The sequence below is a fragment of the Microcoleus sp. B3-A4 genome, assembly GCF_036705385.1.
GTDB lineage: Bacteria > Cyanobacteriota > Cyanobacteriia > Cyanobacteriales > Microcoleaceae > Microcoleus.
This window is the reverse complement of the sequence record NZ_JAUBUI010000056.1, coordinates 1-43517: the sequence shown is the minus strand read 5'-3', so window position 1 is coordinate 43517 and position 43517 is coordinate 1. Positions and strand designations below refer to the sequence as shown.

Below are 43517 nucleotides of genomic sequence, written 5' to 3'. Positions count from 1 at the left end.
CCCTTGTCACGCCAAAGCTTAATTGTAGTGGCTAGCCTGACTTTACTGAAGAATGAATAGTCGAAAGTCATGCCTTCTGCCTTTACCACGAAGCTCTGCAGATAATTGCTCCAGTCTTTTGATTGACCACTAATTGTGACTTCAAGGTGTGATACTTTTTTTTGCCCGAAAACACTTGTCGTTGTTTTTTTTTGGACGCTCGACTGGACTTTCGGTCACATCGACCACAACCACTTCTAAAACTGAGTCAGGTTGTCGCAGTGCTTTCTTTCCGGGTAAGCTAAACCGACCTGAACGAATCAATGTATTCTCTACGTGCCTAACGATCCGAAACGCAGTGGATTCATTGATGTTCCAGCTTTGAGCAATGTGAAAGTAGGTACGGTACTCTCGCCAATATTGTAATGCCAGTAGTACCTGATCTTCTAAGCTCAGTTTAGGCGGACGACCGGGTTTGGGTTTCTGAAGTTGCTGTTGTTCGCTTTACTGACACCATTACTGCAAAAGTTGTAGACCCAACGCCACATAATCTCTTGAAGGCTTCTGGCTTTAAGCTTTGCACTTGTTCATAAGTCATCAGTTTTTCCTCTCAATCGCCCCACTATTGCCCTTATTCGAGACTTTTGCAAGAGGTCTAATGTTGATTGTTGAGTGTCTTAAAGCCAATCTTCTTGATCGCTTTTTTGCTTTCTATAAACCTCACCTTTGGCGTGAATTTTACGGGTTTGTTCGTAAAGAGTTTCTTCGGTATAATTCCATTTTTGCAGGACTTTTTTTAAGTCTGCTTGGATATCTCTAGCGCCGGGAAAGCCTCGGTAGCGAATTATTAATCTTGCTAATTCCGATAAATTGTAGTCGTTTGCTTCTGAGGCTAATAAAGTATTGACACTGGCTCGATCGCGCTTGTATTGCGGATGCTGCTGATCTTGAGTTTTTTCTACTGAATCCATACTATTTATGTTTCCCAATCATTTAGAATACCGAGATACCCCACTTCTTCAAGAAGTCAGGTATCTAATTAGACGTAGGACACGGCCGGGCCTAAGCCCCTACTGCACTTCTTCAGTCAGCCCCAGAAATTTTTGTGTTTGTTGAGTAATACCAAATAGGCGATCGCCGTGACAAAAGATTTCCCAAGCGCGAATTCCCATAAAACCAATACCTGCAACCGCTAAGGGCATCGCTGCGGCACCTAAAAGCGCGGCAATAGGGGGAAATATCATGCACAGTGTTAACAGAATGCCAGTAATAACACCGCCAGCAATGCCAGCTTTGGCGGTGGCGGTGGCGACTTGTTCCACTAACTCTGACTGGGTAATTTTGCCTTCCACGCACAATAGCGAGTTTTCTAAGATCGAAAATATTAACTCAATTACTGCTGCGGCGATCGCCCCTTTCATTGCAGCCCCAACGATTTCCGCAACTGCTGCTTTAAACGCTGCATCCGCTAAAACTTGCTTAGCGACTGCTAATTCGGCAGCAGTCATGTCTACACCACCGCGAGCACGATTCACCCAAAAATATTCAAAAATCCCGTTAGCAGCTTCGCTTCCGCCTCCATTGACGTGCGCTTGGATGTGACTCCAATCTTTATCTTGACAGAAGTTGCGAATTGCTTCTGGGCCTTGGGAACGAATTTGGGCGGGTATGGATTCAAATACTTTTGCTGCTTCTTGAATATCTCGCATTCCCTCACGCACCCCAGCCCTAGCAAATTTGGATTGCAGATTTATTGGCAGGTTCTCAAAACGGATGTTATGTGCTATTTTGAAAGCTTCTTGAGTGGCGATCGCCCCGGCACTAACCATTGAACTTGGCGCTGATTGTACCCACGCCGTTAATACAGTTGCACTTTCCTCGAACTTTGCATCAATTTGGTTGCTTAAGTTTTGGATATCGGCAACTGTTTCTTGTACTTTAGCCGTTAGGAATTCGAGCGGATTATGGTTAATTTCCATGTTGCTCCAGCTTGCATCGTTAATGATTGAATTATTTTGACTATAACATTCCTCTTCAGTAAGTGTTATTGTTTCCTGAATTGCTTCTTGCTTCTAACTCCGGCTGTAAATTGAGAGCTTTTTTTTGATAAAATAAACCTTCATTGATTCGCCCTTCCTCTTCCAAACTTTTGCCTAAATTCCAATAAGCAACGGCTAAATCTGGTTGAAGAGCAATAGATTTTTGATAGTAACTTATGGCGTCATCGAGCTGGCCTTGTTTGTAAAACATACTGCCCAAGTTAACATAGGCTTCGACCAAATTAGGATCGAATTCTATCGCCTTGGAGTAGGCGCGAATGGCCGCGTCTATTTTGCCTTGGGATTGCAGGATATTGCCTAGAGTTTTGTAGGCGGCAGGGAAATTCGATTGCTGGCGAAGTGCTTGGTAACATGAGGCGATCGCCTCTACATATTTCTGTTGCGTATAATAAATTTCAGCTATCTTGTTGAGTGCGATCGCACTATCCGCTTGAATGGCTAGTAATTTTTGATAGTAAGCGATCGCCTCGTCAAGTTTTCCTGATTTCTGGAGGCTCTCGCCCGCTGACAAATACTGCTCTGCTAACTCGGAATTTACGGTCATATATTTTACTTTAACAGCCGACACTACTTTACCACAAGTGTTAGTTAGCAACCGCGATTTCTAGGGAGATTATGACTCTTTTAAATTTAAAATTTGTTTCTGTACAGGAATGGAAAAAAAATAGTATGATTATTATGAACCACCATCAACGCTAATTGCAGAGGAAATCTCATGGCATCACTAGCAGGAAAAGTGGCAATTGTGAGCGGTGCATCGCGGGGAATTGGACGCGCGATCGCCCTGCGATTATCCCAAGAAGGCGCATCAGTGGTCGTTAACTACGCCAGAGGGGCAGATCAGGCGAAAGATGTTGTCTCAGCGATTGAAGCCGCAGGTGGCAAAGCATTAGCCGTGCAAGCCGATGTCAGCAAAACCGCAGAAATTCGCGATTTGTTCGACCGCACTCTGGAAACCTATTCACAAGTCGATATTTTAGTCAATAATGCAGGAGTAATTCTTTACAAACCTGTAGCGGAAGTTACCGAAACAGAGTTTGATAATCTGTTTGAAATTAACGTCAAAGGCACGTTTTTTGCTTGTCAAGAAGCTGCTAAACGCATGGCGGAGGGAGGAAGAATTGTTAATTTTTCCAGTTCGACAACGGCGATGCTACTGCCAACTTATGGGGCTTATGTGGCGACAAAAGGCGCGGTAGAACAGCTAACTCGATCGCTGGCTAAGGAATTGGGCGATCGCCAAATTACAGTCAATGTCATTTCTCCGGGTCCAACGGATACAGAACTCTTCACTGTTGGCAAAACCGCTGAACAAATACAAAGATTTACTCAAATGGCTGCTTTGGGAAGACTTGGAAAAGTTGAAGATATTGCCGATGTGACGGCTTTTTTGTGCAGCGAACAAGCCCGCTGGATTACTGGACAAAATATCCGCGTTAACGGCGGCATTGCCTAAAGATATACTTCAGTCAGCTTGCAGTGGACTTCGTTTGTATAGCAGCGATGTCAAGAGACTGTTGGTTAATCAACCAGGGGTTTCACCACTTATCCCTACAAATGGTAGATCGGGAGTAAATGTCTAATTGACCATAGAACTGTTAACTACAAAGAGCGAAGGCAAATGCTGCGTTCCCGAGGTGGGGAGGTAACACCCTATGCGAAATCGCCAACAGTCTCTTTCAATCGCCGAGTTTAAGAATCCTCAACCAAAATCTTTGATTTGGCTGGGGATTCTTCAACTTTGATGGGGCGGACAACCAAACAAATCAAGGAGACAACCGCCATACCTTAATCGTGTCGTCAAAACTGCCACTGATCAGAGTTTTGTCTTGAGGATTAAAAGCCAATTCCACCCAAGTAGAATGACCCTTCAGCGTGCCGGCGATTTCACCCGAACTCATGTGCCACAGCTTGATAGTCCCGCTCAAATCGGCGCTAGCGAGTTTGTCTCCGTCCGGACTGAAAGCTAGAGACTGAATTCGATCGGCATGACCGTTAAAAATCACTTCACCCGAGGGTGCGGGCCCGTGTTCCTTGGTGATATCCCAAATCCTCACCGTATTGTCCCAGCCCCCACTGCCCAAAATTTTACCGTCAGGGCTGACAGTAAGAGCCGAAACAGCATCTACATGACCCATGAGAGTCGCTTGGAATTCCCCAGTCTTCCAATTCCACAGCTTGATAGTACCGTCGCCGTTGCCCGTAAAGAGAGTGTCTTTATAGGGACTGAAAGCCACCGAATGCACCTGGTCAAAAACCCCTTGGAGAGTTTCCAACTCGGCACCGTCTTCGACTTGCCACAGCTTCAAAGTATTATCCTTACCGACGCTGGCGAGGGCTGAGCCGTCTGGACTGAAAACCACTGAGAACACGCCGTCGGTGTGGCCCTCCAAAGTCCGAATTAACTTGCCAGAATAGAAATTCCACAATTTAATCGTACCGTCAGCGCTGCCGCTGGCGATCGTCCTGCCGTCGGGACTGACGGCCACCGACCACACAGGTCCCAAATGTCCTGCTAAAACCTTGAGTAGCTTGCCGCGACGCTTGTGCAGCAGATGAATTGTGCCGTCGTTATTCCCGCTGACTATCACGCGGCCGTTGGGAGCGACTGCTACCGCCCAAACCGGGTTTTTGTCTCGATCCGCCAGAGTCCGCACAGCAGGTCGGGAGTGCGAGGCCTCACCGTTGAAATCCTGCATCGGGGGCGGATCGAACCGAATTTCGGGAATGGTAGAAACAGGCTCAGAAGAAGTGAAAGCCTGCGGTGCTGGAGATGGCAAGCGAATACCCAGCACTACGGACAGCAGGGCAACCGCACTTGCTCCCCACATGGCTAAAGTCCACTTGGGTTTGCTGAGAATCACGTCTACCGGTGCCGGGCCGTATTTCATGTCTGTGAGAATTGCCTCGGTCGAGCGATAGCGTTTTGATGGTTCTCGCTGCACCATTTTATCCAGAATGCGGGCGAGTCGCCCCGAAACTGGTACTTTTAAATAATGCCTCCAGGCCCAACTTTCGGCTTTGATGTCAAACAAATCAAAGGGCGACATTCCCGTTAACAAGTGAATGCAAGTGACGCCCAAACTGTATATGTCGCTGCTCTTAATCGCTTGACCTTTAATTTGTTCCGGGGCCGCGTATTCGGCAGAACCTGTCACCGTTTCTATTTTCAGCGGCCCGCTGTTTGCCGGAATTGCCGCGCCGAAATCGACTAAAACTAGCCCAGAGGCACTTTCCTGGGACAGGGGAAAATCGTCTTTCCCTGCCAAAGCTGGGGATGCTTGAGGAGTTTTGCGGTGAATAATATTCGACGGTTTGATATCTCCGTGAATCAGTTGATGTTCGTGAACAAATTGCAGGACTGGCAACAATTCGCTCAGCAGATACCAAATTTGAATTTCTTTAACAACACCTTTTTCTGAAAGCCGATCGGCTAAATTGCGGCCTTCGATGTATTCTTGCACTAAATACTGGCAGCCTTCGAGTTCAAAAGATGCCAGCAGTTTCGGTATTTGCGGATGTTTCCCCAACTCGTCGAGAACTGAGGCCGAGCCGCGAAATGTCCGGTTTTGGTGTGTGCCACCGTCTGCGGCTGCTGCGGGGCCGCAGAACTGTTGAATGACGCAGCGGGGTTGCGAAGGTTGGTCTTCATCGACTGCTAAGAAGGTGCGGCAAGTGAGACTTTGACCAAGGGTGTGAAAGACTCGGTAGCGACCTTTTAGCAGCAAGTTCGACTCGCAACTTTTGCAGACTGTCGCGCGATCGAGATTTTGGGGATTCTGGCAATGGGGATTGGTGCAGTAACTCATTTGTCTTTCCGCTGGAGACCCCCGTCCGACATACTTGCTGGTGGGGGAGGAAAGCGGGGCGGTGCGTGCCGCTTCCTGTGGACAAACTCAATAATTGGAATCTTTGCTTTATGATAATTGTTTCCCAGATTTTCGCCACAATTGCACGCGGGCGATCGCGCGTAAATAATTGCTGACTTTCCTGCGAGCGAGGTTTAATAGGTCGATCGTACCGAGTTCATTCGAGCGATCGGCGGGATTTGCTGTTACCGAATTACGTTATACTGTCATTGCGAATACTTTCAGTGCGATCGCAAGCATTGCCAAAACAATCGCGAGGCATTGCCAAATATCCGCGATTGTTTGTTCTATGGAGTCAATCTAAAACCTCAAATCTCAAATCTCAAATCGACTAACAGATTAAAACTTAGGCAACTTTTGCCAAACTAACTACTAACTTTTAACTATTACTTATGCCGTTAATTCGCGTTCCCAAACCTTGGGAAATTCTCGAACCCCAAATTACCCCAGAAACAGCCTTTCTCAACCGCCGCCGCTTCATGACCAATTTAATTGGCGCCGGCGTGACTGCTTCGCTGCTGCCGCTGACCGGCTGCCAAAGCAATGCTAGCTCAAAAACTGCTCTGGATCAAAGCTCAACCCAAGCATATTCGGAATTGAGCCGGAATCCCGCCTTTGCAAAAGTCGATCGAGCGATTACCGACGAAGCCTTAGCTACAAAATACAACAATTTTTACGAGTACGGCGGCACAAAATCTATTTGGCAAGCCGCTCAAGCTTTGCCAACAGAAAACTGGAAAGTAGAAGTAGGCGGTTTAGTAAAAAATCCCCGCACTTATGATATTGACGACCTCTACAAAAAATTTCCTATCGAAGAACGAGTTTATCGATTTCGCTGTGTAGAAGCCTGGGCGATGGTAGTTCCTTGGGTCGGATTTCCCATGAAATTACTTATGGCTGATGTCGAACCGCAATCGAAGGCTAAATTCGTTCGCTTTACCTCATTTTACGACCCCAAAATTACTCCCGGCCCCGGTTTGATGTCGCAATTTTATCCTTGGCCTTATACCGAAGGTCTGCGGGTTGAGGAAATGGCGAACGATTTAGCATTTTTTGCCACAGGCTTGTATGGCCGAAGGCTGCCAAAACAAAATGGTGCGCCGCTGCGGCAAGTGATTCCTTGGAAATACGGTTTTAAGGGCGCAAAGTCGATAGTCAAAATTGAATTTGTCGAAAAACAGCCCGCCACTTTTTGGAATACAATCGGGCCCAACGAATACGCCTTTGAAGCAAATGTCGAACCCGACAAACCGCACCCGAGATGGTCGCAGGCCAGCGAACGGGTAGTCGGCCCCGGTAACAGTTGGTCGTGGGAAACTCGCCCAACTTTGCCCTATAACGGTTACGGCGAATATGTAGCTAGTTTGTACACTTAATTAAGTACACGAGATGTAATTTGAGGAACAGGCTTTTCGGCTTGTTCCTCAAATTATTAATTTCTCTGTTTTCTCTTTCTCTGCGCCCTCTGCGTTCTCTGCGGTTAATTAAAAAAATCTTTTTAGTTCGCTCTATAAAAATGAAATCTAGGACACGGCAGTGCCGTGTCCCTACGCGATGCCTGCACTATGTTTGTAAATTTCACCTTAAATTTGCAGTCGATCGACTACAATAAAAATTGATGAAGCTACCAAGGAATTGTTAAATGGTAACAACAACATCAACTCCCGTAGAGCAGCAAACTACCCCCGAAAACAGAGTTATTTTAAAAGGTGTCAGTTGGTCAACTTTTAAAGCATTGCTGGCGGATGTTGGGGACGATAGAGCTTGGAGAATTGCTTACGATGAAGGAGTATTAGAAATCAGGATGCCACATCTAGAACATGAAGTTCCGAAAGGACTGATAGAAAGCTTTATTGAAGCTACAGCAGACGAGCTAGAAATCGAAGTAATGAAAGCTGGTTCTCTGACTCTCGAACGGGAAGATTTAACTCGTGCTGTCGAACCTGATACTTGTTTCTACATTCAAAATGAAGCCAGCGTCAGAGGTAAAAGAGATATCAGCCTCCCAGAGGATTTGCCGCCAGATTTAGCAATAGAGTCGGATTACACTAATTCTTCTGTTAATAAAGATTCCATATATGCTGCTCTTGGTGTTCCCGAACTGTGGAGGTATCGCCGGGAATCGCTGCAAGCTTATCACCTTGTGGAGGGAAAATATGAAATGTGCGATCGCAGTTTAGCTTTTCCGTTTTTACCCGTTGCCGAAATTCCCGGTTTCATCGAACAAAGCCGAACAGTCGGACAGCGTGCGGCTGTGCGTTTGTTTCGGCAAAGAATTAGAGAAATTTTACCGAGTCAAAGTTAACGCAAAAATCAGACTTACTTTAGTTGAAGAACTAGCAATTCAATTTAACTTACATCCAGGTTCATCAGCGTTCATAAGCGGTAAAAATAATCTTTAATTTCGATATAAAATCAATTGATAAACTCCTGCACTCTGTGCCAAACTCGCTCCAATAAATCGGGCGTGCTAACATCAAACCATTCAATTTCAGGATAAGCTCGAAACCAAGTCCGCTGTCTCTTCGCAAATTGCCGCGTGTGCAAAATTGTTAATTCTTTGGCTTCTTCAAGCTTAATGTCGCCAGCCAAATATTGTTTCATTTCCTGATATCCCAGCGTGTTCAACAGTGGCAAATCGCAGCCGTATTTTTTACACAAATATTCTACTTCAGCAATCCAACCGCGTTCTAGCATTTGTTCTGTGCGCTGTTCGATCCGATCGACCAAAACATCGATCGCGCAATCCAACCCAATTTGTAAAATAGGATAATTAGGTGGATTTTCGCCCTGCTGCTCGGAAATAGAGCGACCGGTGACATAAAATACTTCTAATGCCCTCAAAGTTCTTACTGGGTCATTGAGGTGAATTTTCTCAGCGGCAGATTGATCGACCTGCTGCAACATGGCGTAACATTGAGATTGTCCGAGTTCCGCAAGTTGCGATCGCAATTCGGGCATCGGCGCTACCCTCGGTATTTTTAAACCCCTGACGATCGATTTAATATATAAGCCCGTCCCTCCAACCAACAACAGAGGAGGAGACAAGGGAAAATCGACATCAGCAATTAATTTTTGAGCTTGCTGCTGGTACTCTGCTAGTGTCAGAGTTTCTGTCGGATCGCAGATGTCAATTAAGTGATGCGGTACACAAGTGCGATCGACCGCCGTCGGTTTTGCGGTTCCGATGTCAAATTCGCGGTACACTTGACGGGAGTCCGCACTCAGGATCGAGGATTGCAGTCGCCCCGCCAAAGCCAAAGCCACTCCCGACTTCCCCGTGGCCGTCGCCCCGCAAATCGTAATTAATTTAGGCATAAGCTGTCGCACATTTCCCTATAAAAACGCTCAAATCCTCTCCTCTCCATGCTTTCCCCTCTCTCCATCCACTGATTCACCGCGATCGGCCTGGGCAGTCCTCAAGCAATCTCAAAACTATTCCCCTCCCTCCCCCCGATAAATTTCCCTTCAGAAAGCCCTAGCATCGCCTTTAACGGTTTTGTGCTATAATTTTAGGAGTTTTCCCATTTTAGAAGCTTTCGGGGCTTTAGGCCTCATTATTGGAGCTATTTTTGTATGACCAGCAGCTACAGCGCCGACCAGATTCAAGTTCTCGAAGGTCTCGAAGCAGTCCGTAAACGACCGGGGATGTACATCGGTACCACCGGCCCGCGAGGACTCCACCATCTAGTTTACGAGGTTGTGGACAATTCCATTGATGAGGCGCTGGCTGGCCACTGCACTCACATCGAGATTGACATCAACGCCGACGGTTCCGTTACCGTGACAGACGACGGCCGGGGTATTCCGACCGGCATCGTTGCCAAGACTGGCAAATCGGGAATAGAAACAGTAATGACTGTACTCCACGCCGGCGGTAAATTTGGCGGTGGTGGCTACAAGGTTTCTGGAGGATTGCACGGTGTAGGTATTTCTGTTGTTAACGCGCTGTCCGAGTGGGTAGAAGTGACAGTTTGGCGCGACCAAAAAGAACATTTACAGCGCTATGAAAGAGGCAATCCAGTTACTGAACTTAATGCCAAGCCCAACAAAGGCACTCGCACCGGCACTTCAGTTTCTTTCTTGCCAGATACTCAAATATTTAGCACTGGCATTGAATTTGATTACACTATACTCGCCGGGCGCTTGCGAGAATTGGGTTACTTGAATGCGGGCGTGAGAATTACCTTTAGCGACCACCGTTTGGAACTGCTTAAAAGTAGCGAACCTCGCATCGAAACATACTGTTATGAGGGCGGAATCAAGGAATATATCGCCTACATGAACCGCGACAAGCAGCCTCTGCACGAAGAAGTGATCTACGTGCAAGGAGAACGCAACAACGTGCAGATAGAAGTGGCTTTGCAGTGGTGCGTTGATGCTTTTAGCGACAACGTTCTAGGTTTTGCTAACAACATTCGGACGATCGACGGTGGCACGCACTTAGAAGGTTTGAAGGCTGTTTTGACGCGGACGATGAATTCGATCGCCCGCAAGCGCAACAAAATCAAAGAAAATGAGCCCAACCTCGCCGGCGAAAACGTTCGCGAAGGTTTGACAGCAGTGATTTCTGTCAAAGTCCCAGACCCGGAATTTGAAGGTCAAACTAAAACTAAGTTAGGAAATACAGAAGTTCGGGGAATTGTCGATTCCTTGGTAGGCGAAGTATTGACAGAATATTTAGAGTTTCGCCCCCAAGTAGCGGACGCTATTTTGGAAAAAGCAATTCAGGCATTTAAGGCCGCTGAAGCCGCCCGTCGTGCCCGCGATTTAGTACGCCGAAAATCAGTCTTAGAATCGTCTCCTTTGCCTGGAAAATTAGCGGACTGTAGCTCCAGAGACCCCGCCCTGTCTGAGATCTACCTGGTGGAGGGGGATTCTGCAGGCGGATCGGCGAAACAAGGGCGCGATCGCCAATTCCAAGCAATCCTGCCTTTACGGGGTAAAATTCTCAACATTGAGAAAACCGACGATGCCAAAATCTACAAAAATAACGAAATTCAGTCGTTAATTACAGCCCTGGGTTTGGGCATCAAAGGCGAAGAATTCGATCCGGGTCAATTGCGGTATCACCACATCGTAATTATGACTGACGCTGACGTAGATGGTGCTCACATCCGCACGCTGTTGCTGACTTTCTTCTACCGCTATCAGCGCGCACTTGTAGACCAAGGTTACATCTATATTGCTTGTCCTCCTCTCTATAAAGTGGAACGGGGACGCAATCATTACTACTGTTACAGCGATCGCGAAATGAACAATCTCATCCGCAATGAATTTCCGGCGAATGCTAACTACACCATTCAGCGGTTCAAAGGTTTGGGCGAAATGATGCCGACACAGTTGTGGGATACGACGATGAACCCAGAAACTCGGACGCTGAAACGGGTGGAGATTGAAGACGCTGCAGAGGCCGATCGCATCTTTACGATCTTAATGGGCGATCGTGTCGCCCCCCGCCGCGAATTCATCGAAACCTACGGCCCCAAACTCAACCTCCTCGACTTGGACATCTAAATTAATCATTAGTCATTTGTCATTAGCTAACAGCTAATGGCTGAGGGCTAATGACTAAACTTTTGCGGCCCTGATGCCTTCTGCCCTTGCGGGCGATCGGGCATCAGGGCCGTTTGATTTATCTAGGTTTTGTTATAAAAATTAATACAATCTCTCATCAAATCGATCTAAGGTAAATGCTTAGGTAAATTTTAGATTTTTGGCGCATCCATCAGCTACCACAAAAATAGAAGGTTGGACAATATAGCATGAGCATCAATTTAGCGACCAAATTGCGTGAGGGAACGAAAAAGTCCCACACAATGGCAGAAAACGTCGGTTTTGTCAAGTGTTTTTTAAAAGGCGTTGTAGAAAAAACTTCTTACCGGAAGTTAGTAGGAAACCTCTACTTTGTCTACTCGGCAATGGAAGAGGAAATGGAACGCCAAAAGCAGCATCCGGTTGTTTCAAAAATTTACTTTTCTGAATTGAATCGCAAACAAAGCTTAGAGCAAGATTTATTTTACTACTACGGTGCGAATTGGCGCGAACAAGTAGCTCCGTCAGCCGCAGCTAAAGCTTATGTGGAGCGAATTCGCGAGATTTCGGCGACTGCACCGGAGCTGTTAGTAGCTCACTCTTACACTCGCTACCTTGGCGATTTATCCGGCGGACAAATCCTGAAGGGAATTGCCCAGCGCGGGATGAATCTTACCGAGGGAGAAGGCACTGCTTTCTATGAATTCCAGGATATTCCTGATGAAAAAGAATTCAAAGCTAACTACCGTCAAGCAATGAATGAACTGCCGATTGACGAAGCAACAGCAGAGCGAATTGTTGACGAAGCTAATGCAGCTTTTGGCATGAACATGAAGATGTTCATGGAGTTAGAAGGCAATTTGATTAAAGCAGTCGGTCAGATGCTTTTCAATACCCTGACGCGGAAGCGCGGTGGTGGCAGTACCGAATTGGCTACTGCTGATTGAGTTAAAGCTCACTGGGGATAATTTGAGCCTCGTTTAAGAGGAAAACTTTAAATCCTGGGGGTTTGATGGCTGCTTTTACAGTCACCAAATCTCCGGGATTTTGCATGGCGGGCGATCGACTTTTTAACTCACAACTCAACACTATCACCTTCCCACGCCGCGATCGGGAGGCTGCTCGCCCGGGACAGGCAAAGAAGTGGGCCTTACTTGCCGCTCCAAATACTTGCTCAAAGCGTAAGCGGTATCCCCACGAGTCATCGGCTTCAAAGGATTAATCTTATTAGTTGCGAGATCGACATTAACAAACCCTTCATAAAGTGCAGTAGCCATAGACTTTCTAGCCCAACTAGGAATGTCGCCTGCATCTGGATACTTAGCTAAAATTTCGGAAATGCTGGGTTCGGGAAACTGAAAAACCCCGTAAGCTTGAGCAAAAATTGCCAAAGCTTCAGCGCGAGTCACCCTTTGATTTGGAAAAAACATTCCGTCGCGATATCCACTCATCGTTCCCGTTTTCAAAACAGTTTGAATCGCACTGTAAGCCCAATAACTCTTCGGTACGTCCGGCAATTCCATATCGGGTTTCTGAGCAGTTTTTCGCCGTTCCAAACCAAAAGTTTTCACTAAAATCATCGCCAAATCGGCGCGACTGACAAGGCCCTCAGCATTAAAATTGCCACTGCCATCTTTATTCATCAATCCTGCACTCACAACCCGGTCGATCGGGTCAATTATTTCTTGAGATTTAACCGCCATAGGCACTCCTTGCACCAGCGCGATCGCCAAAAAAATACTCACTAACATTTTCACGATTTTAATCCTTTCTGTCGCTAAAACCATCATGAAAACAGCAGTAATATTTTTTCTGGTTCCATCGGTATTATTCTGTGGTTTCGGCGGTGCGCGACATTGGGGGATTATATATTAAAATCAAAGATTTGCTTCCGGCAAAGCGCCCTGCATTTTACCCAGCCAATCAATCAAATTATCCAATTGCTTTTGGGCCGTCAAAACCGCCATACCCCGAATAGTAACCTTCCCCTTGCTGTAGACAAAACGAGAGCGCAAATGTTCCGGCAAATTAGCTTTGAGCAAATTCCAAGCAGGCTCTTCCATCGCTGTTTCCAAAACTATGTGCTGCTTATTCTCGGGTTTTATCCGAGAAAAACCGATTTTTTTAGCGATTTGTTTGAGTTCGACAACACGGATAAGTTGCTGGGCTGGAAGAGGAATTGGCCCATAACGATCGCACCAATCAGCCTGAATCTGCTGTAATTCTTCAGGGGTATTAGCAGAAGCCACTGAGCGGTAAGCGCTCATCTTTTGATCCAAATCTGCGATGTAATCTGCAGGAATAAACGCCGTCAAAGTTAGGTCAATTTGCGCGTCATCAACTTTCGGAATTTCCTGACCTTTAATTTCCCGAATAGCCTCCTCTAACATTTCAGCATACAAATCAAAACCGATCGCCTCCATTTGACCAGATTGTTCAGTACCCAAAACATCACCCGAACCGCGAATTTCCATATCTCGGACAGCCAACTGATAGCCTGAACCCAACTGGGCAAACTCTTGAATTGCCCGCAGCCGCTGCCTTGCAGCATCAGACAGCTTGTTCTGCTTCGGATAAAACAGCCAAGCATGAGCTTGAATCCCCGCGCGTCCCACCCGTCCCCGCAACTGGTAAAGCTGACCCAAACCAAAGCGCTGCGCGTCTTCAATTAAAATGGTATTGACTCGCGGAATATCCAAACCCGACTCAATAATCGTCGTGCACACCAAAATATCAAACTCCGCCGCACTGAAAGTCAGCATGACCGATTCTAATTCCGAAGCGTCCATTTGGCCGTGGGCGATCGCAATTCTGGCAGACGGAACCATTTCCTGCAACTGAGCGGCCAACTCATCAATCCCCTCAATCCGCGGCACCACGTAAAAAACCTGACCGCCCCTGTCTAATTCTTGACGAATTGCCGATCGCACCACTTCCGGGTTATAGGGTGCCAAATGCGTCTGAATCGGGCGCCTGGAAGGAGGCGGAGTCGCAATCAAACTCATCTCGCGAATCCCCGACAGCGACATATACAAAGTCCGGGGAATCGGCGTTGCTGTCAGAGTCAGAACATCTACCTCTGTTTTGAGAGCTTTAATCGCTTCCTTTTGCTTAACTCCAAACCGCTGTTCTTCATCCACCACCAACAAGCCCAAATCCCGAAATTTAATCGCTTTGCTCAAAACAGCTTGAGTACCGACAATCACATCTAATTCCCCAGTCGCCAAACGCTTGTGAATCTCCCGGCGCTCGGTTTCAGTGCGAAAGCGATTGAGCAAACCAACTTCGATCGGATAAGGGGAAAAACGCTCCGAGAGCGTGTGATAGTGCTGTTGGGTCAAAATCGTCGTCGGCGCGAGCAAAGCCACCTGCTTGCCCGCCGTAACCGCCTTAAAAATCGCTCTCAGAGCTACTTCTGTCTTACCAAAACCGACATCCCCACAGACCAAGCGATCCATGGGTCGATCGCCCTCCATGTCGCGTTTCACATCCTGAGTTGCCTTCAACTGATCCGGCGTTGGCTGGTAAGGAAAAGAATCCTCTAATTCTTGTTGCCAAGGCATATCAGGAGGAAAAGCGTAACCTGTTTGTTTAGCTCTTTTAGCATAAAGATTCAGCAAATCCACTGCCAATTTCTTAACAGCTTTGCGAACCTTTGTTTTAGTTTTTTCCCAAGTTTGACCTGTCAGCTTGTTTAGATCCGGTACTTTATCGCCTACAGTCCGAAACCTCGACAAAGCGCCCAACTGATCTGCCGCCACTCTCAGAGTACCGTCAGCGTATTGAATCAATAAATACTCGCGAGTTTCGCGATCGATCGTCAAACGTTCCAACTTGATAAATTTACCCACTCCGTGCTGGCGGTGAACCACATAATCACCTGGGCTTAATTTATTCGGATCTACTTGCTTAGAAGCAGCGCGACGGCGCTTGCGGACGTAGCTAAAAGTAGCAAGAGAATGCTGACCGTAAAATTCCCTATCTGTAATTAAAACAATCCGAAAAGTCGGCAGAATAAAACCTTCCAATTCTGCCAGCCCGCTGTACTTCAAAGCAACCGGAACGTGCTGCAACTGCAACTTGTCGATCGCCAAATAATCGCGCGGATTCACCACAAACTGAGCCGGACAGTCGTGTTCCGAAAGCAGAGAAACCGATCGGCTCGGTTGAGCAGAAACCAGAAAAATGGTAAAACCCCGATCGCGCTCTTCCCTGAGCATTTGAGACAGCTTCGCAAATTGGTGAGGCATCACCGGCACAGGCCTGCTGGCCAAATTAATCGCAGGCGCTAGCTGGTCGATCTCCGCAGAGCTTTGAAATTTTTTAGAAGTAGAATCTTCTGCCAATTCTGAAAGTTCTAGCCGATCGAAAGCTGCGACATCTGCCATTGATTCAGCAAAAGTGCGGTGAATTTTCGGAATTTTCAAATTAGCAATTGGCAATTTTTCTGTTGTCTCACCAGCAACTGCCGATTCCCGATTGCAATTATTCCACTGTTCCTGTGCATTCTCAAACCAGCGGTCGCTGTGAGCTTCGCACCCTTGGGGTTCGTCAATAACAACTAAAGTATTTTCTGTCAAATAATCCAACAAAGATGCAGGTTGCTCGAACGCTAAACCCAACAGCCTGCGGACAAATTTTTCCCCTTCATTTTCCGCTTCAGTTTCGGGGTCGAAAGAGCCTAGGTGGTTGATTGCGTCAAGCTTTTTTTCAGATAAAACTGCTTTAATAATTGTGTTAAAATTAGTAGGAGTTAAAACTAATCGCTCGACCTTATCGAGCGATCGCTGCGAAGACGGATCGAACTCCCGAATTTGCTCCAAATCATCCCCAAACCACTCCAGCCGCACCGGCAACTCAGCCGCCACCGGAAACACATCGACAATATCACCGCGACGGCTCCACTGACCCTCCATTTCCACCAGAGCCACCCGATCGTACCCCATCGACACCAGTTGGCGGTCAAGTATCTTCGAGTCTTGAACCGCACCTCGCTTCAGCGTCAGACAGTAGGGTTCAAAAACAGCAGGTGGCGGCAAGTGAGACTGGAGAGCTCTTTCGGTAGCTACAATCGCGATCGGCTTAGAATTAGCGTTTGTTTCTCGTTTCTCGACCAAATCCGCCAGCACCTGCATTTGTCCCCAAGTCATTTCGTTCTCGTCGGAGTAAGATAGCTCGTAGGGCGAAGCCTCCGAAGTTGGGTAAAAATGCACAGTCTGCCAGCCCATAGCTTCCAGCCCTGCCACCCAGCGGCCCGCTTCTTCTAGAGTGGCCGTCACTACCAGTAAACTTCGCCCTTCTTGCTGTGCGAGGGCGGAAGCTACTAAACCTTTGGGCAACCGAGCGATGCCGTTGAGTTGCAAGCAGCGATGGCGCTTGAGCTTGTTGAGGAGCTCTGTGGCTAGGGGCGATCGCCCCAGGGTACGAATTATTGAAGAGAAAGTCATGCGCTTTTAATTTTAATCCCCGATCGGCGAAGGCTCTTTCCCTTTGCCTGTTAAGGAGATTGTACGACAAACATCCATGATTGTGCCGCTCTGCTCGTGACGCATTGGAACTTAACTGGAGATAGATTTCTGCTTTAATATGTCGATCCTGCGATCGCGATCGAGCCAGTTCCGTTAATCTAGTGACAGGTTTAGAAAAAATTTCGCTTTTGCGATCGAGATTCGCAACTTGCAGGCTTCTCCTTTAACCGGGCAGAGCGCTTAGCCGTTACTACCGAAAATTTTAGAAATGTCCCCAAGTACCGATATTCTGATTGTTCTCCTGCTAATTTTCCTCAATGGCTTGTTTGTGATGTCAGAGATGGCCATCATCTCTGTACGGAAGGTGAGACTGCAACAGATGGCCAACCAAGGTTCAGCCAATGCCCGCGTAGCCTTGGATCTGGCTAATGCCCCCAATCAGTTCTTGCCGACAGTTCAAATCGGGATTACTATGCTGGCCATTCTGTCGGGCGCTTTTGGAGAAACGACGATTTCTAGAAGAGTAGAGCCTTTGTTGAACCTGATTCCTGCCCTCGCGCCCTACTCTAAGACGATCGCCTCAGTAGTAGCAGTTTTAACCATCACTTATCTGACCTTAATTATCGGCGAGCTCGTGCCGAAGCGGCTGGCGCTCAACAACCCGGAGCCGATCGCCTCAAGCGTAGCAATTCCCATGCGAATGCTCTCAAAAATTGGCGCTCCTGCGGTTTATCTGTTAAGTTATTCCACTGACTTAGTGATGCGGATCATGGGGATTGTGCCTTCTACAGAACCGCAAGTTACAGAGGAAGAAATTAAAGTTTTAATCGAGCAAGGAACAGAAGCCGGAACCTTTGAAGAAGCCGAACAAGATATGGTGGAAAGAGTGTTTCGTTTGGGCGATCGGCGAGTCAGCGCCTTAATGACCCCGCGTCCCGATCTTACCTGGCTCGATCTAGATGATTCAGTGGAAGAAAACCGCCAAAAAATGCTCGGCAGTGGTCATTCTCGGTTTCCCGTGTGTCAGGGAGGACTCGACAACGTTGTCGGTTTAGTACACGTTACTGATATGCTGTCTCGGACTTTAACGGGTCAACCCCTAGATTTAAGCGCTTCTTTACGACGACCGTTATTTGTACCAGAAAGCACGCGGGGTTTAAAAGTATTAGAACTTTTCAAACAATCTAGCAATCAAATTGCCTTGGTGGTAGATGAATACGGCGTGATTCAAGGATTGGTTACAGTCAACGACATTTTAGTCGAACTCGTTGGCGACTTTCCCTCGATTGAAGATGCTGACGAGCCGGAAGCCGTGCAGCGTGAAGACGGTTCTTGGCTGTTAGACGGAATGCTAGCAGTCGAAGATTTTTTTGAGCTGTTTGGAATCGAAGAGTCAGCAGAACACAAAGGAAGTTATCACACAATGGGCGGTTTTGTGATTACAAATTTGGGCAAAATTCCCACAGCAGCCGAGCATTTTGAGTGGAACGGTTTGCGCGTGGAAGTAGTTGATATGGACGGGAACCGAGTTGATAAAATCTTGGTAATGCCGATCGACTCAGCGGGCGATCGACCTAGAACCCAACCAAAAACCTAAAATTTAAACTCAGCGGTAAGGTGCGCTAGGCGCACCCTACATCAACCATTCAGCGGATATTTCAGAGCTACTTCTTTGTGCTTCTAGCCTCATCTTTCCGCAAAGATTCCAGAATAGAACGACCTACATAATTGCTAAAAATCACCTGTCCAGCTTTATTGTAGTGGCAGCAGCTATCTACATAAACAGCCTCTTTATTCTTGTCAAAAACATTGACAGCATTCAATATATTAATATTATTTTTTTCCAAATTAGGAAACTTTTTGAAAAGAGCCGGATATCCAATTTGTACAGATTTAGCATAAGGAGTCTCCTTGTTAAAAGCAATCTGCTTTTCTGCTTCACCAAACACCCTTTTCGTCGGATAATATTGATTAGGTTGAAGAACATGAAAATAAGGTACATTACTAGCCGACAGGACTTTGTGCATAAAAATTGAACTTTTTGCCCAATTCCGTGCCATTTCTTCAAAAGCAACTGAATCCTGTAAAACCGACTTATTAGTATTGATATAAATAACGCTGGCACTGTCATCTTTTTGTTGTTTAGTCCGTTCTTCTTCAAACTTAAGAAGATCGGTTTTATAGTTATTTACTAGATGTTGAACGTAAACAGAAGTCAAAGCATTGCACGCAGCTAAAGAGCAGTTTTGCAAACTTGACAAACCCTGATTAATCCTAGTTTTATTTTCTTGAATTCTGAGAGTTGCTTCCATAGCCTTAGTAGAAAGGCTATTATTTGCGAAGTTAGTCAGCGGCCAAATATGCTGAATGCTTGGCATCGCCAAATCGACTTTATTTTTATTGTTTAAATTAGAAAGTGCTACTTCATTAAAACCATCAATATTGACGACCATATCTAATTCTTGACCTAAAGCCAAAAAGTAGTTTAAAATTAATAATTGCTGCGGCTGTTTGTAGCCTCCCGTCGCAAAAGACAAAATAACAAATTCTTTATCTTTTAAACCGGGCAACTGTTTGAGGTATTTAGGTAAAATTTGATTCTGAACTTGAAAGATTGAATAATCGGAAGCCACAGAACCGCCAAAAACTCCGATAAAAAACTGATTATTTTTAGTTTTTTTTAGAGGGTAATCGTAAGGAGAGATAAATCCGTAATTGTTAAATTTAAAACCAGGGCGAAAATCGGGACCGGGTTGTTGAATAAAGCCGAAAAAAGGATGAAACCTTTCAACAATAGACTGATTCAGCCGGACTCCTTCTAAATTAATTCCTAAATCCGACTTATTTTGCACCTTTTCTCTAGTATAGAAAAATTGCTTGTGCTTGACAAAATACCATCCCAATGAACCGAGTTCCAGGAAAACCAGTAAAAGCGCTAAGTTAATCAAAGTTATCTTGAGAACTTCTTGTCCGTTTTTGAGGAATTTTAAATCTTTCATAAACCTCTATTTCGACTCCCTGACTACTTTAATAATAGAACTGGAAACATAATTTGCAAATACTTCGTCTCCGACTGAATTATAGTGGCAGCAGGCATCTTTGTAAACCGTCTCTTTGGTATTGTCTAAAATATTCACTGCACTAAAAATATTAACCCCAGCTTTTTGCAACTCATCGACTTTGGACAACAACACCGGATAACCTTTTTTTACTCCTTCAATGTAGGGACTATCTTTGTTAATCGCGATTTCCTTTTCCTTGGCGGTAAACGCTCGCTTAGTGGGATAATACTGGTTGGGCTGGATAAAGTGAAAATACTTAATCTTTCTACTTGATAAAATTTGATTCATCCCGATCGACGATTGATACCACATCGATGCCATTTTGTCAAAAGCAGCAGCATCCTGCAAAACAAAGTCAGCTTTGGGAATATATACTATACCGCTATTTGCCGTGTCAGGGTTGGATTGTTTGACTTGTCGATCGTATTTGACAAGGGCTTGCTGGTAATTGTTGATTAATTGTTTCACCTGTAGCGAGGTAACAGCGTGACACAAAGCAAGTTGACAAGTTTGCAATTTGTCGATACCTGCTTTTAATTGTTTTTTGTTTTCGTTAATTTGTACTATCGAACTCATCGATTCCGACGACAAGTTGTTGTTGGCTAAACCTGTTAACGGCTGTATGTGCTGAACGCTGGGCATTCCTATTTCTACTCGGGCTTTGTTGTTTAAATTTGACAGTGCTACTTCGTTAAAACCGTCAATATTGATGACTAAATCTAATTCTTGACCCACAGCCAAAAAGTAATTTAAAACTAATAGTTGTTGGGGCTGTTTGTAGCCGCCGTTGCCAAAATTTAAAACAATAATTTCCTTGTTTGCAAATTCTGGATAAGTCTTCAATTTGTTAGACAATCTTCGAGTTATGTATTCATCTACTGCAAAGTTATTCGCAACTGAACCGCCAAAAACTCCGATAATAACTTGATTTTTATTAGTTTTAATAAACGGATATTCGTAGAGGGAAAAAAAGCCGTGTTTGTTGACTTTTAACTTTAATTTTTTATTGGTAAAAGCACCTTGTTTGAGCACGTAGCCAAAAAACGGGTGAAGTCTTTCTACGATAGATTCATCTACTCTAATTCCGAGCCGTTCAATATCTTCTACTACTTGTTCTTTAGCTTTAGTTCGGCTATAAAAAAACTGCTTTTGGTTGATAAAATAAAAAGCTAGCGACAAAGCTTCCAGACAAATAAAGGCGATCGCACAATTAACCGCTATTATAATTAATATATTTTTGCTTTTTTCGAGTAGCGTTGAATCTTTCATGAAATTTGACAGCTTACGGTTGTTTTTTGGGGACTTGAGACTGCTTCAAATTTTCGCACAAATTTCTGTTAATCAGGATACTAGCCAGCCGATGCCCTAGTTCATTCCAGTGACCCCCACAGGGTACAGAATTCTCAAAACCGTGGGCGCAGACTTGATATATTTCAGTGTAACCTTGGAACTGTTCGGATAAATTCAGTACCCGAAAACCCTCGCGCGCGCCCAATTTGGCCAGCCGCCTCTCGGGATAAAACAAATCCTGAATGTTGTTTTTTGTCATAAAATCTTTTCGCTCCTGGGCTTCCGGTCTAACTTGCATCGAATCGCCGATCGTCACAACCAAGAAATCAGCATTTTTCTGCACGACTTCATTCCGCATCGTCACAATCAAACCCTCTGTCACCCTCCAAGCCTCTTGCCAAGCTGCATCCTGAGGTTCCTTGAAGTTTTGGGTACTTAACTGGGTAAAATCCTCCGATAACTCCCGCTTTTTCCGCTCTAAGTCTACCTTTTTAATAACCTGCAAAATGCGCGAATTGTTGACGATAAAACTGGGCATCCAGTCTACGAAGGAAACTGCTTTTTCGTTGCGGTCGATCGGCGCCAGATTGCGAAAAGACATATCCGGTACTAACTTACCGCTAGCATCATAAGCAAAAAATGGTCGGTAGCGATCGTATTCCAGTTTGGGAGAATTATTTATCACATCATTGCCAATAAAAAAAGCAAGAATTACAATATCAGGACTGTAATCCCACACTTTTTTTCGCAGCATTATCAATTCTTGAGCAGTACCATAACCCTGCACGCCAAAATTGATTACCTCAACATTTTTGCGTCCCTTGACAGCTTCGCAGTTGCCTAACTTTCGTTCCAATTTCGACCAGAAAGTTTGTTCGACAGGTACGTGAATTGCTTCGGTGAAAGAATCGCCCACAACCGCCACACGCAAAGTATTTGGAGGTTTGGCTTTTGTATGTTCGCGATCGCGCAAACCCTCGCTATTCACCTGCACAAGACTCGCACCTTCCCCATTCCACTCCCCCGACACACCCGGTTTCAGCTTCCAGCCCAAATTCGGATCGGAAGTGTGGAAACGAGTTGGCGCCGAGTCTACGAAATCTCCTATTTTTGGATAGCCCTCTACTCTCGCAACTCGCAATCCAATTTCACCAATTACCACCCCCATAAATAAACCGCCGAGTGTCAAAGCTAAATTGACACCCAAATCTTTCAACTTGCTCATTCTTTCAAAACAGGGTGTAAATAAACGGAGCAATCACAGAACCCTGACTCAATACAATCAAAGCTCCCAAAAAGACTAAAGTCACAATTAAAGGCAGCAGCCAATATTTTTGGCGTTCTCTCATAAACGCCCACAAATCTTTGAGAAAGTCTAATGTAGATTCAAACACTTAGAAAGGACGCTCCATACTAACTTTTGTTCTTGCTTTACTTGGAATGCGGTAAGTATCCATTTTCGGATTCAGTTTGCGCCGCATTGCATCTTCGCCGAAAATGTTTTTGAGCACTCCCATCGGCCAAACTATCAGGTAAAAAACTATCCCTAGGACGAGCGGCGTTTGGATTTTGTGGAGGATGAGTCCAAAGCGCATCCACGCGTGATAAACGGGATTCAGCGATTTCGGCGCAACCAATCCTAGCACGATTAGCACGGAGCCGACTGCCCAGGGCTGCCAAGGTAGAGAATGCCGCCGCAGTAAAGGTACTGCTAAACCGAAGATCACTGCAATCAAGCTGCCAATTAGCAGCCCGAAATCGCGCAAGCCTTTTTTATCGAGTTTTTTAATTTCGTCGCTCATTAGAAATGGGGAATTGGGAATTGGGAATTGGGAATTAGTTATTAGTTATTCGTACCAACTAATAAATAATAACTAATAACTAATGACTAATGACTAATGACTAATCTAGTTCAAATTCATTTTTCCAAGCATCATCTTGTTTCCAAGGAATTTGTTCGGACTTGGGAAGCAAGTAATTTTCCAAAACTAGATAGTCCATTTCGGTTCGCATGAAACAGCGGTAAGCATCCTCTGGAGTGCAAACAATGGGTTCGCCTCGGACATTGAAAGAAGTATTTACCACAATAGAACAGCCCGATCGCTCTTCAAAATGGCTGATTAAGTCATAGTAGCGAGGATTGGTTTCTTTGTGAACAGTTTGAATGCGAGCCGAGTAATCGACGTGGGTGACAGCCGGAATCTCCGATCGCGGAATGTTGAGCTTTTCAATGCCAAACAACTGCTCTTGTTCGGGACTCATCGGAATGCGGAGACTGGCTTTGACAGGTGCTACTAATAGCATATAAGGGCTGGAATGGTCAATCTCGAAATAATCCGCAACTCGCTCGGCTAAGATTGACGGAGCAAAAGGTCGAAATGATTCCCGATATTTAATTTTCAGGTTCATCACGGACTGCATTTTAGCACTGCGGGGATCGCCAATGATCGATCGACCGCCCAGAGCCCGCGGCCCAAACTCCATCCGCCCTTGGAACCATCCCACCACATTTCCCTGTTCCAAAATTTCCGCCAACTGTGGCATTAATTCGGCATCGTCCAATCGGTGATAGCTGGCTTTTACAGCATCCAAATATTCGAGAATTTCTGCGTCAGTAAACCTCGGGCCCAAATAAGAGCCGCGCATTTGATCGTGACAAGTTAAATGAGCAACAGACTTCGCCACAGTTGCCACCGCTGGGTTTGCAGTGAGAAGTTCAGTCCTCTCCTCAACCGCTGCCAGAGTTCCCACCGCTTGGTTTGTAGTGAGAACTTCAGTCCTCTCCTCAACCGCTGCGTTTGTAGTTACAAGTTCAGTCTTGAGGGATTCTATACTATTTGCTGTCGAGTTGGCGCTTACAGTGCGAGTTTGTTCGCAATACTGATACCAAATCGCCAAAGCCGCGCCCAAAGCACCGCCCGCATCTCCCGCCGCCGGCTGAATCCAAATATCTTTGAAAATACCTTCCCGCAAGAGTCTGCCGTTAGCAACGCAGTTGAGAGCAACGCCGCCCGCAAGACAAAGATAATCGACATTCAATTCTTTTTTAACTGTTCTGCAAAGCCGCAAAACAACTTCTTCGGTAACAACTTGAATGGAAGCGGCAATATCCATTTCTCGCTGAGTCAATTTTCCTTCAGCTTGACGCGGCGGCCCTTCAAACAGTTCGTCAAACTTCTTGTTGGTCATGGTTAAGCCAACAGTATAGTTGAAATAATCCATGTTCAAACGGAAAGTTCCGTCATCTTTGAGGTCAATTAAATAGTTGAGAATCTTGTCTACATACTTGGGTTCGCCGTAAGGAGCTAAACCCATGAGTTTGTATTCACCCGAGTTGACTTTGAAGCCGGTGTAATAGGTGAAAGCTGAATAAAGCAAACCCAAGGAGTGGGGAAAATCGATTTCCCACTGAGGTGTAAGTTCGTTCCCGTCTCCCAACCAAACCGAGGTTGTTGCCCACTCGCCCACGCCGTCGAGGCACAAAACGGCTGCTTTTTGAAAGGGGCTGGGGAAAAATGCCGATGCTGCGTGGGATTGGTGGTGTTCGGTAAATAGCAGAGATGGCAGTTTATTCGTTTTGCAGTTTGCTATTGCTGCCAGATCTCTTTTGAGCATGGTTTTGAGGTAAAGCTTTTCTTTGAGCCATATCGGCATGGCTGCTAGGAAAGAGCGAAAACCTTGGGGTGCGTAGGCTAAATAGGTTTCGAGAAGGCGCTCGAATTTGACTAAAGGTTTGTCGTAAAAGACTATGTGATCGAGTTCCCGCAAATCTATTTTCGCTTCTTTCAAGCAATAAGCGATCGCATTCTTAGGGAATCTGGCGTCATGCTTTTTGCGGGAAAATCTTTCTTCCTGCGCTGCCGCTATAATTTCTCCGTCGCGAATTAAGGCTGCGGCGCTGTCGTGATAGTACGCCGAGATTCCAAGTATGTTCATTCGTCTCCTCACAAATCGCAATCCGTCTGGATCTGACTGTTTAACTGTTGGGTGTCTGGGCGGCTAGAAGTCCTCCCGCCAAATCGAAGATTTCGCGTTGGGATACGCGGACACCCGAGGTCAATTATAGAACCCATTTGAGATATTTTGACGATCGCCCTTCATGTGATACCACTTTTTTAAAGTTATGACAGACTTTTGCAACAGGGAAAGGTTGATATTTAAAATGTCTTGTCGTCCTCGATCTCTATCGGATCTTTAGAAAAATGGTATGAGATTGACTCAGCCACGGGCGATCGACTCAGCCACGGGCGATCGACATCCAATTGCCCCAAGGAAAGAGAGTGATGCAGTTTCAACCAAAACGGGGAAGGGTTGTTGGTTGTCTCTGCTTACTGAATTAATGTAAAATTACCTTTTAACTTGAAGGCTTTCCCCGTATCGGCATCTAAGGCCCAAGCTTTTATTGTTCCCGCTTTTGGGGGAATTTCATTAGCCAAGATAACTTTTTCCCAACCTGACTTGGAGTAGGCTTCGTTTCCTAACACTTTAGCAATATCTCTTCTTTTGAATTCCACCGAAGCGATCGCAAATATAATTGATTCGCCGGGTTGATTTTCGTATGTCAAAATTACTCCATCTGCTGGCTTGACTTTTTCCGGCAAAATAGCCCATCCTCTCACCGCGTACATATCTTTACCCACAGGTTCCATGCTATCCAACCAGCCATAATCTAATCTCGCTACTTTCTGGCCTTTAATCTCTTGTATTTTGTTACTGGTTGCTAATTTTGGCTGTAAAAATCCCATGCGGTTCAAAATGTTTGCTTTGGTTTTTGTATCGTTGGGATCGGCCCAAAGTCTTTTTAAGCAGTCATCATCTTTCACCACATCGATCAAGATTAAACAAGCTTTGCCTTTGTAACGGGTCAACTGGCTTTCGCGCATCAGGTCGATGCCATAGTCAATCGCGATTCCATGCAACAATATAAAAATTGTCAGCGCCGATGACAGCACTCGGTTTAACGTTAAATTATGTCGAGTTAAAAATCCTCTCGCTGTGGCGTCTTCTAAAATAATTGTTATTAAGTAAATCACAGGAATCGCTAAATAAACGGCAAAAGTTGCATATCTAGAAGAGAGAGATTGTTCGACACCAAACCCAACGCGACCGGAGGTTGTAATCGTAGCGCTGATAATTGTATATCCGGCGATCATTAACCAACCTAATGTACGATTGATAAGATTTTTCTGCTCTCTAAATTTCAGGATATAGAGACAAGAAAATATCAAACTTCCCACTAAAATTACACCCACAATTGTGGCAATGGTTAAGCTACCTCCAGCCAGAGGCGCACCCAAGAAAGCTAAAAAGTAGTTCAGTGCCTTCACTGGATGCAAAACTCCCTCTGCAAAGCTAGGGTGATAAGGTGGCTTTTTGTAGTTATAAAAGTAAACAACTACATTAGAAATAAATCCCACTCCCCCCGCAACAATTAACCATTTATCCTTGATTAAATCTTTCCAAGCTTGGGGTTTAGCCAGGGCAAACACTGGAAAAACGATTGCCCAGCATAGCAGCCCATTCGCATAGGAAAAAGTCGCCACGGTTGATAAAATAATGCCAATTAAAACCTGAGTTCTGAGACTTAAATTTGAGTAAGCGACTAAAATACAGGCAACGATACAAGTAATCGGCACGAAAACAACAACTTGAATCCCCCACAACCAATTGTCTTGTTGACTGGGTGAAAAGATAAGTAAATTCGCCAGAAAAGCGAGTAAAATCAATTTGGTCGAACTTCCCCCAACGGTCAGCCGACTTAAACGGTACAGACTGAACGAGATAAAACAGGCAAGAATAAACGACACCAACATCTGATATCTGACATCCCAACCTGTGAGGTAAGCTAACCCGATAAACAAAATTCGGGGAAATAATTTCCGACTTTCGTTATGTTGGGAGATTAAGTCTTGAAACGTCAAAGACCCTGCATAGATTTTCTTAAACATCTCAGCCAAAGGCCATTCATCCCAATAGGGAACGTTAACGCTGTATTTTAAAATTAGAATTCCCGTCAAACAAGCGGGAATAATTGCCAGCCCAAACGCGAGAATTTGCCAAATATTTGCACGCCACTTTGAAAGTTTCATGGGTTAAGTTATAATTCCTTTATTCTTCAAACCCAATTTTTTCTCTAATTATGTAGTAAGGACGTTGTTTGACCTCATCATAAATCCGACCGATGTATTCACCGATGATGCCTAAAGATACCAACTGAATGCCACCTAAAAAGAAAGTGGTCGTTAAACCGTGATCCCAAGATAGCAACTCTTGCCGCAAAACAAACTTATAATACAGTCCAACGAGGCCAATGATAAAAGATGCGCTCGCAAAAGTCAATCCCAAGAAAATCGAAATTTTCAATGGAATGGTGGAAAATGAAAATATTCCATCAAAAGCAAGCTTGATTAACTTCAACAACGTCACTCTTGGTTCACCTTTATATCGCGATCCCCGTTCGACCACAATTCCTGTTTGTTTAAACCCGGCAAACGCTCTTAAACCGCTGATATATTTATTGCGTTCTGGCATACTGCGAAGCGCCAAAATCACTTTTCGATCGATTAAGGAAAAAATGCCCGCATCTAAAGCAACTGGAATTCCCGATAACCTATTTTGAATCCAATAAAATACCTTAAAAGCCCATCGTTTCAGCCATTTTTCCTTTCTTTTTTCCCTAATGGCATAGACCACATCGTATCCTTCTTGCCATTTTTCTACAAAGTTTAAAATGGCTTCCGGAGAGTCTTGTAAATCTCCATCCATCAGGACAACTGCGTTGCCCTTTGCCTGGTCAATTCCTGCCGATAAAGCACACTGATGACCAAAGTTTCGCGATAAATTTATTATCTTAATTTCCGGATATTTTTGGTTCAGCTCGATTAAAATTTCTAGGGAAGAATCTTTGCTGCCATCGTTGATAAAGATGACCTCGCTAGACCCTTCTAATTGCTCCAGAACGTTGTGCAATCGTTTCCATAACTCCCCAAGAGTTTCTTCTTCATTAAAAATCGGTATCACCACTGAATAATCTGGACCCATCATCGACTTCCTCACCACAGGGATTTTCACGCTAATCCCAATAATATATAGCGGATTGCAGCCGCATGAGGTAGACCTTCGTTTGTATAGAACCCATTTGAGATCTTTTAAAGATCGGCCACGGCGGGCGATCGCCCGCCGTGGCCGATCGACTCATAGCGGTGGATGGTTAACATTGACCTACCTAATTGTTTATACGCCCTTTCTTTCACTTTTTGGCACAAAATGCAAGGGCTAATTGAGAATGGTGCAAGATCTCAGTTTAAACGATCGCCTGGACAGATTTTCAAGTTGGTTGTCCCCCATCAAGTGGGGTTTTAGACCCAAGTTTTTGATAACCTGTTTACCAGCAGTTTTTTGCCCCAAGCCTTAGCGCCGACCAATCCTGCGCCCCCAAGCTCTGAAGTAAGTTGCCACCGGGAATTGATAAAATTCACCGATCAACCACAGCACAATGCCTAAATGGGACAAAAAAGCTAAGCCTGTCCAAGCTGCGGGCAGCCACGACAACCGGCTGCCGGGAACCGGGGGAAAATAGTAAGCTGAAAGTCCCAGCAAGGTAGTGGGTAGGAAAATTAGACCGATCGCTGCTGCAAAATAGGGCCATCCGAATTCTACGCCTTCGAGGTGGGCTCCTATCCACCGTTTGCCGTTCCAGTGCCAAGTTACGGGCGGTTGGCGATCGGCCATTTGGAGCGATTGTCTTTCAACGCTTGCGGTATAAATGTGCTGGCAGAAGTTGCAAGCTAGGGCGTCCATCAGCGCTAGGGTGGAAATTTGACCGGTGCGGCACACGGGACAGGGATATGTATCTTGAGGGTTGAAAGGTCGGGTTGATTTTTTGAAAATCTGCATAGATAAGGCTGTTTGTCAAGATATTGAGCGATCTTAACAAAGTACAGAGATTATGGGTTGGCTGAGGGCGGTTTTTGTATCTAGATTGTTGGTGATTTAACAGGTTTTTTCACGCTTACGTGTCCTAGGGGTTAATGCAGTTTCATGGTGGATGATTCGGATTAATTGCGGTGATTGTTGCTGTAGCGAATTCTGGCTCCTGCCCAGTGAAGTTTTTCCCTCAAAGTGTTGTAATAAGAATAGTTTTTCCGCAAAATGATAAACTTGGCTTCGCAGTCTGCCCTCCGCACATCTACGCGCTGTCCCGGCCAAATTGCAGTACCCAAAATGCCGTCTGTCCAGAGTTTTGTACTGAGTTCGTAATCTGCTAAAGGCCAAATGCTGACGACTGAACCGGGCGGCAGGACGATCGCCCGACTGGATAAACTCAAAGGGCAAATCGGAGTAACTGCGATCGCATCCATTCCCGAGTGCATAATCGGCCCGTTGGCAGATGCGGTGTAGCAAGTCGAACCGGTGGGAGTTGCCACAATTAAACCGTCGCCTTGATACTGATCGACTACTTCGCCGTCAACTTCCATTTCTAGAATACAGCTCGGCATTCGATCGGCTGAAGCAGGTTTGACACACATTTCATTTAGTGCCAAAAATCGATCGCTTTGGGGTTCGAGATTGCTTCTGTTTCCCTCAAAAACTGTTGCCTGCAACATCATCCGCTTCTGCACAGCATACCTATCTTCCGAAAGTCTGTCCCAAATCTCCTCAGTATTTTGGAAATCCTCAAAAGACTCGGTTAAAAACCCCAGATGTCCCCCCACATTCGCTGCCAAAATCGGGATGCCGTCAGCCGCCAAATTCCGCGCGGCAGCTAGGGCCGTACCGTCGCCCCCCAGCACTACCGCTAAATCAATTGGGCTGTTACTAGAAGCTAAAAACACCGGATACGGGTTATCTTTCGGGCCGCTGGGCCCCATTAAAACGTGACACCCGCGACTTTCTAATTGGCGGGCACACTGTTCTGCCCACCGCTGGCTGAGGGTATCTCTGGCTTTGTGGGCGATAATTACTTGTTTTAGTTGCACAACCTATCGATTTTAGATTTTAGATTTTGGATTTTAGATGATTAGATTTTAGACTGAATTGCCGCGAGCGGGACGATCGCAGAGCACATCGATTTTGGATTTTAGATGATGAGATTTTAGACTGAAGTGCCGCGACGGGGACGATCGCACTGTACTCGGAAAAATATTATTCCGATGCCGCAGGGCATCTCCCCTCGGAGATTCTGCCTCTGGTTTATAGCAATTGCAAAAAGTAATCCAATTTTTGGCAAGCTGCAAACCCTTATCTCATATCAATTCCCGTTATATCGGAATGATTAAACCGCAGAGGACGCAGAGGATACAGAGGAAGGGAAGAGAGATGAATAATTCCGATGAAGGGCGGATTTGATATCATCTGTCATTCCCAATTCTTTAATGGAAAATCGAAAATCGAAAATGGTATTATCCCTCGCTGCGACTGGATTTGGGCCGCGGCCAGATAATGCTGGAATCGGCCGCGAGCAGGCGAGAAACTGCGATCGCCCCAAAGCGGTTGAGGTGGCTGGGGTCAAAAAAATAGTCGTTACGGCCCGGCCAGCGCTGCGACAAGTCGCGGAAAGCGAAGCCTTTTTGCCGCGAGAGTTGCTGCATTCGCTGCCGGAACTGCTGTTCTGCCCACAGGCGAGTTCCGTCTAAGTAGTCGTTGGTGAGGGGCAAATTAACGAAAATTAGGGGAATTTTGCGAGCTTTGGTAAATGCTACAACTGAATTAAAGGCTGTTGCTTGTTTGCCTCCGAGGTTGAAGTTTTCGTAGTCGCGATCGTACTGGCCTGAAACGTAAGCGCGTTCTCGATAATAAGTGTTGGGGTTGTAAGTGCCCGATATAGCCATGAATCCGTTAGAGTCGATCGAATCTGCCAATTGGTTGAGTTGTCTGATGGCTACTGTTGTGCGTCGCGAGACTGGAATCAATTGTGCTTTTTGGGTTGCTGCATTCGCTGCGATCGGTTTTAACTCATATTTTGCAGCATTCTCAGCAACGGGCAAGATGCCGGTTCCACTAGACAGGAATTTGATTGTGGGGTGGGTGTCAGCAACGGGCAAGATGCCCGTTCCACTGGACAGGAATTTGAGTGTGGGGTGGGCATCTTGCCCGCCCCTGAAAGGTCGATCGACAGATGCCAATGCTTTGCGGAAAGTGTTGTTAGCGCAGGGCTGCGGGAATCTGTAACACAGCGGAATCTCGTTGGGTTCATCCGACGGCAGTTCGGGGCGAATGCCTGCGGCTAAAAGTTGGCTGCCTTCAGAATCGACGATCGAATTAAAAGTGCGATCGTCCCGGCCGCTGTTAAATCCCCGCACACCATCCGCCCAGACAATCATTTGAGGCAAATGACCCGGCTTCAAAAGCCGCCGCAGTTGAAAGTCAACTACTTGTGCAGTTGCGCCGTTGACTGAAAAGTTAAATACTTTTAAGCCCGGACGGCCCCTTTGGGCCAAAGATTGTTTTAGCTGTTTGGGATCGACGCCCTGCAATGCCCGGGAACTGCCGACAATCAAAACATCTGGTGGCCCGACGGCAGCAACGTAGGATAGGTAAAGTTCTAGTTGTTCGTTTAGCAAATCGCTGCTGAAGCTGACTGTACTGGCTTGGGATCTGGTTGCGCTCGCTTGCTGCTGGGAATAAACCAGGTTTCTCATGTACTCGATTACTTTTTTCTCCGCAAACGCCCGTCTGGGACTGCCGGCGGGAACTGCTTGCATCCAGGCGACGGCCTGCACCCACAGGGCGGCTACTTCGTCCCAGTCTTGTTTTGAATTGGCTGATTGAGCCAAATTAGAAGCTTGGGTGGCAAAGTTAACTGCCTCGGTGAAGCCATCGTTTTGAGGGCATGAAGAAACCCTGACGGATTTTTTGGATTTGTTGGGGTTTCGGGCTAACAGAGACGTTGGGGACTGCGCTAGGACTGCGGATTCGATCGAACCCGATGGCGCTGCGGTGTTGGGCGGCTTGGTAGACGAACATCCCAAAGTTAAGGCTAGCAAGGCGGTTGCGGCGCAGGTACGTTTTAAGATGCTGGTGCTGATGCTAGCAATGTAGCGGCGAATCATAAAGCTTTCAGCGATCGCGAAACATTAATAGATATTACCGCAAGCCACCATTGGTCTGCAGCGGCGATGGTGAATTTTGAGTATTTATGTATGGGATTCGATGACTGCTTCGGCTTGCAGGGCGATCGACCTCAATTTATCCAATGTATCCTGGTTCGCACTCTGCCATAACCCCCGCTGACGAGCTTCTAGCAATCTTTCCGCCATATCTCGCAGTGCCCAAGGATTGTTTTCTTGAATAAATGTCTGCACTTTCTCATCAAAAATGTAAGCCTCTGCGATTCCTTCATACATAAAATCCTCTACACAATTTGCCGTAGCATCGTAAGCAAACAAAAAATCAACAGTTGCCGCAATTTCAAAAGCACCTTTATAACCGTGTCGCATCGCACCTTCTATCCATTTGGGATTCACAGCCCTGCTGCGATAAACCCGGGCAATTTCTTCTCTCAGTTGCCGCACTTTCGGATTTTCAGGAATCGAGTTGTCTCCGAAATAGGTTTCAGGATTTTTGCCTTGCAAATTGCGGATTGCGGCAGTCATTCCGCCTTGGAATTGATAATAATCGTCGGAGTCGAGGATGTCGTGTTCGCGGTTGTCTTGGTTTTGCAGAACTATTTGCATTTGGCCGAGGCGTTGTTCAAATGCTTCGGGTGCAGAACATCCCCATTCACCCCCCCTAGCCCCCCCTTGTAAAGGGGGGGGACAAGAGTTGGAATTAGCCTCAGAACTTAATTCACCCCCCCTAGCCCCCCCTTGTAAAGGGGGGGGACAAGAGTTGGAATTAGCCCCCCCTTGGTAAGGGGGGGTTGGGGGGGTATTCTCTGGTTGTAAAAGAGAGGAATTAGATTTAGCCCCCCCTTGATAAGGGGGGGTTGGGGGGGTACTTGTATAGGCGTAACTGCTCCAATTAATGTAAGCTTTTGCTAAATCGCTGTCATCAGTCCAGTTTTGAGCTTCAATTATGCCTTGAAGTCCTGCGCCGTAAGCACCGGGTTTTGAGCCAAAGACTCGAAATTGCGATCGCCCTTGCGCCTCTTCCTGACTCAAACCTGTAGATTCCCAATACAGAATCTCGGCTTTAACTTGTGCGGCTAAAGGGTTGTTTTCAGCCGATTCGTCTAAATCGGCCACAGCTTTTACCGCACTGTCAAACAAATCAATTAAATTAAAAAAAGCATCGCGGAAAAAGCCAGAAATTCGCAAAGTAACATCAACGCGCGGCCGCCCCAAAACAGAAATTGGCAAGATTTCAAAATCTACAACCCGGCGCGAAGGGCCATCCCAAACTGGTTGAACTCCTATCAGCGCCAAGGCTTCGGCGATGTCATCTCCCCCCGTCCGCATGGTGGATGTTCCCCACACTGACAAGCCCAAAGTTTTCGGATATTCGCCGTTTTCTTGGGTGTATCTTTCGATTAAAGTTTCAGCAGCAACTCTGCCAACTCTCCAGGCGGTTTCTGTGGGAATCGCGCGGATATCTACTGAGTAAAAATTGCGACCGGTGGGCAATACATCTGGCCGGCCGCGAGTGGGCGCGCCCGATGCGCCGCTTGGTATGTGCCGCCCATCTAGTCCGCGCAAAAGGTTGGTAATTTCTTGGTTTGTTTGGCGGAGGGAAGGTAAAAGATAGTTATTTATCCAGTCTAATTCTTGTTGGGTTGCTTCTTTTATTGGGAGATTTTTAACCGCAGATGAACGCGGATAAGCGCGGATATTTTCGATTAAGTTATCTACTAATTCAGCGGCTTTTTCTTCGAGTTCTGCTGTTAAATCGCCTGCTGTACGATCCTGAATTATCGAGGTTGGATCGCAGGTTAAGGGGTCGAAATCGTAGCCTGAGTCTTCTGCTAGGGCGCGGGTTAAGCCCGATCGCCCGTTGGTGGGATGGCGGGCGATCGCAATTATCAAATCTCTCAACTGTCTACCTTCGGGACACTGACCGAAAATGTGCAATCCGTCGCGGATTTGGGATTCTTTGAGTTCGCAAAGATAGCCGTCGGTGCGAGTAATAAATTCTGTAAATTCCGATTTATTTAGTTGTATTCCTAAGTCTTTATCTAAGTTTTCTTTGTTGGTGAGGGCGAGAATGCGATCGCGAATCATGGGCAATCTGGACGGATCTAAACTTTGGGCTTCGCAATACTCGTCGATTAAGGTTTCCAACTGCTGCAAAGGCCCGTAGAGTTCGGCGCGAGTCATCGGCGGTGTCAGGTGGTCGATAATCACAGCTTGCGATCGTCTTTTTGCTTGGGAACCTTCCCCCGGATCATTGACAATGAACGGATAAAAATTCGGCATCGCGCCTAATGCTACTTCTGGATAACATTTGTTAGACAATGCTATACTTTTACCGGGAAGCCATTCTAAATTGCCGTGTTTTCCAGCATGAATTATAGCGTCGATTCCCAATTTTTCTCGCAGCCAATAATAGTAAGCTAGATAATTGTGAGTTGGTTCTAAGTCTGGGGCGTGATAATTTAACGCGGGGTCAAGTTCGTAGCCCCGCGATGGTTGAATTCCCACAAACACATTACCGAACTGAATCCCCGGAATCGGAAAAGACGTATTGTTACTTATAAAATCTTGTGCATAGCTTCCAGGAAGCCCCCATCTCTTACAAATCCCATCTTGCACTTGCTGCGGCAAACTAGCAAAATATTCTTCATATTCTGCCAAATCCAAAGATTGATGAACAGGCCGCAATTCGCGTCCTTCCGGGTCATTTGTCACCCCAGAAGTCAGGAGTTCAATTAACTCGTTGCCGCTAGCGGGGATGTTTTCAATTTGATAGCCAGCTTGCTGCATAGCTTTAAGGATTTCGACACAGCTAGCGGGCGTATCTAAGCCGACGCCGTTGGCTAAGCGGGCGTTACGGGTGGGGTAATTTGCTAGAATTATGGCGATGCGTCTGTTGGCGACTGGGGTTTGTTTCATTTTCACCCAATTCGCGGTTAAATCTGCTACAAATTTAATGCGATCGCCCGCTGCTACATAGCCTACTACATCTGTTTCTAATTCGCTGTTCCAAGTCTGTACCGCTTTAAAAGAAACCGCCCTAGTAATGATTTTTCCGTCTACTTCCGGCAATGCTACATTCATCGCCACATCGCGGGGCGAAAGTCCTTGTAATTCAGTTTCCCACTGTTCCAAACCGCCGCCGCTGAAGATTGCTTGCAATACGGGAACGTCTAAGGATTTTAAGCTATTTTGTTCCGGTTCTTGACTGCTGAAACCGGAGACTGCAAAACTTGTGGTGTTGAGCAATAATTGAATTGGTTCGGATTCTTTAGGTTGAAAATACTCCAGCAATTCTATTTGCAAATCTGGTTCCCGCAGAGAAGACACAAAGACGGGAACAGGGACTAAATTTCGCTCAGATAGAGCTTGACAAAGTGCATCAATTGGTGCTAAGTTTCCTGATAAGTAATGAGCACGATAAAATAAAATTCCGACTTTAGATGTAGAAGTAATGTCTCCGTGTCCGCAAGTTGGAGACGATTCAATTGGTTTTTTCCAATCATAAATCCCGACGCGGGAAACTGTTTGAGGTAGGGGCGGACTATAAGCAGTTTTTAGGCAAGTATCGGCGGCAAATTTTAGTGCGTTAACAAAGTTTTGGACTCCACCTTCGGTGAAATAGCGCCACAGTTGATTTACTCCTGATAGCGATACATTGGAATGGCTGATTAAATCGGGATCGGGACTGTCTTCTCCCGGCATTACAATCAGTGAGGCGTTAGTTTTTTGCACAGTTTCTCGCAGGATTTCTAACCCGTAAGACCAATAAGAACGCCCTCCTAAAAGTCTTAAGATTATGACCTCTGCGCTTTCTAAAACTTCCTCGGCATAAGTATCAATTGTTAGTTGTTGCTGCAACTGAAGCAGGTTTACTGCGCGCACTTTGGGAAATTTTGCCGGCATTTTGGAGGCGGCGGCTGCAAGAGTTTGAATGTCGGTGTCAGCAGCACTAATAAATACTATTGGTGCTGGGGTTTGCTGAATAAAAATTACTCCTTCTGCTTGAGGGTTCCAACCTCCGGGTGTGGCGGCTATTTTGTGCATTAATTTTTTTTATCTTAATAAATAGTGACAGAAAGTGCGATCGCCCTTACTATAACATGACTTATACATAAATAGAGGCTAGGGCTTGTTTCCAACCCCGACATCCCCGCCCAACCGAGAGAGGGCGAGCACGGGGGCACCGCCCCTACATTCGGGGGGAGAATGAGCGTCAAAGTTCCGCAAGTCTCAACCTATAAACTGATAAATAAAACTCCCAAAATCATGATTCCGGCCCCTAATAATCTTTCTTGAATATCTTTTTCCTTAAAAATGAAATGACCGAACAATACACCCATTAACACGCTAGTACGCTTAATCGCGATCACTCGCACTACGAAAGTTAATGTCAAAGCTTGCATTTGAAAAATTATTCCAGTAGCATTGATAAACCCCATAGCAGCTAGCATTGGTAATTGTTTGAGAATTTGTCGCCCTGGATTTGGGGTTTTGTGCAATAAAACTGGCAGTAGCAAAACACTCATTGTACCAAACAAAGAGAATACCCAAAAAATAGGGTAGGAATTGGTAACTCCTATTTTGTCACAATTTGCGGCAATACTCCATAGTAATGCGACGATTAACATCAATTTGGGCCCTGGTTCATTCAGCAGTGCTTTGAATGGGGCTAAATATCCTTTGGATTTCTCTTTGATATTTAATAAATAAGAGCCTGCTACGATTAGTAAAATGCCAATATAATCAAATAATTTGGGATATTCACCGACAATTAACGGTGAAGTTACCAACATGAATAATGGTGTCAAAGCTACCATCGGTAGTGTCAGGGATAAATCTGATAGTTTGATGGCTTTGATGTAGAGGAGGGCTGTGACAGCGTTGATGCTACCTCCGATTAATAGGGCGAGCCAAAATTGAGAGTTTAAGGTCGGAATTCCTGTATAAAATACCCAGGGAATCAAAAAGATGACTGAAAAAAATGAGAAAGACCAAGCGACGACATATTCGTCACTTTTTTTGAGGTTTTGTTTGCCAAAAACGTCTTTGACGGCTTCAAAGAAAGCGCTCAAAATTCCAAAAATTAACCAAGTCATCCTAAATATGCGCTCCTGACTCGCTCGTCGTTTAGCAAATCCGCTCCTATACCTGTGAGGGTAATATTACCAGCTTCTAGTACGTAACCCCGATCGGCAATTTGCAGTGCTAAACTGGCGTTTTGTTCGACTAAGAGGATTGTAACGCCTGTGGAGCGCAGGTTTTGAATAATTGCAAAAATTTCTTTGACGATCGCAGGTGCTAAGCCTAAACTAGGCTCGTCTAATAATAGCAGCTTCGGGCGACTCATCAGAGCGCGGGCGATCGCCAGCATTTGCTGTTCCCCGCCGCTGAGAGTTCCTGCTAGCTGGCGGCGCCTTTCTGCTAGGCGCGGAAATATCTCCAATTGGCGCTCTAAATCGGCTTTTACGGCCGCTGAGTCCGATCGAATATAGGCCCCCAATTCCAAGTTAGTCAACACTGTTTGCTGCGCCAAAACGCGCCTCCCTTCAGGACTGTGGGCGATTCCCAATTTCACAACTTCGTGAGCTCGGCGGCGGCTAATATCGCGCCCGCTATAAATAATTTCTCCTTGTCGCAAATTAACTATTTTAGAAATAGCCCTGAGTGTGGTACTTTTGCCCGCACCATTAGCGCCGATGAGACTGACAACCTCGCCTGCATTAATCGTGAGATTAATATTTTGTATGGCTTGAATTCCGCCATAATTTACAGAAACCTTTTTGAGTTCTAAGAGGATGTTTTGGGTGGTTTTGGGTGAGCTGTGTTGCATTTTGTGTGACTTGATTTTTGATAAAATTTTCTCTCTTTTCCCGCAGTTCGCTAGTCGGTTAGTTCGCGAGTCCGCCAGAGGTTTCAACGCCTGGCTCATAGCTGAAGTCCTCTTAATACGACTGGGAGATACATTTAACAATAACTATTAATCTTACTCGCTCCCCCGCTCTGTCTGGTAACGCAGAACCAGAGGCTCGGTCTCGATTTTTCCTGTTACCAAACGAGGCCGAGCCTGTAGATGTCGATTCCCCGCCCGAGCCGGGGAAACATTTACAATTTCTACGTTTCATCTCCCAAATAAGCCTCAATTACCGCCGGGTCATTCCTCACAACAGCAGGTTCTCCCAAAGCAATAAGCTGACCGAAATGCAAGACAGCAATTCGATCGCACAACCCCATAACTAGCGGTACATGATGCTCGATCAATATTACAGTTAAATTGAATTGTTGGCGTACTTCTCGGATAAATTCGCTTAATTTGTGCTTTTCACTGGGATTCATCCCTGCTGCTGGTTCATCTAACAAAAGTATTTGCGGTTCTAAGGCTAAAGCGCGGGCAATTTCTAAGCGCCTCTGGTCGCCGTAGGCCAAGTTTTTGGCTTGTTCGCCCGCGCGATCGCCCAATCCGACTAAATCCAACAATTCTAAGGCTTTTCGCTGGGTTTTGCGTTCCATTGCATTAGAGGCTGGCAAGCCGAAAATCCCCGCCAGCACCGATAAAACTGGATTGCCCGATCGACTGTGGATGTGTCGGGCGATCGCGACATTTTCTAGGGCAGAAAGTTCCCCAAACAACCGGATATTTTGAAAAGTTCTGGCAATACCTTTATTAGCAATTTGATAAGGCTTCAATTGGGAAATATTTTCATTTTGATAAATCAGGTTGCCGCTAGAAGCAGGTATCAGTCCAGTCATTAGATTAAATAGAGTTGTCTTGCCCGCGCCGTTAGGGCCGATTAATCCAAAAATTTCGTGTTTTTCAACTGTAAAAGATACGTTGTTTACAGCAATTAAACCACCAAAACGACGAGTTAATCCTTTGGCTGCTAAAACAGGATTGCTGGTTGAGAGGGTAAGGGGTTCTGAAATCATCAAATATGATAAAATAGTGATTATCTAATTATGCCTTAGACTTAAGTATAAATGAAAGTAGAGGAAATTCAAGCAAGAGTTCGCCAAAATCTGTATGTTTACACAAATCATGGAGATATCGAGCGTCAGGCTGATGAGTTAACCTTTACTCAGGTTGAGGAAGCTTTACTCAACGGAGAGATCCTTGAGCAATATCCTAACACTGGTCGAGGTGAAAGTTGTCTAATATTAGGTTATGCCGGTGAAATTCCTATTCATATAGTCTGTGGTTGGCGCGGTGAAAGAGTAGCAATTATAACTGTATATATTCCCAGTCTCCCCAATTTTATTAACCCTAGAGATAGAGGATAGACCCATGCGAGAAATCCGATGTAATACCTGCGGTAGCAACCGTTATGAGGAACGTAAAATTAATTACCTTTACAGTCATCAAGGTAAATATTTGCTAGTTCCTAACACGCCTGTTGAGATTTGTATGGATTGTGGCATGATTTATTATGATGCAGCAGTTCTTAAAGAAATTGAGCGCCGTTTCTTTGCTATTCATCAACAGAATGAGATGCCGGATTCATATATTGAAATTCCCAGCAAGAGTTACACGTAAAGAATTGTTTTTTAGGGGGAAAACCGGAATGGTCTTAAAGTCCCCCTTTTCAAGCAGTATTTAGGGCGATCGATTTCACCACAGACAAGCACAAATTTAGATCGCCCGGAGTCCTGAAACATTTTGATGAGAATGTATACACAATTATTCAAATGGCTGAGACGGCTCATCAAATACAAGGATTCTGGCCCATGACGAAGCACTACCGACAAAGATTAGTTGGCGTAATTGCCCTCTCGTTTCTATCTTTCACATCGTCTTTGCTGTTGACTCGCAATGATGCGGCTGGAATTAAGGACGAACCCACAGCTAATCCCAAACAGATTGCCTCCCTCACCGAGAAGTTAAAGAGTAACGATGAAACGGCACTTGATCCAGCTATTAAGCTGTTACGAAAAATAGGTGAACCAGCCATCCCTGATTGGATAGAAGCTTTGCAGGATCAGAATTTGTCAGTCGGTCAGAGTGCGGCTGAGGTTCTAAGACAAATCGGTCTTCCTGCTATTCCTGCCTTTGTCAAAACCTTGAAAGACTCAGATGTGCCGGTTGGTGCAGAAGCTAAAACTGCACTGCCGCAGCTAATTCTGTTGCTGAAAGACTCCGATGCAACTGTGCGTAGCCGTGCTGACTATGCTTTGGGAAGAATGGGTGCAGAAGCTAAAACTGCTGTGCCACACCTAATTCTGTTGCTCAAAGACTCCGATGCAACTGTGCGTAGCCGTGCAGCCAATGCTTTGGCAAGGATGGGCGCAGAAGCTAAAACTGCACTGCCGCAGCTAATTCTGTTGCTGAAAGACTCCGATGCAAAGGTGCGTAGCCGTGCAGACTATGCTTTGGCAAGGATGCGTGCAGAAGCTAAAACTGCTGTGCCACAGCTAATTCCCCTGCTTCAAGACTCAGATGTAACAGTGCGTAGCAGTGCAGCCTCTGCTTTGGGAAGTTTCGGTGCAGAAGCTAAAACTGCACAGTCACAGCTAATTTCCCTGCTTAAAGACTCCCATGTAAATGTGCGTAGTAGTGCAGCCTCTGCTTTGAATAAAATCCGTGCAAAAGCTTAAACTGCACTGCCGCAGCTAATTCTTTTGCTTAAAGACTCCTATCCAAATGTGCCTAGTAGTGCAGCCTCTGCTTTGGGGATGATTGGTGCAGAAGCTAAAACTGTTGTGCCGCAGCTAGTGGGTGTTGGCAAGGTGGAATTTAGAGTTAAATACTGACAGAATCGGCGCTGGTTATAGCAATATGTACATTAGCCAACCCGACCCGGATCTTTGCAAACAAATCCATGTGTTTGATGAACAATGTCAGGTTTTTACTTTGGTGAGGCCGGGAGTTGAGGGCGATCGGTGTTATTTCAAGAATGGTGTGCCGTCGCCAAGTCTGAGAGAAGGCAGGATTTATAGTGTAAAACCAAGGCGTTATAGAAAAACGGAAGCGGAATGTTCTTAACGTTTCCCTTTTTAAGCTAAACTTCCCCCTCCGGGGAAGTTTAACTCAACTTCCGAAGCGATTACAGAATTTCATCGACTAGAACACCACGGATGTAACCGTTCACGGGGTTTAAAGCCAGACGCGAGAAAATCGCAGAGTCCGATTAAGGTAAGCCAGTTACATAATTCCTAAACAAATCCGGTTACAGGTTACTTCTGCGGACTTGGAATCTTGCTGAGAAATAATTCCTTAGTCCGAGAATCGCGATCGTACATATGTATAACAGGAACAAGGCGATCGTCAACCATCACTTTGTCATCCTGAATATCCCAACATCTCTCATGATCTCCACACAGTGTGAGGACGGCACCACTCTTCAAATTATGTTTCACCGTTTGGTTACTGGGAAATTCATAGTTAATCACCTTATTGAACATTGCTTGATCTAGAGGCTTACGACGATGGCGTAGAGCCTCCACCACCATTAATTCAATTAATTGCATCATGAGATGGTTTCCTCCTAATACTGTCCCTGCACAGAGTATAGGTTTTCCCAACAGTTTTTCAAGAATTGTTTTTCCATAAACAGTATTCACCCATTCACTATCTACATTTTCGGGAGTGGGCGGTCCAAAATAAATACCTGCTTCTTCAAAAACGTGAAGCTTACTAGAGTCTAAGTCCTCGAAAGGAGAAGCTTGGAAAACCACATCACGCACATCTGAAGTCATAACCATTCGATAACTGGAGTTAACCTTAAGGAATGTATGGTAAGTAATCCACCGACCTGCTAGTGGATGAATCCAATTGGCAACCGTACTCCTATAATCCTCCTCTAAGTAGGTACGGTTAGAGCCTGAAGTTAGTCTAATTAAAGCTTGCAGTCCCACCATCTTTGCGTGATAGATGAGATTTAGGATTTTTGAGCTAGTAACCCACTTCCATACATTTTCAACTGGTATAAGGGTGATATTTTTTTCTAGAGCTACCTTTGCGAACTCATCCCCTAAGGCATTAATAAACACAACAATATCAACTTTATCTGGATCGCAATGCTCACGAGTTGATGCAACGAACCTGTAGAAATCATCGAATTTACAGTTTGTTGCATAGCCCATTATTAAATCTTTCATTGTTTGTTACCTCAAAATCAGTAGATGTAAACACTCAAGATACTAACAAAGTCTTAATTGAGTCCGGGTATAGCCGTCTAACCGTTGACCCAAAACGCCTTCTGCGATCGCCAAAAAGTTGGCAGAGCCACCAAGAATTGTGTCGCAGATATTGTGTTACCAATGTATAATAAATTATTCAGCCTAACATACCACAAATAACTCGTGTATGTCAACATCTTCTTACTGCCCGTCGTCATCTCCTTTTCTCGCTCGAATTAGGCGTACCACCCGACTCAAAAACCTGAGTGTTCGCACTTAAAAATGTTGCCGGCATTACATAATAAAATACCTTATAACTATCCAAAAAAATCTCAAACCAACCGTCAGAGCCAGGTGAGAATATTTATTAAGAAAAGCAGTGGGCGATCGTTATTTAGCAAAAATTATTTAGCAAAAATTTCCGGTGCAAAGGATACCGAATTTCTGCCGCAACAAATCACATCGCGTTATAATGTAACAATTACCGTACCGCCTGAATCTCCTTAACATATGGCAGGGATAATTGTATAAAAATGTACATACCAGAGTCGCAGCCAACGCAAACAAAAGTGCTGCCGACGATGTACGCTCTACCAAGTGAAGACCCGGAGCACCCAGGCTTACCTGATGAATATCACTCGGGCAATCACAAAAGTTGTGCGATCGCTGATTTCTCCCTAATTATCTAGCCGATCGCGTATTCTCTGCCAGCGGTATAAATCTCTACTACGAATCCAATCACCCCAATTGGTACAAAACACCCGATTGGTATTTAATTGTCGAAGTTTTGAGAGTTTACCGAGACAGAGACTTGCGCCAAAGTTACGCCATTTGGAACGAAGCCGTAACTCCTTTAATCGGCATCTAATTTCTGTCACTAGGTAGGGAAGATGAAGATTTGGGACTGACAGAATCGGAACAAACAAACCGCAGACCAAGTGGCAGATTTACGAGATAATTTTGAAGATTCGTTATTACTTTTTTTTAGCATATACCAATACTCCGGACAGTTTTTAAAGAGGGATGCGACGCCTACGGCAAGCAACGCTTACGCAATAAATCACAGAAGCGA

The 43517-nt window shown here is 45.5% G+C and carries 37 protein-coding genes; 11 read left to right on the top strand and 26 right to left on the bottom strand.

Features of this window, described 5'->3' with window-relative positions:
* Nucleotides 1-141: 141 nt before the first annotated feature.
* From QUB33_RS29710 to QUB33_RS20400, 4 genes are all read right to left on the bottom strand, one after another.
* Nucleotides 142-435, bottom strand: coding sequence for a helix-turn-helix domain-containing protein (locus tag QUB33_RS29710; RefSeq protein WP_445299543.1), 294 nt, complete (start codon nt 433-435; stop codon nt 142-144).
* Between the two features lie 221 nt (nt 436-656).
* Complete coding sequence (locus tag QUB33_RS20410) at nt 657-950, bottom strand: DUF3288 family protein (RefSeq protein ID WP_333283782.1); 294 nt, start codon at nt 948-950, stop codon at nt 657-659.
* A 99-nt stretch (nt 951-1049) separates the two neighbouring features.
* Entirely contained in the window at nt 1050-1958 is a 909-nt protein-coding gene (locus QUB33_RS20405) for a hypothetical protein (RefSeq protein WP_333353357.1), read from the bottom strand.
* Between the two features lie 55 nt (nt 1959-2013).
* On the bottom strand, nt 2014-2583 hold the full coding sequence (locus QUB33_RS20400; protein WP_333353353.1) for a tetratricopeptide repeat protein: 570 nt from the start codon (nt 2581-2583) through the stop codon (nt 2014-2016).
* Between the two features lie 171 nt (nt 2584-2754).
* On the opposite strand from QUB33_RS20400, the gene QUB33_RS20395 reads away from it, so the two are divergent.
* Nucleotides 2755-3495: an SDR family oxidoreductase gene (locus tag QUB33_RS20395; protein ID WP_333353349.1), complete on the top strand. Its 741-nt coding sequence runs from the start codon at nt 2755-2757 to the stop codon at nt 3493-3495.
* A 310-nt stretch (nt 3496-3805) separates the two neighbouring features.
* On the opposite strand, the gene QUB33_RS20390 is transcribed toward QUB33_RS20395, so the two are convergent.
* A complete protein-coding gene (locus QUB33_RS20390) occupies nt 3806-5848 on the bottom strand; it encodes a serine/threonine-protein kinase (RefSeq protein ID WP_333353345.1) in 2043 nt (680 codons plus the stop codon).
* Between the two features lie 452 nt (nt 5849-6300).
* Between QUB33_RS20390 and msrP the strand changes: the two genes are divergently transcribed.
* Both msrP and QUB33_RS20380 read left to right on the top strand, forming a co-directional pair.
* Nucleotides 6301-7284: a protein-methionine-sulfoxide reductase catalytic subunit MsrP gene (msrP, locus tag QUB33_RS20385; protein WP_333353342.1), complete on the top strand. Its 984-nt coding sequence runs from the start codon at nt 6301-6303 to the stop codon at nt 7282-7284.
* Nucleotides 7285-7550: 266 nt separating this feature from the next.
* Nucleotides 7551-8213, top strand: a complete 663-nt coding sequence (locus QUB33_RS20380; RefSeq protein ID WP_333353339.1) for a Uma2 family endonuclease — start codon at nt 7551-7553, stop codon at nt 8211-8213.
* Between the two features lie 110 nt (nt 8214-8323).
* On the opposite strand, the gene miaA is transcribed toward QUB33_RS20380, so the two are convergent.
* Nucleotides 8324-9226 carry a tRNA (adenosine(37)-N6)-dimethylallyltransferase MiaA gene (miaA, locus tag QUB33_RS20375; protein ID WP_333353335.1) on the bottom strand — a complete coding sequence of 301 codons (903 nt, stop codon included), beginning with the start codon at nt 9224-9226 and terminating at the stop codon, nt 8324-8326.
* A gap of 258 nt (nt 9227-9484) precedes the next feature.
* Here miaA and gyrB point away from each other — a divergent pair, with 258 nt between their 5' ends.
* Nucleotides 9485-11425, top strand: a complete 1941-nt coding sequence (gene gyrB / locus QUB33_RS20370) for a DNA topoisomerase (ATP-hydrolyzing) subunit B (protein ID WP_333230996.1) — start codon at nt 9485-9487, stop codon at nt 11423-11425.
* Between the two features lie 248 nt (nt 11426-11673).
* On the top strand, nt 11674-12390 hold the full coding sequence (locus tag QUB33_RS20365; protein WP_333198973.1) for a heme oxygenase (biliverdin-producing): 717 nt from the start codon (nt 11674-11676) through the stop codon (nt 12388-12390).
* A 1-nt stretch (nt 12391) separates the two neighbouring features.
* On the opposite strand, the gene QUB33_RS20360 is transcribed toward QUB33_RS20365, so the two are convergent.
* The 3 genes from QUB33_RS20360 to mfd all read right to left on the bottom strand — a co-directional run bounded on the left by QUB33_RS20360 (nt 12392) and on the right by mfd (nt 16890).
* A complete protein-coding gene (locus QUB33_RS20360) occupies nt 12392-12529 on the bottom strand; it encodes a hypothetical protein (protein WP_333353331.1) in 138 nt (45 codons plus the stop codon).
* Nucleotides 12530-12534: 5 nt separating this feature from the next.
* Nucleotides 12535-13194, bottom strand: coding sequence for an S-layer homology domain-containing protein (locus tag QUB33_RS20355; protein ID WP_333353328.1), 660 nt, complete (start codon nt 13192-13194; stop codon nt 12535-12537).
* A gap of 126 nt (nt 13195-13320) precedes the next feature.
* A complete protein-coding gene (mfd, locus tag QUB33_RS20350) occupies nt 13321-16890 on the bottom strand; it encodes a transcription-repair coupling factor (RefSeq protein WP_333353325.1) in 3570 nt (1189 codons plus the stop codon).
* 289 nt (nt 16891-17179) lie between these two features.
* Between mfd and QUB33_RS20345 the strand changes: the two genes are divergently transcribed.
* On the top strand, nt 17180-18508 hold the full coding sequence (locus QUB33_RS20345) for a hemolysin family protein (RefSeq protein WP_333353321.1): 1329 nt from the start codon (nt 17180-17182) through the stop codon (nt 18506-18508).
* A 67-nt stretch (nt 18509-18575) separates the two neighbouring features.
* Here the strand turns inward: QUB33_RS20345 and QUB33_RS20340 are convergent, their stop codons facing one another.
* The 15 genes from QUB33_RS20340 to QUB33_RS20270 form a co-directional block, all read right to left on the bottom strand.
* Nucleotides 18576-19910 (bottom strand): hypothetical protein, encoded by a 1335-nt coding sequence (locus tag QUB33_RS20340; RefSeq protein ID WP_333353318.1) that lies wholly within the window; start codon nt 19908-19910, stop codon nt 18576-18578.
* Between the two features lie 6 nt (nt 19911-19916).
* On the bottom strand, nt 19917-21242 hold the full coding sequence (locus QUB33_RS20335) for a hypothetical protein (protein WP_333353315.1): 1326 nt from the start codon (nt 21240-21242) through the stop codon (nt 19917-19919).
* A gap of 13 nt (nt 21243-21255) precedes the next feature.
* The gene (locus QUB33_RS20330) at nt 21256-22488 is read right to left on the bottom strand and encodes an SGNH/GDSL hydrolase family protein (RefSeq protein WP_333353312.1); all 1233 of its coding nucleotides are present in this window, start codon (nt 22486-22488) and stop codon (nt 21256-21258) included.
* 4 nt (nt 22489-22492) lie between these two features.
* Complete coding sequence (locus QUB33_RS20325; protein WP_333234938.1) at nt 22493-22657, bottom strand: DUF5989 family protein; 165 nt, start codon at nt 22655-22657, stop codon at nt 22493-22495.
* Nucleotides 22658-23065, bottom strand: a complete 408-nt coding sequence (locus tag QUB33_RS20320) for an SxtJ family membrane protein (RefSeq protein ID WP_333353309.1) — start codon at nt 23063-23065, stop codon at nt 22658-22660. It abuts the gene before it with no gap.
* 100 nt (nt 23066-23165) lie between these two features.
* A complete protein-coding gene (locus tag QUB33_RS20315) occupies nt 23166-25199 on the bottom strand; it encodes a carbamoyltransferase (RefSeq protein WP_333353306.1) in 2034 nt (677 codons plus the stop codon).
* A gap of 392 nt (nt 25200-25591) precedes the next feature.
* The gene (locus tag QUB33_RS20310; protein WP_333353303.1) at nt 25592-27352 is read right to left on the bottom strand and encodes a hypothetical protein; all 1761 of its coding nucleotides are present in this window, start codon (nt 27350-27352) and stop codon (nt 25592-25594) included.
* Nucleotides 27353-27371: 19 nt separating this feature from the next.
* Entirely contained in the window at nt 27372-28307 is a 936-nt protein-coding gene (locus QUB33_RS20305; protein WP_333353299.1) for a glycosyltransferase family 2 protein, read from the bottom strand.
* A gap of 366 nt (nt 28308-28673) precedes the next feature.
* A complete protein-coding gene (locus QUB33_RS20300) occupies nt 28674-29159 on the bottom strand; it encodes a hypothetical protein (RefSeq protein WP_333353296.1) in 486 nt (161 codons plus the stop codon).
* Nucleotides 29160-29320: 161 nt separating this feature from the next.
* On the bottom strand, nt 29321-30241 hold the full coding sequence (locus QUB33_RS20295) for an NAD(+) kinase (RefSeq protein WP_333353294.1): 921 nt from the start codon (nt 30239-30241) through the stop codon (nt 29321-29323).
* A 423-nt stretch (nt 30242-30664) separates the two neighbouring features.
* Nucleotides 30665-32314 (bottom strand): hypothetical protein, encoded by a 1650-nt coding sequence (locus tag QUB33_RS20290; protein ID WP_333353291.1) that lies wholly within the window; start codon nt 32312-32314, stop codon nt 30665-30667.
* 84 nt (nt 32315-32398) lie between these two features.
* Nucleotides 32399-36379, bottom strand: a complete 3981-nt coding sequence (gene cobN / locus QUB33_RS20285) for a cobaltochelatase subunit CobN (RefSeq protein ID WP_333353288.1) — start codon at nt 36377-36379, stop codon at nt 32399-32401.
* A 191-nt stretch (nt 36380-36570) separates the two neighbouring features.
* A complete protein-coding gene (locus tag QUB33_RS20280; RefSeq protein WP_333353285.1) occupies nt 36571-37431 on the bottom strand; it encodes an EamA family transporter in 861 nt (286 codons plus the stop codon).
* Entirely contained in the window at nt 37428-38165 is a 738-nt protein-coding gene (locus QUB33_RS20275; protein WP_333353281.1) for an ABC transporter ATP-binding protein, read from the bottom strand. The genes QUB33_RS20280 and QUB33_RS20275 overlap by 4 nt, the downstream gene beginning before the upstream one ends.
* Nucleotides 38166-38446: 281 nt before the next feature.
* Entirely contained in the window at nt 38447-39259 is an 813-nt protein-coding gene (locus tag QUB33_RS20270) for an ABC transporter ATP-binding protein (RefSeq protein WP_333069509.1), read from the bottom strand.
* Between the two features lie 51 nt (nt 39260-39310).
* Here QUB33_RS20270 and QUB33_RS20265 point away from each other — a divergent pair, with 51 nt between their 5' ends.
* From QUB33_RS20265 to QUB33_RS20255, 3 genes are all read left to right on the top strand, one after another.
* Entirely contained in the window at nt 39311-39610 is a 300-nt protein-coding gene (locus tag QUB33_RS20265) for a DUF4258 domain-containing protein (protein ID WP_333353277.1), read from the top strand.
* Nucleotides 39611-39614: 4 nt separating this feature from the next.
* Nucleotides 39615-39863 (top strand): type II toxin-antitoxin system MqsA family antitoxin, encoded by a 249-nt coding sequence (locus tag QUB33_RS20260; RefSeq protein ID WP_333353274.1) that lies wholly within the window; start codon nt 39615-39617, stop codon nt 39861-39863.
* A gap of 191 nt (nt 39864-40054) precedes the next feature.
* A complete protein-coding gene (locus tag QUB33_RS20255; protein ID WP_333353271.1) occupies nt 40055-40921 on the top strand; it encodes a HEAT repeat domain-containing protein in 867 nt (288 codons plus the stop codon).
* A gap of 579 nt (nt 40922-41500) precedes the next feature.
* Here QUB33_RS20255 and QUB33_RS20250 read toward each other — a convergent pair.
* The gene (locus QUB33_RS20250) at nt 41501-42424 is read right to left on the bottom strand and encodes a hypothetical protein (protein ID WP_333353268.1); all 924 of its coding nucleotides are present in this window, start codon (nt 42422-42424) and stop codon (nt 41501-41503) included.
* A gap of 77 nt (nt 42425-42501) precedes the next feature.
* Nucleotides 42502-42663 carry a hypothetical protein gene (locus QUB33_RS20245; protein WP_333353265.1) on the bottom strand — a complete coding sequence of 54 codons (162 nt, stop codon included), beginning with the start codon at nt 42661-42663 and terminating at the stop codon, nt 42502-42504.
* Nucleotides 42664-42727: 64 nt separating this feature from the next.
* Between QUB33_RS20245 and QUB33_RS20240 the strand changes: the two genes are divergently transcribed.
* Both QUB33_RS20240 and QUB33_RS20235 read left to right on the top strand, forming a co-directional pair.
* Nucleotides 42728-42952: a hypothetical protein gene (locus QUB33_RS20240; RefSeq protein ID WP_333353262.1), complete on the top strand. Its 225-nt coding sequence runs from the start codon at nt 42728-42730 to the stop codon at nt 42950-42952.
* Nucleotides 42953-42978: 26 nt separating this feature from the next.
* Entirely contained in the window at nt 42979-43134 is a 156-nt protein-coding gene (locus QUB33_RS20235) for a hypothetical protein (protein WP_333283731.1), read from the top strand.
* Nucleotides 43135-43517 lie beyond the last annotated feature (383 nt).

Coding starts and splice junctions, on each gene's coding strand:
- QUB33_RS20280 (WP_333353285.1), bottom strand. CDS start 37,431: ATGACTTGGTTAATTTTTGGAATTTTGAGCGCTTTCTTTGAAGCCGTC.
- QUB33_RS20275 (WP_333353281.1), bottom strand. CDS start 38,165: ATGCAACACAGCTCACCCAAAACCACCCAAAACATCCTCTTAGAACTC.
- QUB33_RS20315 (WP_333353306.1), bottom strand. CDS start 25,199: ATGAACATACTTGGAATCTCGGCGTACTATCACGACAGCGCCGCAGCC.
- QUB33_RS20255 (WP_333353271.1), top strand. CDS start 40,055: ATGACGAAGCACTACCGACAAAGATTAGTTGGCGTAATTGCCCTCTCG.
- QUB33_RS20355 (WP_333353328.1), bottom strand. CDS start 13,194: ATGTTAGTGAGTATTTTTTTGGCGATCGCGCTGGTGCAAGGAGTGCCT.
- cobN (WP_333353288.1), bottom strand. CDS start 36,379: ATGCACAAAATAGCCGCCACACCCGGAGGTTGGAACCCTCAAGCAGAA.
- QUB33_RS20330 (WP_333353312.1), bottom strand. CDS start 22,488: ATGAGCAAGTTGAAAGATTTGGGTGTCAATTTAGCTTTGACACTCGGC.
- QUB33_RS20340 (WP_333353318.1), bottom strand. CDS start 19,910: ATGAAAGATTTAAAATTCCTCAAAAACGGACAAGAAGTTCTCAAGATA.
- QUB33_RS20245 (WP_333353265.1), bottom strand. CDS start 42,663: ATGACGACGGGCAGTAAGAAGATGTTGACATACACGAGTTATTTGTGG.
- QUB33_RS20400 (WP_333353353.1), bottom strand. CDS start 2,583: ATGACCGTAAATTCCGAGTTAGCAGAGCAGTATTTGTCAGCGGGCGAG.
- QUB33_RS20320 (WP_333353309.1), bottom strand. CDS start 23,065: ATGAGCGACGAAATTAAAAAACTCGATAAAAAAGGCTTGCGCGATTTC.
- QUB33_RS20390 (WP_333353345.1), bottom strand. CDS start 5,848: ATGAGTTACTGCACCAATCCCCATTGCCAGAATCCCCAAAATCTCGAT.
- QUB33_RS20345 (WP_333353321.1), top strand. CDS start 17,180: ATGTCCCCAAGTACCGATATTCTGATTGTTCTCCTGCTAATTTTCCTC.
- QUB33_RS20265 (WP_333353277.1), top strand. CDS start 39,311: ATGAAAGTAGAGGAAATTCAAGCAAGAGTTCGCCAAAATCTGTATGTT.
- QUB33_RS20260 (WP_333353274.1), top strand. CDS start 39,615: ATGCGAGAAATCCGATGTAATACCTGCGGTAGCAACCGTTATGAGGAA.
- QUB33_RS20290 (WP_333353291.1), bottom strand. CDS start 32,314: ATGATTCGCCGCTACATTGCTAGCATCAGCACCAGCATCTTAAAACGT.
- QUB33_RS20365 (WP_333198973.1), top strand. CDS start 11,674: ATGAGCATCAATTTAGCGACCAAATTGCGTGAGGGAACGAAAAAGTCC.
- QUB33_RS20310 (WP_333353303.1), bottom strand. CDS start 27,352: ATGAAACTTTCAAAGTGGCGTGCAAATATTTGGCAAATTCTCGCGTTT.
- QUB33_RS20305 (WP_333353299.1), bottom strand. CDS start 28,307: ATGATGGGTCCAGATTATTCAGTGGTGATACCGATTTTTAATGAAGAA.
- QUB33_RS20250 (WP_333353268.1), bottom strand. CDS start 42,424: ATGAAAGATTTAATAATGGGCTATGCAACAAACTGTAAATTCGATGAT.
- QUB33_RS20380 (WP_333353339.1), top strand. CDS start 7,551: ATGGTAACAACAACATCAACTCCCGTAGAGCAGCAAACTACCCCCGAA.
- QUB33_RS20335 (WP_333353315.1), bottom strand. CDS start 21,242: ATGAAAGATTCAACGCTACTCGAAAAAAGCAAAAATATATTAATTATA.
- gyrB (WP_333230996.1), top strand. CDS start 9,485: ATGACCAGCAGCTACAGCGCCGACCAGATTCAAGTTCTCGAAGGTCTC.
- QUB33_RS20270 (WP_333069509.1), bottom strand. CDS start 39,259: ATGATTTCAGAACCCCTTACCCTCTCAACCAGCAATCCTGTTTTAGCA.
- miaA (WP_333353335.1), bottom strand. CDS start 9,226: ATGCCTAAATTAATTACGATTTGCGGGGCGACGGCCACGGGGAAGTCG.
- QUB33_RS20300 (WP_333353296.1), bottom strand. CDS start 29,159: ATGCAGATTTTCAAAAAATCAACCCGACCTTTCAACCCTCAAGATACA.
- mfd (WP_333353325.1), bottom strand. CDS start 16,890: ATGACTTTCTCTTCAATAATTCGTACCCTGGGGCGATCGCCCCTAGCC.
- QUB33_RS20410 (WP_333283782.1), bottom strand. CDS start 950: ATGGATTCAGTAGAAAAAACTCAAGATCAGCAGCATCCGCAATACAAG.
- QUB33_RS20240 (WP_333353262.1), top strand. CDS start 42,728: ATGTTGCCGGCATTACATAATAAAATACCTTATAACTATCCAAAAAAA.
- QUB33_RS20395 (WP_333353349.1), top strand. CDS start 2,755: ATGGCATCACTAGCAGGAAAAGTGGCAATTGTGAGCGGTGCATCGCGG.
- QUB33_RS20235 (WP_333283731.1), top strand. CDS start 42,979: ATGTACATACCAGAGTCGCAGCCAACGCAAACAAAAGTGCTGCCGACG.
- QUB33_RS20405 (WP_333353357.1), bottom strand. CDS start 1,958: ATGGAAATTAACCATAATCCGCTCGAATTCCTAACGGCTAAAGTACAA.
- msrP (WP_333353342.1), top strand. CDS start 6,301: ATGCCGTTAATTCGCGTTCCCAAACCTTGGGAAATTCTCGAACCCCAA.